This is a genomic window from Nocardia vinacea (assembly GCF_035920345.1).
Taxonomy (GTDB): domain Bacteria; phylum Actinomycetota; class Actinomycetes; order Mycobacteriales; family Mycobacteriaceae; genus Nocardia; species Nocardia vinacea_A.
Window position 1 is genome coordinate 4876886 of sequence record NZ_CP109149.1, and the last position, 57671, is coordinate 4934556.

Annotated in this window: 40 protein-coding genes and 2 pseudogenes (2 of these 42 running past the window's edge); 13 read left to right on the plus strand and 29 right to left on the minus strand. The window is 66.3% G+C overall.

Features of this window, described 5'->3' with window-relative positions; translation table 11 throughout:
• Nucleotides 1-1524: the 3' portion of a multicopper oxidase domain-containing protein gene (locus OIE68_RS22360; protein ID WP_327101291.1), read on the plus strand. Its footprint begins 1617 nt before the window's first position; only the last 1524 of its 3141 coding nucleotides appear in the window; the start codon falls outside the window, past its left edge; its stop codon occupies nucleotides 1522-1524.
• Here OIE68_RS22360 and OIE68_RS22365 read toward each other — a convergent pair.
• The 7 genes and pseudogenes from OIE68_RS22365 to OIE68_RS22395 form a co-directional block, all read right to left on the minus strand.
• Nucleotides 1521-2492: an antibiotic biosynthesis monooxygenase gene (locus OIE68_RS22365; RefSeq protein ID WP_327101292.1), complete on the minus strand. Its 972-nt coding sequence runs from the start codon at nucleotides 2490-2492 to the stop codon at nucleotides 1521-1523. The genes OIE68_RS22360 and OIE68_RS22365 overlap by 4 nt on opposite strands.
• 10 nt (nucleotides 2493-2502) lie before the next feature.
• Entirely contained in the window at nucleotides 2503-5220 is a 2718-nt protein-coding gene (locus OIE68_RS22370) for a molybdopterin-dependent oxidoreductase (protein ID WP_327101293.1), read from the minus strand.
• Nucleotides 5217-6044 carry an FAD binding domain-containing protein gene (locus OIE68_RS22375; protein ID WP_327101294.1) on the minus strand — a complete coding sequence of 276 codons (828 nt, stop codon included), beginning with the start codon at nucleotides 6042-6044 and terminating at the stop codon, nucleotides 5217-5219. The genes OIE68_RS22370 and OIE68_RS22375 overlap by 4 nt, the downstream gene beginning before the upstream one ends.
• Nucleotides 6045-6152: 108 nt before the next feature.
• Nucleotides 6153-7112, minus strand: a pseudogene (locus OIE68_RS22380) (MFS transporter); the annotation flags it as partial.
• 30 nt (nucleotides 7113-7142) lie between these two features.
• Nucleotides 7143-8192 carry a lysophospholipid acyltransferase family protein gene (locus OIE68_RS22385; protein WP_327101295.1) on the minus strand — a complete coding sequence of 350 codons (1050 nt, stop codon included), beginning with the start codon at nucleotides 8190-8192 and terminating at the stop codon, nucleotides 7143-7145.
• 5 nt (nucleotides 8193-8197) lie between these two features.
• Nucleotides 8198-9025, minus strand: coding sequence for a GNAT family N-acetyltransferase (locus OIE68_RS22390; RefSeq protein ID WP_327101296.1), 828 nt, complete (start codon nucleotides 9023-9025; stop codon nucleotides 8198-8200).
• Between the two features lie 198 nt (nucleotides 9026-9223).
• Complete coding sequence (locus OIE68_RS22395; protein WP_327101297.1) at nucleotides 9224-10495, minus strand: NAD(P)/FAD-dependent oxidoreductase; 1272 nt, start codon at nucleotides 10493-10495, stop codon at nucleotides 9224-9226.
• 111 nt (nucleotides 10496-10606) lie between these two features.
• On the opposite strand from OIE68_RS22395, the gene OIE68_RS22400 reads away from it, so the two are divergent.
• Nucleotides 10607-11464, plus strand: a complete 858-nt coding sequence (locus tag OIE68_RS22400; RefSeq protein WP_327101298.1) for a LysR family transcriptional regulator — start codon at nucleotides 10607-10609, stop codon at nucleotides 11462-11464.
• Nucleotides 11465-11501: 37 nt separating this feature from the next.
• Here the strand turns inward: OIE68_RS22400 and OIE68_RS22405 are convergent, their stop codons facing one another.
• From OIE68_RS22405 to OIE68_RS22420, 4 genes are read right to left on the minus strand one after another with little or no spacing between them, the layout of a single operon-like run.
• On the minus strand, nucleotides 11502-11750 hold the full coding sequence (locus OIE68_RS22405) for an ABC transporter permease (RefSeq protein WP_327101299.1): 249 nt from the start codon (nucleotides 11748-11750) through the stop codon (nucleotides 11502-11504).
• The gene (locus OIE68_RS22410) at nucleotides 11740-11901 is read right to left on the minus strand and encodes a hypothetical protein (protein ID WP_327101300.1); all 162 of its coding nucleotides are present in this window, start codon (nucleotides 11899-11901) and stop codon (nucleotides 11740-11742) included. Before OIE68_RS22410 ends, OIE68_RS22405 begins: the two co-directional genes overlap by 11 nt.
• A gap of 15 nt (nucleotides 11902-11916) precedes the next feature.
• Nucleotides 11917-12873, minus strand: a complete 957-nt coding sequence (locus tag OIE68_RS22415) for an electron transfer flavoprotein subunit alpha/FixB family protein (RefSeq protein ID WP_327101301.1) — start codon at nucleotides 12871-12873, stop codon at nucleotides 11917-11919.
• 32 nt (nucleotides 12874-12905) lie between these two features.
• The gene (locus tag OIE68_RS22420) at nucleotides 12906-13691 is read right to left on the minus strand and encodes an electron transfer flavoprotein subunit beta/FixA family protein (RefSeq protein ID WP_327101302.1); all 786 of its coding nucleotides are present in this window, start codon (nucleotides 13689-13691) and stop codon (nucleotides 12906-12908) included.
• Nucleotides 13692-13881: 190 nt separating this feature from the next.
• On the opposite strand from OIE68_RS22420, the gene OIE68_RS22425 reads away from it, so the two are divergent.
• From OIE68_RS22425 to OIE68_RS22435, 3 genes are read left to right on the plus strand one after another with little or no spacing between them, the layout of a single operon-like run.
• Entirely contained in the window at nucleotides 13882-14685 is an 804-nt protein-coding gene (locus OIE68_RS22425) for a class I SAM-dependent methyltransferase (protein ID WP_327101303.1), read from the plus strand.
• The gene (locus tag OIE68_RS22430; protein ID WP_327101304.1) at nucleotides 14682-16214 is read left to right on the plus strand and encodes a glycoside hydrolase family 57 protein; all 1533 of its coding nucleotides are present in this window, start codon (nucleotides 14682-14684) and stop codon (nucleotides 16212-16214) included. Before OIE68_RS22425 ends, OIE68_RS22430 begins: the two co-directional genes overlap by 4 nt.
• Before the next feature lie 11 nt (nucleotides 16215-16225).
• Complete coding sequence (locus OIE68_RS22435) at nucleotides 16226-17479, plus strand: glycosyltransferase family 4 protein (RefSeq protein WP_327101305.1); 1254 nt, start codon at nucleotides 16226-16228, stop codon at nucleotides 17477-17479.
• Nucleotides 17480-17482: 3 nt separating this feature from the next.
• Here OIE68_RS22435 and OIE68_RS22440 read toward each other — a convergent pair whose 3' ends face one another.
• Together OIE68_RS22440 and OIE68_RS22445 are read right to left on the minus strand one after the other, a co-directional pair.
• On the minus strand, nucleotides 17483-18028 hold the full coding sequence (locus tag OIE68_RS22440; RefSeq protein WP_327101306.1) for a DUF1697 domain-containing protein: 546 nt from the start codon (nucleotides 18026-18028) through the stop codon (nucleotides 17483-17485).
• A gap of 140 nt (nucleotides 18029-18168) precedes the next feature.
• A complete protein-coding gene (locus OIE68_RS22445) occupies nucleotides 18169-18918 on the minus strand; it encodes an acyltransferase (RefSeq protein ID WP_040693897.1) in 750 nt (249 codons plus the stop codon).
• Nucleotides 18919-19153: 235 nt separating this feature from the next.
• On the opposite strand from OIE68_RS22445, the gene OIE68_RS22450 reads away from it, so the two are divergent.
• Nucleotides 19154-20485, plus strand: coding sequence for a PQQ-binding-like beta-propeller repeat protein (locus tag OIE68_RS22450; RefSeq protein ID WP_327101307.1), 1332 nt, complete (start codon nucleotides 19154-19156; stop codon nucleotides 20483-20485).
• 219 nt (nucleotides 20486-20704) lie between these two features.
• Here the strand turns inward: OIE68_RS22450 and OIE68_RS22455 are convergent, their stop codons facing one another.
• The 8 genes from OIE68_RS22455 to ctaD form a co-directional block, all read right to left on the minus strand.
• A complete protein-coding gene (locus tag OIE68_RS22455; RefSeq protein WP_327101308.1) occupies nucleotides 20705-21862 on the minus strand; it encodes a THUMP-like domain-containing protein in 1158 nt (385 codons plus the stop codon).
• Nucleotides 21862-22839: a class I SAM-dependent methyltransferase gene (locus tag OIE68_RS22460; RefSeq protein WP_327101309.1), complete on the minus strand. Its 978-nt coding sequence runs from the start codon at nucleotides 22837-22839 to the stop codon at nucleotides 21862-21864. The genes OIE68_RS22455 and OIE68_RS22460 overlap by 1 nt, the downstream gene beginning before the upstream one ends.
• Before the next feature lie 378 nt (nucleotides 22840-23217).
• Nucleotides 23218-23994 (minus strand): enoyl-CoA hydratase-related protein, encoded by a 777-nt coding sequence (locus OIE68_RS22465; RefSeq protein WP_327101310.1) that lies wholly within the window; start codon nucleotides 23992-23994, stop codon nucleotides 23218-23220.
• 18 nt (nucleotides 23995-24012) lie between these two features.
• Nucleotides 24013-24783, minus strand: a complete 771-nt coding sequence (locus tag OIE68_RS22470) for an NUDIX hydrolase (protein ID WP_327101757.1) — start codon at nucleotides 24781-24783, stop codon at nucleotides 24013-24015.
• Between the two features lie 107 nt (nucleotides 24784-24890).
• Nucleotides 24891-25724, minus strand: a complete 834-nt coding sequence (locus OIE68_RS22475) for an ABC transporter ATP-binding protein (protein ID WP_327101311.1) — start codon at nucleotides 25722-25724, stop codon at nucleotides 24891-24893.
• Nucleotides 25725-26108: 384 nt separating this feature from the next.
• Complete coding sequence (locus OIE68_RS22480; RefSeq protein ID WP_327101758.1) at nucleotides 26109-26909, minus strand: peptidyl-tRNA hydrolase; 801 nt, start codon at nucleotides 26907-26909, stop codon at nucleotides 26109-26111.
• 169 nt (nucleotides 26910-27078) lie between these two features.
• On the minus strand, nucleotides 27079-28302 hold the full coding sequence (gene serB / locus OIE68_RS22485; RefSeq protein ID WP_327101312.1) for a phosphoserine phosphatase SerB: 1224 nt from the start codon (nucleotides 28300-28302) through the stop codon (nucleotides 27079-27081).
• Nucleotides 28303-28537: 235 nt separating this feature from the next.
• Entirely contained in the window at nucleotides 28538-30280 is a 1743-nt protein-coding gene (gene ctaD / locus OIE68_RS22490; RefSeq protein ID WP_327101313.1) for a cytochrome c oxidase subunit I, read from the minus strand.
• 316 nt (nucleotides 30281-30596) lie between these two features.
• On the opposite strand from ctaD, the gene OIE68_RS22495 reads away from it, so the two are divergent.
• The 6 genes from OIE68_RS22495 to OIE68_RS22520 all read left to right on the plus strand — a co-directional run bounded on the left by OIE68_RS22495 (nucleotide 30597) and on the right by OIE68_RS22520 (nucleotide 48428).
• Entirely contained in the window at nucleotides 30597-31421 is an 825-nt protein-coding gene (locus OIE68_RS22495) for a VOC family protein (protein WP_327101759.1), read from the plus strand.
• Nucleotides 31422-31556: 135 nt separating this feature from the next.
• Complete coding sequence (locus tag OIE68_RS22500) at nucleotides 31557-32690, plus strand: ABC transporter substrate-binding protein (protein WP_327101314.1); 1134 nt, start codon at nucleotides 31557-31559, stop codon at nucleotides 32688-32690.
• A 341-nt stretch (nucleotides 32691-33031) separates the two neighbouring features.
• Nucleotides 33032-33490, plus strand: coding sequence for a hypothetical protein (locus OIE68_RS22505; protein WP_327101315.1), 459 nt, complete (start codon nucleotides 33032-33034; stop codon nucleotides 33488-33490).
• A gap of 241 nt (nucleotides 33491-33731) precedes the next feature.
• The gene (locus OIE68_RS22510; RefSeq protein ID WP_327101316.1) at nucleotides 33732-47042 is read left to right on the plus strand and encodes a non-ribosomal peptide synthetase; all 13311 of its coding nucleotides are present in this window, start codon (nucleotides 33732-33734) and stop codon (nucleotides 47040-47042) included.
• Nucleotides 47043-47069: 27 nt separating this feature from the next.
• The gene (locus tag OIE68_RS22515) at nucleotides 47070-47261 is read left to right on the plus strand and encodes a hypothetical protein (protein ID WP_327101317.1); all 192 of its coding nucleotides are present in this window, start codon (nucleotides 47070-47072) and stop codon (nucleotides 47259-47261) included.
• Between the two features lie 201 nt (nucleotides 47262-47462).
• Nucleotides 47463-48428, plus strand: coding sequence for a dioxygenase (locus OIE68_RS22520; RefSeq protein ID WP_419150732.1), 966 nt, complete (start codon nucleotides 47463-47465; stop codon nucleotides 48426-48428).
• Nucleotides 48429-48485: 57 nt separating this feature from the next.
• Here the strand turns inward: OIE68_RS22520 and OIE68_RS22525 are convergent, their stop codons facing one another.
• On the minus strand, nucleotides 48486-48668 hold the full coding sequence (locus OIE68_RS22525; protein ID WP_419150784.1) for a DUF7144 family membrane protein: 183 nt from the start codon (nucleotides 48666-48668) through the stop codon (nucleotides 48486-48488).
• Nucleotides 48669-48733: 65 nt separating this feature from the next.
• Nucleotides 48734-50869, minus strand: a complete 2136-nt coding sequence (locus tag OIE68_RS22530; RefSeq protein WP_327101319.1) for an MMPL family transporter — start codon at nucleotides 50867-50869, stop codon at nucleotides 48734-48736.
• Nucleotides 50870-51307: 438 nt separating this feature from the next.
• Here OIE68_RS22530 and nrdF point away from each other — a divergent pair, with 438 nt between their 5' ends.
• On the plus strand, nucleotides 51308-52270 hold the full coding sequence (nrdF, locus tag OIE68_RS22535) for a class 1b ribonucleoside-diphosphate reductase subunit beta (protein WP_327101320.1): 963 nt from the start codon (nucleotides 51308-51310) through the stop codon (nucleotides 52268-52270).
• On the opposite strand, the gene OIE68_RS22540 is transcribed toward nrdF, so the two are convergent.
• The 6 genes and pseudogenes from OIE68_RS22540 to mgtE form a co-directional block, all read right to left on the minus strand.
• On the minus strand, nucleotides 52219-53610 hold the full coding sequence (locus OIE68_RS22540; protein WP_327101321.1) for an acyl-CoA desaturase: 1392 nt from the start codon (nucleotides 53608-53610) through the stop codon (nucleotides 52219-52221). The genes nrdF and OIE68_RS22540 overlap by 52 nt on opposite strands.
• A gap of 28 nt (nucleotides 53611-53638) precedes the next feature.
• Nucleotides 53639-54565: a patatin-like phospholipase family protein gene (locus tag OIE68_RS22545; RefSeq protein WP_327101761.1), complete on the minus strand. Its 927-nt coding sequence runs from the start codon at nucleotides 54563-54565 to the stop codon at nucleotides 53639-53641.
• Nucleotides 54566-54924: 359 nt separating this feature from the next.
• Nucleotides 54925-56238 carry a PucR family transcriptional regulator gene (locus OIE68_RS22550; protein ID WP_327101322.1) on the minus strand — a complete coding sequence of 438 codons (1314 nt, stop codon included), beginning with the start codon at nucleotides 56236-56238 and terminating at the stop codon, nucleotides 54925-54927.
• A complete protein-coding gene (locus OIE68_RS22555) occupies nucleotides 56235-56420 on the minus strand; it encodes a hypothetical protein (RefSeq protein WP_327101323.1) in 186 nt (61 codons plus the stop codon). The genes OIE68_RS22550 and OIE68_RS22555 overlap by 4 nt, the downstream gene beginning before the upstream one ends.
• A pseudogene (locus OIE68_RS47120) lies at nucleotides 56417-56626 on the minus strand (DUF3556 domain-containing protein); the annotation flags it as partial. The pseudogene OIE68_RS47120 and the gene OIE68_RS22555, both read right to left, overlap by 4 nt.
• Nucleotides 56627-57234: 608 nt before the next feature.
• Nucleotides 57235-57671: the end of a magnesium transporter gene (mgtE, locus tag OIE68_RS22560; RefSeq protein WP_327101324.1), read on the minus strand. The gene runs 928 nt beyond the window's last position; 437 of the gene's 1365 nt are visible here — the last part of the coding sequence; its start codon lies beyond the right edge, outside the window — the gene reads right to left on this strand; it ends in the stop codon at nucleotides 57235-57237.

The following is a 57671-nucleotide window of genomic DNA, read 5'->3' on the forward strand; positions in this document are numbered from 1 at the left end:
GCCGTACCACCCGACGTGCGGCGCACACTGACGGTTACGGGCGGTTTCGGCAACGAGAAGGCCAGCAGCAGCGATCCCAAGGCGTTCACCTACGAGTTCGACGACAACACCTTCCCGAATATCCCGCTGCTCCAGCCGCGACTCGGGTCGGTCGAGGAATGGCTGATCACCAACCTGAACAATGACGAGCACCCGATGCACATCCACGTGAACGACATGCAGGTGATGGAAATCGTGGATCCGGTGGCGAATACCAGGACCGGCGTGCAGATGTGGGGTGCGGACAACGTCAATGTGCCCGCCCCGGTCACCGACGAGAACGAGAACCCGCTCGTGCCCGCCTCGATGACGCTGCGCATGAAGTTCACCGAGTACACCGGCACCTTCGTAATCCATTGCCATCGACTCAATCACGAGGACAACGGCCTGATGGCGCTCGTCAATGTAATCCCCGAGGTATCTACCTATGCGGTGGCGATACCGGGTTCGCCGGGTAAACCCGCGACAGTCCAGATATACGACGGCAATGGCGACAGGCTGGTCGCGACGGTCACGCCGTTCCCTTCGTTCGAGGGCACACCGACGGTCGCGATGGCCGATGTGAACGGTGACGGGGTGCTCGATCTGGTGGCCGGTACCGGTGCGGGAGTGAGCTCGGAGGTCGTGGCCTACAACGGCGCGGCCTTCAACATCGAACTGACTCGGTTCGCGCCGTTCGGACCCGACTTCCGCGGCGGCGTGAACGTCGCGGGCGCCGATATCGATGGCAACGCATTGGCCGACAACATCATCGTCGGCTCGGGTCCCGGCATCGAATCGCAGGTCAAGGTGTTCTCCTCGACCTTGCCCGGTGAGCGCGGCAAGGCGCCCGAGCAGTATTCGAGCTTCACGCCGTATCCCGGATCGACGACCGGGGCCACGGTCGCCACCGGGATGGTCGATACCGCGTCGGGCCGGGCCGGCATCGTGACCGCTCCGGGTCCCGGCGACGCGCCGCGCGTGAAGGCCTTCCGCTATGACCTGTACAAGCCGACCGCGGCGGCGAAGGACGACAACCACACCGATCATTCCGGCGAGCCGATGATGACCTCGGAGTTCTTGGCCTTCGACGAGAGCTACCGGGACGGTGTCGCACTTTCGACAGGGTGGGTGGCCGGTGCCGAGGGTGGGGCGAAGAGCATCGTCACCGGCATGCTCGGCGGCGACGGCACCGTGCGGGTGTGGTCGAGCGGGTCACGGCTCGACGGACAGCCCGTCATGTACACCGAGAGCCCGAACCATCATGCGAGCACGGTCGCGTTCCGCGAGATCGCGTCGTTCGTCCCGTTCACCGGCGGGGTGCGGGTGGGGACCACCAGCACGACTTCCGGCGCGGATCTGCTCGTCAGCGGGCAGGCCGGGAACGCGGGCGAGATCCGAAAGTTCGGGTTGGACCGAGCCGACCCGCATGCCACAACCCTGACCCCCACGCTGTTGAGCACGATTCCCGCACCGACTGGGCCTTCACCGCTAGGTGGCCGCTAGGGCAACGACCACAGCTTGGTCGTCACCACGTAGAAGATGACGACCCACGCCAGCATGACGGCGACGACTATGGCGATGCCATGGCGGTTCGTCTTGGCCGCCGGTGTATCGGGGGGCGGGCGCAGCCACGATCGCAGCAACCGGTTCACGTAGTACGGCATCGTGAAGTAACTCATCACGAAACTGGACAACAAGTTGCCGATCAGCAACCCCAGCCACAGCGGCATCTTCAGGGGTGACAGTGCGAGGGTCAGCAGCACGACGGTCGGGTAGAGCCCCACCCACACCGCGATGGCGGTCTTGGTATCCGACGGAGCCGCAGTCTCGTTGCCGTTCTCGCCGAAGGCGAACCAGCTGCCGAACGAGTTATCGATGGTGCGCAGCTCGAAGTCGCTGAACTTCTCGCCCTCGGCGAGCAGCTCGCGGCGCCGCTTCGAGGTGAGCCACGTGGCCAGGTTCGCCGCGGTATCGAAGCGGTAGAGCGCCGTCCACTCGTCCTGCACACCCTCGATCGGGCGGAACAGCTCGGTGCCGCGGAAGCCTTCGAATTTCGCCTCCTCCCGGCTCAGATCTGCTTGCCACGCAAGGAAATCCGCGACGCTGTCGGGTGTCACACGATGGGTGACCACGACCGTCACGAGGGGATCCACCGGTCGCGTGCCGCCGCTGATGACCTGCTGGGTGGCGGGGCCGTCGAAGTAATGCTGCCCGCTGTCGAGGAATTCCTGCCGGGTAGCGCTGTTTATCCAATCCTGGAGACGACCGACGGAGTCGAAGCGGTAGACCACGACCCATTCGGACTGCACCGCGGTGGGAGCGGCGATCTCGGCTCCGAGGAATCCCGGATAACCCGATGCCGCGGCGTTCAGGTCCTCCTGCCACGACTTGAATGCTTTCTCGAAACCCGGGCGCACCTTCTGGCCGATGATGACCGTCGCCGCACTGTCGGTGAGTTTCCCGGCTCCCATCGCAGTCTCCTCACAGCTCGGGTCGCGCCGGAACCGGTGTGAGTCGCCGATAGATGCGCTCGGGGGTGAGCGGCAGCGCGCGGAATCGGACGCCCGTCGCGTCCTCCAGCGCATTGGCCAGCGCGGGCGCGACCGGGTTGACGCAGCACTCCGCGATGCCTTTCGAGTGCATCGCCCCGACGGAATCGGCGGAGTCGACCGTCAGTACTTCGGTGCGGGGAATATCGGCGTAGGCCGGGATGCGGTAGTTGCGCAGGTTCGGATTGACCATTGCGCCGTTCGCGTCGACGTGGAAGTTCTCGGTCAACGCGAAACCGATGCCCTGCGCGACACCGCCCTCGATCTGACCCCGCACCTGCGCCGGGTTGATGAGGACCCCGGCGTCGGTGGCGTGCACGCTGTAGAGGATTCGGATCTCACCGGTGATCCGGTGCACGGCGATCCGGAAGCCGTGGGTGTTGAAAACGACACTGCGCGGCGATCCGAAGGCCTTGCGGGCCTCGGTCAATCGGATGCCGCGGCGGCGCGCCACCTCGATCAGCTCCGACAGCGATATGCGGCTGTCACCGCAGACGACCCCGGTGTCGTCCATCGCGCACGAAGCGATATCGACCCGCGCATATTCGGCCGCCAAGAACAGGATGCGATCGCGCAGGGCCTCGGCTGCCCGCAGCACCGCGTTTCCGGCGACGAAAAGTCCGGCGCTGGCGAATGCGCCGGTATCGAAACCCGTTCGGTCGGTATCGGATTGCACGAGGCGCACCCGGGCCGGTGTGGTGCCGAGCCGGTCCGCCGCGATCTGCACGTGTGCGGTCGGGGTGCCCTCGCCGAATTCGACGGTGCCGACGGCGAGCTCGTAGCTGCCGTCGTCGCCGAGAGTCAGCCAGGCCTCGGAGAGGTGGTCGGTCGGGGGCGCGGTTTCGTGCAGCGTGCTGGCGGTGCCGGTGCCGATCAGCCACTCGGCTCCCGGTGGCGGCTCGGCGGTGTTGCGCCGCAGTGCGTCATCGACGAGATCGATGCACCGGCTGAGGCCGTCCTCGCGGAACATGACATCGTCCGGGCCGTCGTCGAATGCGACGAGACCGTCACCGGGACGCACGATATTGCGCCGCCGCAGCTCGAGCGGATCCATATCGAGCGCGACCGCCAGCTCGTGCATGGCCGACTCCATCGCGAATGCGGGCTGGGTCATGCCGTAGCCGCGCAGTGCGCCGCCGGGCACAGTATTCGTATAGACCGAATATGCGTCGAACTTCTTGTTGGGGCAGCGGTAGGTCGCGATAGCGGCCCCACCGGCGAACAGCGTCTCGCCGCCATGGTTGCCGTAGGCGCCGGTGTTCGACACGTTGCGGACCTGGATCGCGGTGAGCGTGCCGTCTGCCCGCGCGCCGAGTTTGACGGTCAGCGACATGGAATGCCGCGGTGACGCCGTTGTGAACTCCTCCTCGCGCGTGAACTCGAAACAGACCGGCCGCCGGGTATCCAATGCGGCAAGGGCGACCAAATCCTCGGTGATGACCTCCTGCTTACCGCCGAACGCGCCGCCGACCCGCTTGCAGAACACGCGCACCTGATCGGGACGCAGGTCGAAGAGATAGCCGAGCTTTTTCTTGGCGATGGAGGGCGATTGGGAGCTGGTGCGTACATGCAGGCGACCGTCCTCGATCCACCCGATCGATCCGTGCGTCTCGAGATGCGCATGCTGTACGCGCGGCGAGAAATACGTGCCCTCGTGCATCACATCGGCCTCGGCGAAGCCCGCCTCGACATCACCCACGTGCCCGTGGATCTCGAGCAGGATGTTGTGCTCGGGATCGTGCACGAACGGATCATGCGAGCCGTGCAATTGGGGAGCGCCGTCGGCCATCGCCGCTTCCGGATCGAAAACCGCGGGCAGTACCTCGTACTCGACGACCACCTTGCGGCAGCCCTCCTCGGCAGCACCAACGGTATCGGCCAGCACCGCGACCACGCGTTGACCGACGAAGCGCACCACGTTGTCGAGGATGTAGGTGTCACTGGGATCGACGAGGTGATCGGTGTGGATCGCGGTCGTGAAGCGCTTGCGCGGCACGTCTTCCCAGGTATAAACGCGGTGCACACCGGGAACCGCGAGCGCCGCGGTCTTGTCGATCGACACGATGCGGGCATGGGCATGCGGAGAGCGCAGCATCTTCAGGTGCAACAAGCCGTCGATCTCGGTGTCCATGGTGAATTCGGCGCGACCGGTCACCACCTCGGCGCCCTCCGGGGTTCCGACGCTGGTCCCGATTACTCGGCCCGGCCGGGCGACCTCGATCTCGGCGACACCGTGCACCGCGTCTTCGATCGCCCGGTAGCCGGTGCAGCGGCAGAGGTTGCCCTTGAGCGCGCGCGAAAGGTCTTGCCGCTGGGCGTCGGTGAGCGCCACCGTGGTCATGATCATGCCCGCGGTGCAGAAGCCGCATTGGAAGCCGGGACCGTCGCGGAACTGCCGCTGCATCGGGTGCATGTCCTCGGGCGAACCGAGGCCCTCGATAGTGGTGACCGCGCGTCCCTCGGCACGGAAGGCGGGCGTGATGCAGCTGTGCACGGGATCGCCGTCCAGCCATACCGTGCAAGCGCCGCAATCACCCGCGTCGCACCCCTTCTTGACGCCGTGACAGCCGAGCGAGCGCAGGAATGTGCGCAGGCATTGACCCGGATTCGGCTCGGCGTCGAAGGTGTTTCCGTTCACGGTGTATGTCACGGCCGACCGCCTTCGGTGAGCTCGACGCGGATCTGCTCGGCGAAGTACCCGGCCAGGTGGTGCCGATGGTCGGGTGTGCCGTTCGGGTCGCTGAACCACAGGTCTTCGGGGATGGCGTCGATGCGCTCGCGCAGCGCGTCGGCATCGGGCATGGCGTCGAACGCCAAGCGCACCGGGCGGGTCGTGCCCGCGGTGATGGTGAGCAGCAGGTCCGCGGTCCCCGGCGACTGGGTGGCGATCAGGAAAAGCGTCGAGCGGCCCAGGCGTGTCAGGCTGAAGCGCCGATGCGTACACCGCTTGCGAAGCGCGGCGACCGGGATATCGATGCGGCGCAGGATCTCGCCGGGGCCGAGGACGTTCCGGTGATCGCCGAGGACGAAGTCGGCGGCATTGATGGTGCGTTCGGATCCATCGGCAGCCCACAGGGTGTATGTGGCTTCGAGCGCGACGGTCAACGTGATCATCGGGCCCGCGGGCAGGGCCATACAGATATTGCCGCCCACCGTCGCCGCATTCCAGACCTTGAACGAGGACAGGAACGCCTCGCAGCAGGTGGTGAACAGTGTCCCGGCGGCCCAGTCACTCAGCAGCGCAAAGGAATTCAGCTCGCGAACGGTGCACGTCGCGCCGATCTCGAGACCGACCGCGCTCGGCACCAGGCTGTCCCAGCCGAGTGCGGTGAGATCGATGAGACGGCGCAGATCCGGCTGCTCGGTCGAGAACAACCACGTCCCCCCGGCCAGCCACGCGTCGCCGTCGCGCCAAGCCGCGCCCGGTCGGTCGGAAGGTCGCCGAACGAGATCGGTGATCGTATTGAGATCCATAGCGCCGCTCCCTCGGAGAAGGTGCCGTGCCGCCGATCGCCCGCCGAGTTCGATCACGCGACGATTCCGCCCCTTTGGGGGCATCGCCGATCACGTACTCGCCTTGGGTCAACGTACCCGACCCGGGTGTGACCCGGCCAGCAATCCCGCAGCCACCGTATCGGTATTGCCGGACACGCGGCGAACGGCTGGCACAGCGACGGTCGCGACACTGGCGGCGAGCGCGAGCGCGGTGAGTAGCACCATTCCCCCGTGCAGCCCGGTGTACGCCGCCAGCTGGCCGGTGGTGAGGTAGGCGACGGGTATGAGCAGCGTCGAGCCGAAATCATCGATCGATCTGACGCGCGATAGCACCGCCAGCGGTATCCGCTCCTGTAAAAGTGTGCGCCAGTACACCATTGCCATCGAGACGGCGGCTCCGGACAACGCGCTGTAGCCGCCGATGATCGGCAAACCGAGCCCGCTGACCAGCAGCGCGGGCCGCGCCGCCGCGACGGCCAGCAACACCGCGCAGACCGCGGCCGGGCGCGCGACGGATACGCGCAGCGCGACGGCGCTCCCGAGTACGGCACCCGCGGCGAAGGTCGCCATGATCACCACCCAGCCGTCCGGACCGCCGAATTCCAGCTGGGCGACCTGCGGCCCGAGCACGAGTACCGCGGGCACCGCCACCGCGCTGAATACGGTGAAATTCGCGATCGAGGTCCACAGCCAGGTTCGAGACGCCACTTCGCGCCAGCCGGTTCGCAGTGCGGTCGACAGGGGTTCCGGTGTCGTCCGCGTGCTCGCGGCCGGTCGGCGGATCCGGAGCAGCACAACCGCGATGATCAGGAAGGTCGCGGCATCGACGGCAACGGCCGCACCGAGTCCCGCGACCGCGATGAGGACCGCACCCAATGCCGGGCCGACAACGCGGACCAGGCTGCTCGACATGGCGACCAGGGCATTCGCGGCGCGCAGCGAGTCGGCGGGCACGATTTGTGCGACGATGCCGCCCAACGTCGGCGTGAACAGTGCCTGCGCCCCGCCGTAGATCACCTGCAACACCATGATCTGCCACAGCTGAGCCGCCCCGAACGAGGACGTCGTGCCCTTCGATCAGTCTGTCGACACCGCTGGCGTGCTCTCGGCAACCTGGTGGCCGAAGCCCCTGCGGCGGAACGGTCGCAACCGCCGCGATGGCCGCCGCGGCTGCTGTGCCTCGGCCGACTCCGGATCCTGCACCCGGGTGGCCGTCGCCTCGATCCACTCCGATGCCTCGATGACGCCGTGACGCGACAGGTCCGCGCCGCGTACCGCCTGTTCGCAGCGGCGAGCCAGATCACGGCGATCGAGTCCGGGATTCTCCACCGGCTCGAGCACCACCTCGGCGACCATGCCGCGCGAGCGCAGGACCCGCTTCGCCGAGGTGCCGAAGCTGTCGTCACCGACGAATCCGGGAATGGTCGATTGGGTGCCGTGCGCGTCCAGATACCGCAGACGCACCGGCTGCACCGATGTTCCGGTGTCCACCGCCGCCTGGAAGAGCGCGGGTCGCATGGTGCCGTAGGCGCGGCCGCACCATGTGGTGCCCTCGGGGAAGACCGCGATCCGATCCCCCGACGTCAAGCGGTCACCGAGGCTCGCCACCACGCCCGGTAGTTCGCGCAGGCGTTCGCGTTCGATCGGGATGACCCGCATCAGCTTCGCCAGACCGCCGAGCAGCGGCCAATCGAGCATATCGGCGCGGGCCACGAAACCGAGCGGCTGCACTGCGGCCAGCACGACCACATCGGTCCAGCCGATATGACCGGCGACGATCAGCAACCCCGCGCCGGGTTCGGCGAAACGCGCCTGCCTCGACTCGGCAGCAGCGGATCCGTTTGCATCGGCCGGGTGCCCCGCGCGGTTATCGACAATGCGCAGCCGAATCCCCAAACAGCTCAGGACGGTTCGCGCATAACGCCGCTGCAGGTGTTCGCGCATGCCGCGCGGCGTGACGACGTTGACGATCGGAAAGCTGACCAGCAGCCCGGCCACGCCGAGCAGACGGCCGACAACCCGGGCGGTGCCGATCTCGTCGACCGGATCGATGCAGCCGGGCCCACACGGGCTCGACGGCATCCACGCGTGCGCGGTGCTCTCTGCGGGCGGCGCGTCGAACACCATCTACCTCACCGTCCCCCGTCGAGTGCATTGGCGGCGTCTTGTAATCGGTTGAGGTAGCGGGTGTTGATCGTGTCCAGACCCAGCAGCGCGACGAAGTCGGCGACGGCGAAATCCGGATCGTGCGCCGGTTCACCGCAGATCTCCGCGCCCAGGCGCAAGTAACCACGCAGCAGCGGCGGGAGCTTCGGGCGCGCGGGTGGGGTCATCTCGTCCAGCGTCAGTCCGTCGACGACCACCGGGTTGCGCGGATGCACGCGCCGCTCCGGATCGGATCCATGTCGGCCCAGCAGCATGTCCCGCACGCCGCGCACGTTCACCCCGGGCGGGTCGGCGGAAGTGTCCTGCATCGGCACCGATACGCAGCCCATCACCCACTCGTATCCGGTGAGCTGGATGTAGTGCAGGATGCCCGCCCACATCAGCGTCAGCACCGAACCGTTGCGATGGTCGGGGACCACGCAGGCGCGGCCCATCTCCACGATCCGATTGCCCTCCGGATCGAGTTGGGACAGATCGAATTCCGTGGCTGTGTAGTAACCGCCCGCCGCGATCACCTTGTCCGGCGGCAGCATTCGGTAGCACCCGACGAATTCCTCGGTCCGGTCGTCGCGAACCAACAGGTGGTCGCAGTACTCGTCGAACCGGTCCGCGTCGAGCCCGGTTCCGTTATCGGGGATCTGGAAGCCGGGCTCGCTGGCGAAGACGCCGTAGCGCAGCCGCTGTGCGGCCAGGCGGTGCTCCGAATCGGAGGAAACGACCAGCGAGTAGCGCGACCGTTCCTCCCCGGAGTCCGTCGATCGAGCCGGGGCTGTCAACACGGACGAAATAGTCATATCCGTGATGAAGCCAGCCAGAAACTGCGCCGGAGCAACCTCGAAGTGTCGCCTCGATGCCGGTTCGGTGAACGAGATGATGGTCACACCAAGCGTTTACCGAACCGTCGTGCATCGTTCTGATTACCGCATCGCTTTCGCCGCCTTTTGCCTGCTCGAGGACCATTCTGTGTCCTCGGCCACGCGGCATCGCGGTGCTCAGGCCGCGTCGCGCGCCGGCAGACCGACCAGGTCCGGCGTCTGCTCCACCTCGTCGAAACCGGGGCGACCCGTGCCGATGAAGGCGACGAGCCACGAGGCCACGGCGGCGAAACGGTTGCGGAACCCGACCAGGTACAGCAGGTGCACCGCGAGCCACATGGTCCACGCGATGACGCCGCGGAAGGTGATGTGCTCGTTGAGTTTCACCACCGCGCTGAACCGGCTGATCACCGCCATGCTGCCCTTGTCCCAGTACTTGAACGGAGTGCCGGGGAGCTTCTTGTGGCGAATGATGTCGGCGGCGTGCCTGCCCTCCTGCATGGCAACCGGCGACTGGCCCGGATAGCCGTTGAGCGAGGTCATATCGCCGATGGCGTAGATATCGGCATGTCCGCCGACGGTCAGGTCCGGATTGATCAAAAGCCTTCCGGCGCGGTCGGTTTCGCAGCCGGTTGCCTCCGCCAGGATCTGTGCGAACCCGCCCGCCTGCACACCCGCCGACCAGACCACCGTCTCGGCCGCGATCCGGCGCTCGATGCCCTGCTTGTCCTTGACGGTCACCTTGCCGTATTCGATATCGGTCACGAAGGTGCCGAGCAGCACCTCGACACCGCTCTTGGTCAGCGATGCCTTCGCGTATTCCGAGAGTCCGCCACCGAAGGGCGGCAGCACCTCGCCCGCACCCTCGACCAGGGTCACCGAAACTTCTTGGTGGTAGTGCCGTTTCGCGAGTTCCTTCAGCTGACCGGCGACCTCGACACCGGTCGCGCCCGCGCCGACCACCACGAAGCTCAGCAGTCGCTTGCGGGTCTCCGCATCCGCGCCCTTGGCCTCGGTGAAGACGCGTTCGATCTGTGCGCGCAGCAGCTTCGCATCGTCGATGGTCTTGAGCGAGAACGTCTTATCGGCGAAATCGTCGCGCCCGAAATACGACTGCGAGGCGCCGGTGGCGGCGATCAGCGAGCCGTAGCGGATCTGTGTGCGCTCGCCGTCGTGCTCGTAGGTGAGCACCGCGTTGTCGACGTCGATGGCGATGACCTTGCCGAGCCGGACATCGGCCTCTCTATGCCTGCGCAGCACCGAGGCGATCGGCGGGGCGATCTCGTGCGACGCCAGCACACCTGTCGCGACCTGGTAGAGCAACGGCTGGAAGAGATGCTCCGGAGTACTCGAGATAAGAACGTAATTGATGCCCGATTTGGCCAACTGCTTAGCGGCGGCAAGCCCCCCGAATCCCGATCCAACGATGACAACATCTGCGTGTTCCATGACAGCCTCCTTCTCTCATTACCAACCGTCATTCGAACCGCAGATATTTCAGGTGTTCAGGCGCATAATAGATATGACTCTTATCTGGATTGCTCATGAATTGGAGATCAAGTGGAGCTTCGCCAGCTCACCTACTTCGTCGCGGTGTGCGAGGAGCTGAGTTTCAGCCGGGCCGCGGCCCGCTGCTACATCTCCCAATCGGCGATCAGCCATCAGATCGCCCGGTTGGAGCGTGACCTCGGCGTAGTCTTGTTCGAGCGTTCGACCAGGGCCGTTGTGCCGACCGACGCGACCATGCGGCTACTTCCCCTGGCTAAACAGATGCTCAGTCTGGAGTCGGCCATTCGCGCCACCGTGCGCACCTCCGGTCATCGCATCCGGCTGGCCGCGAATATGTCCTTCGCGACCCGATCCCTCTCCGCGATCGCCGGGGCGCGCGCCGCGCATCCGGATGCCGAGATCGAATTCGTCATCAAACCGTTCCGGCAGCGGATCACCGCGGTGGCCGACGGCGACTGCGATCTCGCCCTCATCCGCGGCAGTGTCGACGAGCCCGGTCTCGCGGTGGAGAAGCTGTGGATCGAGGACCTCGTCATCGCCACCTCCGCCGCCCATCCGCTGGCCCCACGCGACCAGGTGACGCTGGCGGACCTGAGCCCGTATCCGCTGCTGCTCCCGCCTGAGCAGGAACAGGTCCTGCTGCACAATGTGATTCGGGCCGCCTTCGCCGATCTGGCCGCGGGCCCCACCCTCGGTCCACCGATTCCACCGGACCACACCGCGACCATGGAGCTGATCAATCGCCCGGACGCCTGGACGGTGCTCTACGCCGACAGCCCGACCGAGGGCCTGGTCGTCCTGCACCTCGCCGAGCACCGACTACGGATCCCGGTCTCCGCTGTCTTGCGCAGCGATGCGCGCCGCTCCCCGATCCTCACCACGCTGCTGTCCGGATTACACCGCCGCTGAGATCTGCTGTCACCGAGCAGATCTCGCGGCATCGGTGTCAGGCGTTCTCGCGGGTGAAGCTACGTGCGCCGATCAACATCGCCACCGCAGCGACCGCCAGCGTGAGCACGGTCCCGAGGTACACCTCGGACGCACCGAAGTCACCGCGGAACAGGGCCCTGGCCGCATCGACGGTGTGCGAGAACGGATTCACCTTGCCGATCGTGCGCAACCAGCCCGGCCCGACGCTCAACGGCAGCAGAATGCCGGACAGCAGCATCAGCGGCACCACAAGACTATTGAGCACCGCCGTCATCGATTTCGAAGCTCACCACGTCACCGGAGATGCGGCGCTCGAGTTCGTCGGGCGACCCCTCGGCGACGATCCGCAGGTTATCCCACCCGCACGCGGCCGCATGAAAACGCAAGTGGCCCCGGCCGTTACCAGCCGGGGCCACTCGAACAGCGCGGGACTAGCCCTTGTGCGCCTTCACAGCTTCGGTCAGCTGCGGGGCGACATTGAACAGGTCGCCGACGATGCCGTAGTCCGCGATCTCGAAGATCGGGGCCTCTTCGTCCTTGTTGACCGCGACGATGGTCTTCGAGGTCTGCATACCGGCGCGGTGCTGGATGGCGCCGGAGATGCCGAGGGCGATGTAGAGCTGCGGGGAGACCGTCTTACCGGTCTGACCGACCTGGAACTGGCCCGGGTAGTAGCCCGAGTCGACAGCGGCACGCGAAGCGCCGACGGCGGCGCCGAGCGAATCGGCCAGCGCCTCGACGACCGCGAAGTTGTCGGCGGAACCGACACCGCGACCACCGGAGACGACGATGCCCGCCTCGGTGAGCTCCGGACGGTCGCCACCGACGATCGGCTCGCGGGAGGTCACCTTCACGACGCCCTCTTCCTGCGCGGGCACCTCGACGGTCACCTTCTCACCCGCACCGGCCGCGGCGGTGGCCTCGACGGCGCCCGGACGCACCGAGATCACCGGCACGTCGCCGGTGGCCTTGGCGTCGACGGTGAACGCGCCACCGAAGATGGAGTGCACGACCGAACCGTCGGACTTGACGTCGATGACATCGACGAGCAGGCCGGAGCCGATGCGCGCGGCGAGGCGGCCCGACACCTCCTTGCCCTCGGCGGTGGCGGCGACGATCACGGCGGCCGGGGAAATCGACTCGACCAGACCGGCGAGCACGTCGACCTTCGGGGTGACCAGGAAGTTCTCGACATCGTCGGATTCGGCGATGTAGATCTTCGCGGCGCCCGCGGCGGCCAGCGCGTCGGCCAGCTTCTCGCCGGTACCGGCCGGGCCGGTCACGACGGCGGCGGGTTCACCCAGCGCGCTCGCGGCGGTGAGCAGTTCGGTGCTGACCTTCTTGATCGCACCGTCGGCGTGCTCGACGAGCACAAGTACTTCTGCCATTTGTGTTCTCTCCTAAGCAGTCTCGGGCGGGATCAGATGATCTTCTGACCGACCAGGTACGCGGCGATCTTGGTGCCGCCGTCGCCCTCGTCCGCGATCTTCTCGCCCGCGGTGCGCGGGGGCTTCGGGGTGGCCGCGGTGACGGCGGTGCCCGAGTTGCCGACACCGACGGTCGACGGGTCGACGCCCAGGTCGGCCAGCGTGAAGGTCTGCACTTCCTTCTTCTTCGCGGCCATGATGCCCTTGAAGGAGGGGAAGCGCGGCTCGTTGATCTTCTCGGTGACGCTGACGATGGCCGGGAGGGTGGCCTCCAGCTTGAACACGCCCTCGTCGGTCTCCCGCTCACCGGTAATCTTGTCGCCGTCGACGGTCAGCTTGCGCAGGTGCGTCAGCTGCGGCAGGCCCAGGTACTCGGCGATGATCGCGGGCACGGCGCCGGCGCGACCGTCGGTGGCCTCGTTGCCCGCGATGACCAGCTCGACACCCTCGACCTGGCCCAGCGCGCTGGCCAGCACCCAGGCGGTCTGCACGGCGTCAGAGCCGTGGATCGCCGGATCGTTGATGTGGATGGCCTTGTCGGCGCCCATGGACAGCGCCTTGCGGATGGCCTCGGTGGCACGGTCCGGACCGGCGGCCAGCACGGTGACCTCGCCGCCCTGGGCCTCCTTGATCAGCAGCGCTTCTTCGACGGCGCGCTCGTTGATCTCGTCGAGGACGGCGTCGGCGGCTTCGCGATCGAGGGTGAAATCACCGTCGGTCAGCTTGCGCTCGGACCAGGTGTCGGGAACCTGCTTGATGAGTACGACGATGTTCGGCATCGGTCTTCGTCGACCTCCTGTTCTGGTTACACGTGTGGTGGTCGCACGAGCAGCGCCGTACGTCCTTGGTTGTAGCTCAGGGCGTGACACTACCCTACGTTAAGTTACTCATGGGTAACTTAGCCGCTTCTCTCTCACAACAGCGATCCTGGCGATAATGTGCGGCCGCCTAACCAGTAACGTCGGAGCGATGAGCGAGGCTGTGATCCCTGCCGCAGTGGGCACCACCCCGGGCATTACTCCCGAGTCGGCCGTGGAGCCGTTGCCGCTGACCGGCGAGCGGACCGTACCCGGCATCGCCGAGGAGAACTACTGGTTCCGTCGGCACGAGATCGTCTACGCACGCCTGCTCGAGCATTGTGCCGGAAAGACGGTGCTGGAGGCCGGATCCGGTGAAGGTTACGGCGCGAACATGATCGCCGATGTGGCCACCAAAGTAATCGGCCTCGACTACGACACCAGCGCGGTCGAGCATGTGCGCGCCCGCTACCCGCGTGTGGAGATGATCCAGGGCAACCTCGCCGCGTTGCCGCTGGAGGACGAGTCGGTCGATGTCGTGGTGAATTTCCAAGTGATCGAACACCTCTGGGACCAGGGCCAGTTCATCCGGGAATGCCTGCGGGTGCTGCGGCCCGGCGGTGAACTGCTGATCAGCACGCCCAATCGGATCACCTTCTCCCCCGGCCGCGATACCCCGCTCAACCCGTTCCACACCCGCGAACTCAACGCCGCCGAACTCACCGAACTGCTCGTCGACGCGGGTTTCCGGGTCACGCTCATGACCGGGGTACACCACGGCCCGACACTGAAGGCATTGGACGCCAAGCACGGTGGCTCGTTCATCGATGCGCAGATCGAGCGCGCGCTGGCCGGGGAGCCGTGGCCCGCCGAGCTGACCGCCGATGTCGCCGCGGTCGCCATCGACGATTTCGCACTGATCACCGAGGACATCGATGCGAGCCTCGACCTGGTCGCCATCGCGGTGAAGCCTTGAGTAGACAAGCAGTTCCCGGCCAGTTCACCCTGGTCCTGCATTCCCATCTGCCATGGCTGGCCCACCACGGCCGCTGGCCGGTCGGCGAGGAATGGCTCTACCAATCCTGGGCCGCCTCTTACCTTCCGGTCGTCGATGCGCTGAGAACCCTTGCCGCGGAAGGCCGTTCACATCTGCTCAGCCTCGGCATCACGCCGGTGCTCGCCGCCCAGTTGGACGATCCGCATTGTCTTGCGGGCATGCATCATTGGCTCGGCAACTGGCAGCTGCGCGCCGACGAGGCCGCGATGGCGGGCAATATCGCACTCGGCAGACATGAGCACCGGCTGGCGGCGGCGGCACTCGCGGAATTCGAACAGCACTGGCGCCACGGCGCGGCGCCGGTCTGGCGGCAGCTCATCGACGCCGAGGCCATCGAACTGCTCGGTGGCCCGCTCGCGCACCCGTTCCAGCCGCTGCTGCACCCGCGACTGCGCGCCTTCCAGCTCAGCGAGGGCCTGGTCGATGCCCGGCAGCGCTGGGGCCACACCCCGACCGGCATCTGGGCGCCCGAATGCGGCTACACCCCCGGCATGGAGACCGGATATGCGGCCGCGGGTGTGACGCATTTCATGGTCGACGGACCCGCACTGCGCGGCGATACCACCCTCGGCCGGCCGGTCCGGGAATCGGACGTGGTGGCCTTCGGGCGTGATCTGCAAGTGAGCTACCGGGTTTGGTCGCCCAAGTCCGGCTATCCGGGGCAGAGCGCCTACCGTGACTTTCATCACTATGACCACGCGACGGGTCTCAAGCCCGCCCGCGTCACCGGCAAGACGGTCGCCGGTCCGGACAAGGCCCCGTACGACCCGGAACTGGCGGCCGGGGCAGTGGTCCGCGATGTCGACGATTTCGTGCGGACCGTGCGCGAACGACTGATCGAGGAATCGACGCGAATCGGACGTCCGGCCCTGGTCGTCGCCGCATTCGATACCGAATTGTTCGGGCACTGGTGGCACGAGGGTCCGCAGTGGCTGGCCCAGGTGCTGAGGGCACTGCCCGAGGCGGGCGTCACCGTCGGCACGCTGGCCGATGCCAGGGCGCGCGGATTCGTCGGCGAGCCGGTGCCGCTGGCCGATTCGTCCTGGGGTTCGGGTAAGGATTGGCGAGTGTGGGCCGGTGACCAGGTGAAAGACCTGGTGGATCTGAACGACGATATTGTCCGGCTCACCCTCGATACGGTCGACAAGATGCGGGCCGCGGACGGCGGTGCCGCACTGCGCGACCCGGTCGCCGATCAACTGCTGCGCGAGGCCATCCTCACCGTCTCCAGCGACTGGGCATTCATGGTCAGCAAGGACTCCGCGGCCGGCTACGCACGCGACCGCGCGCACCGACACGCCCACGCCGTGCGGGAAATCGCGGCCGCCGTAGGGGCGGGCCAAGTCGCCAAAGCACACCAGTTGGCGGCAGGATGGGGAGCGGCCGACGGGTTCTTCCCGAGTTTGGACGCACGGCGGCTGGCGATCGCGGACCGAGACTCCGCCTGATAAGGACATTCATGAAGATCTTGATGGTGTCGTGGGAGTACCCACCGGTTGTGGTCGGTGGGTTGGGCCGCCATGTGCATCACCTGGCGGTCGAACTGGCCGCGGCCGGTCACGAAGTGGTCGTGCTCGCCCGCCGCCCCTCCGGCACCGACTCCGTGACCCACCCCTCCCACTCCTTCATCGCCGAAGGCGTGCTGGTCGTGGCGGTCGCGGAGGATCCGCCGTGCTTCGACTTCGGCGAGGACATGCTCGCCTGGACGCTGGCCATGGGCCACGCGATGGTGCGCGCCGGTGTGGCACTCGGCAAGCCGGGCATCGGCGACGGCTGGGTCCCGGATGTCGTGCACGCGCACGATTGGCTGGTCGCGCATCCGGCGATCACGCTGGCCGAGTACTACGACGTGCCGCTGGTCTCGACCATCCACGCCACCGAGGCCGGGCGGCACAGCGGTTGGGTCTCGGGCCGTGTCAACAAGCAGGTGCATTCGGTCGAGTGGTGGCTGGCCAATGAATCGGATGCGCTGATCACCTGCTCGACCTCCATGCAGGACGAGGTGGAGCGGCTCTACGGGCCCGAGCGGGTGCCGATGACGGTGATCCGCAATGGTATCGATGTGGGCGCGTGGACCTTTCGGCCGCGCGCACCGCGCACCGGTCCGCCGCGTCTGCTCTACGTCGGTCGGCTCGAGTACGAGAAAGGCGTGCAGGATGCGATCGCCGCGCTGCCGCGCATCCGCCGCGCCCACCCCGGCACCACGCTGACCGTCGCCGGTATCGGCACCCAGTTCGAATGGCTGCGCGAACGCGCCCGGGTGCATCGGGTCGCGCGGGCGGTGACCTTCGCCGGTCAGCTCGATCACGCGGAACTGCTCGGCTGGTTGCACGGCGCCGATGCCATCGTGCTGCCGAGCCGCTACGAACCTTTCGGCATCGTCGCACTCGAGGCGGCCGCCGCTGGTACCCCGCTGATCACCTCCACCGCGGGTGGTCTCGGCGAGGCCGTCATCGACGGCGTCACCGGCGCATCCTTCGAACCGGCGGATGTGGACGGCATCGTCGAAGCCGTGCGCGCCACCCTCGACGATCCGGCCGCCACCCAGGACCGCGCCTACGCCGCGCGCGAACGCCTCACCGCCGACTTCGCCTGGGACGTCGTGGCCGCCGAAACCGCACTGGTCTACTCCTCGGCCAAACGCCGCGTCCGCAACCCCCTCGGCCGCCCCACCATCATCGAACGCCCCCTCCCCGAGCGCGATCCGAAGTAGCGCCTAGCTCTCCATCTTCTTGACGATCTTCTGGACGGTGAGCCAGGTGCGGGTGGTGATTTCCTTGCTGTAGGTCTTCTCCATCCGGGCCATGAAGTTCGGGGTGCGGGGTTCGGTGTTGTCGATGACCGCGAGGACGACGCGGGCGGCAGTGTCGTAGCCGACGATCTCGACGCCGGGTTCGGGGTGCTCGCGCAGCTCTTTCGCAACGTTCGGCGGCGCCTGTTTGAGGAAGGTCGCGATGAGGTAGGTGCCGCGGCCGTGGGTCAGGCCCGGGAACGGATCGGTGTCGAGCAGGTCGCGCAGTTCGTCGTAGGTGCGCACGATGGTGCCGCCCGGAATTCCGAGTTCGCTGTTCAGGGCATCCTGGATGCGGGCTTCCAACTTCGCGATATCGGTATCCGCGGTACGGAAGACCACATTGCCACTGGCCAACACCGTGGCGACCTTCTCGAATCCGAGCCCCTCGAACACCCCGCGCAGCTTCTCCCCCTTCATATTGGGGTTCGTCGGCATGATCCCGCGCAACAGCGCCGCGTACCTGTTCATATCGCTGACCGTACCCACTGCCGCCGATCCTCATCGAGGGCAGTCGAATGGTTGCTCGAACCGAGGCCGGGAACCACCATTTGACTACCGTCGACGACCCGGCCGTCCCGCTCAGCGCGCGACGCATCGGGCCGGGTGGGTTAAGCCGACTGGGTGGCGCCGTTCTTTTTGCGCTCGATGTCTTCCAGTGCGGCAACGTATTTGGCGCGCTCCTCGGCGCCGGCCTCCCAGGTCGCCTTGCGGTTCTTGACGACCTTGGCGGGCGCGCCGACGGCAATGCTGTAGTCCGGAATCTCGCCCTTGACCACCGCATGCGCACCGAGCACACAGCCGCGGCCGACGCGGGTTTCGCGCAGCACCGTCACCTTGGCGGCGATCCAGGTATCCGGACCGATGCGGACCGGGCTCTTGACGATGCCCTGATCCTTGATCGGCATATTGATGTCGTCCATGCGGTGGTCGAAGTCGCAGATGTAGCACCAATCGGCGACCAGCGTGGATTCACCGATCTCGATATCGAGGTAGGTGTTGACCACATTGTCCTTACCGAAGACCACCTTGTCGCCGATGCGCAGCGAACCCTCATGGCAGCGAATGGCATTGCCGTCGCCGATATGCACCCAGCGGCCGATCTCCATCCGGCCCAATTCGGGGGTCGCGTGGATCTCGACGCGCTTGCCGAGGAACACCATGCCGCGCAGCACGATATGCGGATTGGCCGCCTTGAATTTGAACAGCCGGTAGTACCGCACCAGATACCAAGGCGTGTACGCCTTGTTCGCGAGCACCCAGCGCAGCGACGCCAGCGTCAGAAATCGCGCTTGCTGCGGATCCCGGCGGCGCGAGCCGCGCCACCGCGAGCGCAACGGTGCGCCCCACATGCTCGTCACGAAGTCATCTCCTGTCATGGTCCTTGACATGGCGACCGTCCTGGTCGCGACGGCTAGAGCTTATCCCGTCGGAGAACACCGCCGGGACCCGTACAACGTCGGCGGACCCTCCCGTACAGTGATCGCTGCGCCGCCGACGGCGGCGAACCTCCACGCGGGCGGTGGTGCGCGTACCCGGGGGTCGACACGCTTTCGGTCACGTCCCCAGCGGGCAACGACGACAGGAGTGCAGCAGGTGCGAAGCGGCGGCGTACTGGCCAACCCGGCGCGCGGGCTCACCCTGTCCCGACTGGGAGCGGCGGCGGCGATCGGCGCACTGGTATTGACGGGCTGCGGCACCGACGTCGACGACATTACCGTCGGATCGGGCAAGGGCTGGACCACCGCACACCACGACGGCCGCAACAGTGGCGTCAGCCCGGTCACCGGCTCGCGCAAACTGTCGCTGAGCTGGTCGCGGCCGGTCGGTGGGCCGGTCGAGGAACCCCTGACGCTCGGCCCGGACGGACAAATGTTCGTCACCACCCTGACCCCGAACAACTGCGCCATTCTCTCGCTGCAGATGCCGACCGGCCGCAAGCGCTTCTGCAACGTGCTGGGACCGAATGCGATCTCCGCGCCCGCGGTGGTCGACAGTGGCACCAATGTCTACGTCGGCGACGACAGCGGGGTCAGTGCGTTCAACTCCATCGGGCAGCCGCGCTGGCGGACTCCCGTTGCGGGCGTACCGGTTTCGGCGCAGTTCACCGGCGACGGGAATATCCTGACGGTCACCCAGTCCGGTCAGATGGATGTGCTGAGCCGCCAGACCGGTGCGCGCGTCGTCAGCACCACCCAACTGCTGGGCGATCCCGATTTCCTGGAGTACCCGGATCTCACCCGACCCGCGTCCGGACAGGGTCTCGACGACTGCGCGATCGGCGGACCGCAGTGCCCGGTCGCCAATATCTCGCCGATCGAGGTGTCCAGCGGCCGCTTCTTCGTCACGCTGTGGAAGCCGGGCAAGCCGATCGCCGCACTGGTCGCATTGCGCTACGCCGACAATAAGATTCAGCAGGAATGGAGCGCGGACCTGCTCACCGACGGCAGCGCGACCAGTCCTACGCTGTCCGCTGACGGCCGCACCGTCTACGTCGGCGACAACTCCAAGCGCCTCATCGCGGTCGACGCCGCCGACGGCCGGACCAAATGGGTACAGCCCCTGGATTGGGCGCCGCGCGGCGGCATTTCGGTCTCCAACGACGGCCTGATCATCCCGGCCGGCGACGACGGCCACTTGCTCGCCCTGCGCGACAAGGGCGACGCTGCCGAAATCGCCTGGGAACGCAAGGATCTCACCCTGCGCGGCATCCCCGTCCAGACCGCGGGCGACACCGGCTACACCGCCGCCGCCATCGGCGACGGCATCAACCTGATCACCTTCGACACCAAGACCGGCACAACCGTCGACTCGGACGTCCTGCCGAACGCCAAGGGCACCACCACCGGCACCTCCATCGGCCCCAAGGGCGAGGTAGTCCTCGCCACCCGCATCGGCGAAGTCTTCACCTTCAAACCCGAGCAGTAGACGCTCGGGTGGCGTCGACAGCAGCTTGCATTCCCGAAGCCAGGAGCGCTGTCCGTGGCAGGCTTGCAGCTCAGTGCTGGATCCTCGATCACCATTTCCCGGGGGCGAGCTCAATCCTGGACGCCTGATCACCACGCGCTGGCGGCGGCGAATATCGAGGCGGCCCGCCATCAGCACATTCTCGATGCCAGCGAGTGCGGGTTAGGGCGCTAGGTGACGTTAGGTGCAGAGGAAGGCGGCGGCGGTGCGAGATAGGCGGGTCAGGATGAGGGTGTAGGGGGTGGTGCCGCGGAGTTTGAGGCGTTTGCGGAGGGCGTCGGGGTCTATGTCCAGGCCGCGGATGCGGATCTCCAGGGCGCCGCAGTTGCGGCGGGCCAATTCTTGGCGGAGGGTTTTTTCGCGGAATTCCAGGCGGTCGAGGATGCGGAAGCCGCGGACGCCGTGGGGGACGGTGTCGCCGGTCAAGTAGGCGATCTGCGGGTCCAGTTGCCACAGGCCGTATTCGGCAGCGTAGTGGCGCACCAGGCCTGCGCGGACGATGGCGCCATCGGGGTCGACGATCCACTCGCCGGGGGGCTGTTCCGGAATATCGTCGGGGGCGGCGTCGGTGTAGGTGACGGATTCGCCGCCGGAGGTGAGAACTGTTGCGCGGCGGGTGATGTCGCTGTCGGAGAGGCCCGGCGACCACAGGCAGGCCTCGCGGACGGCGCCGTCGAGGGAGACGACCTCGATCTCACCCGGCCAGTTCAGGCGGTCGAAATCCAGTCCGGGAGCGCACTTTACGGCTAGATCGCGGCCAGGATAGGCGGCAAGCAGATCCGGGAGCGGGGGTTGTAGTTTGGCCGGATCGTGGGTGCGGCGACCGTCCGCGCGGCGGGCAGGATCGGCGATGACGACGGTGCCGGTGCTGGTCGGGACGAGGGCATCGGCCTTGGCCAGCAGGACATTTCGGGATGCGCCGAGATTGTGTGCGGCCATGGACAGGCGCACATCGTCGAGGTCACTGCCGAGTACGGAAGGGCAGGTGCGGGCCAATTCGGCGAGTTCCGCGCCGATCGAGCAGGTCACATCGTGTACGGCACGCCCGGACAGGCGGGCGGCGCGATGGCGGGCCACCAGCGTCGGCGTCGCCTGTTGCAGTGCGTCATCGGTGAACAACCACTGTCCGGTATCGACGAGTTTGGCCGCGGCACGGCGGCGCAGGCGCACCGTTTCCACGAGAGCGGCCGACCGCTCGCCGAATTCGCGACGCACCCGCTCCATATCGCGCAGGTGCGTCGCGGGAGTCAACTCCAGCCGATCCACCTCGGCCAGCGCGGCGCAACCCGCCGCGCTGGCGAGGAAGACGACATCCTCAAGGCCGAAGCGGTAACCCACTACTTGGCGGCAGCGCCCGGCTTCACGCCGGTGATCATGGCGTTGTAGAAGAACTGGCGCGGCACGACACGGCGCATGACGTTCTCGTCCAACCAGCTCAGCCGCAGCCACGCACGGTACATGGCCATCCGGTAGCCCATGGTGAGCTTCTCCTCCGGGACAGCCGCCTCGAAGGTGCGCACCGGCCAGCCCCACAGCGCCGCCGCGAACTCCTCGGTGTTCGCCTTGACCTCGGTGGCGCCGGCGCGCCGGGCCATCGCCTCGAGGTCGCTCGGATCGAAGGTGTGCAGGTCGACGACCGCCTCCAGCGCCGCGGCGCGCGAGGACTCGTCCAGTTCGGCCTGCGGACGCCGCCACCCCGACAGTGCGGGCAGCTTGGTCACGGTGGTGGTGGCCTTCCAGGTGATGCGGCCGAGCCAGCGGGCGTAGAAGTTGCCCGCGGTGGTCGGTTCACCGGCGAAGACGAAACGCCCACCCGGCTTGAGCACGCGCAGGCATTCCTTGAGTGCCAGTTCCACGTCCGGGATGTGGTGCAGCACCGCGTGGCCGACGACGAGATCGAAGGTGTCGTCCTCGTACGGGATGGTCTCGGCATCGGCGACCCGGCCGTCGACATCGAGCCCGAGGTTCTCGGCATTGCGCAGTGCGACCTTCACCATGCCCGGCGACAGATCGGTGACCGAACCGGACTTCGCGATGCCACCCTGCATGAGGTTCAGCAGGAAGAAGCCGGTGCCACAGCCCAGTTCCAGCGCGCGCTCGTACGGCAGCGGCGCGGGGCCGACCGCGGCGTCGAACCGGCCGCGGGCATAGTCGATACAGCGCTCGTCATAGGAAATCGACCACTTGTCGTCATAGGTCTCGGCTTCCCAGTCGTGATAGAGCACCTGGGCGAGCTTCGTATCCTTCAGCGCTGCTTCGACCTCGGCCTCGGTGGCATGCGGGTTCGGCGCCGGGTCATCGGGGTGGACCGTCATGGTGGGCTAGCCTAGCCAACCCTCCGCCGCGCGTCTGCAGCGGACCAGTGAGTAGGACGTGATTTCGCCCCGTCGCCCCGGCCCCCGAGACTCGTTCTGGTTCTGAACCTGCCCGCTGATCTACCCCCGCACCACCGCGTGCCCCTGATGCGCCCGGCAACCTGGGGCTCGAGTAGGACCCACGATCATCGAGTGCCGCGAAAGCCGCACCACGCACCGTGCAGGAACGTGTTCCTGTTTATGGTTCGAATCGGCACTCGGATCGCCCAAACCCGACCCAACGGACCGCTGCACCGCAAATCCTGACTACCGACCAGTAACGATAAGCAAGCCAAACCGAACCGCCAGCCGGATGCGTCGATGCCCGCCTAGTGCCCGTCAGCGCCCGACGAAAGTCGCCGAGCCTGGGCCGTCGGCCAGGTAGGACTCGGTGCCGATGCGGCGGTCTTCGGTGGTGAAGAGGGCGGCCCATTCGGTGCGGGCGCGGTCCAGGCCGTGGGGGCCTGCTTCGAAGACGGCTTTCGCGGCGGCGAGGGCGCGGGTGGGGCCGTCGGTGAATTGTTGGGCCCAGCGGATGGCGGTGGTGTAGACGTCATCGGGGGCAACGACCTCGTCGACCAGGCCGAGAGTGAGTGCTTCGTCGGGCTCGACGAAGCGGCCGGTGTAGACGAGGTCTTTAGCGGGGCCGGGGCCGATCAGCAGCGATAGGCGGCGGATGCCTGCGAGCGGGATGAGGCCCGCTTTGATTTGCGGCAGGCCGAGTTTGACGTTGTCGCCGATGATGCGGCGGTCGGCGGCGAGGGCCAATTCCAGGCCGCCGCCGAGGCAGTATCCGCTGATCGCGGCGACGGTGGGCTGGGGCACCTTGGCCAGGCAGCCCAGTGCCGCCTGCAGATCGGCGGCCATGGCTTCGGCCTGATCCGGGCCGAGCCCGGAGAGTTCGGCGAGGTCGTCGCCCGCGCAGAAGACCCGCTCGTCGCCGTAGACGACCAATGCCGCGACCCCGGGGTGTGCGGCGACAACCGCCGCCGCGTCGGCCACCTCCCGTACCAGCTGCGCATTCAGCAGATTCAGCGGCGGACGGTCGATCCGGAGGACGGCAACGCCACGGACGGCGGGATCCTCGGGCAACTCCAGGGTCACGAATTCGGCCATGGCAGGAAACCTACTGCCTCATGGGCGCGCGGATCCCCTGAGCCTGCTGGTATCCGGCATTCCGGCGAAGTAGCGCTGGTTTTCCGGGAATTCGAGCACCTGCCGCCCGTTGTCACCGGTGAGCACCGGCATGATCGGTTCGATCACCCGGTCGATGGCCAGAATCTCCGCCGTGGAAGCGAATTCGGCGATGGCATCGAGCTGCGACCAGGTCGGCGGCAACAGCACATCGGTGCCCGCACGCCAGCGGTCGAGCTCGTCCGCCGCGGTGCGCCATTGCACCTCGGCCGCCTCGGTGGTGGCCCCGTCGGCCAACTGCCCCTGCGGCAGCACCGCGACGAAGAACCGGGTGTCATAGCGCCGCGGCTCGATCACCGGGGTTATCCAATTCGCCCACGGCCGCAACAGATCCGCGCGCAGCACCAGTTTCTCTTCGGCGAGGAAGGCCGCCAGCGACACTTCGCGGCGCTCCAGTCGAGTCCGGGCATCGTGGTAGCCAGTGGTATCGGAGACGACGGTGTCGGCCGTCGGTCCGGCCAGTAGAACCCCGCACTCCTCGAAGGTTTCGCGCACTGCGGCGGCAACGAGCGCCTTGGCCCTCGGCTCGGTGGTGCCGAATTTCGCCGCCCACCAAGCGGGTTCGGGTCCGGCCCATTCGATATCGGCAGTTCCGTCCGACGGATCGACACCGCCGCCAGGGAAAACTGTCATACCAGCGGCGAAGGCCATCGCCCCGACCCGGCGCTGCAGGAACACCTCGGGCCCGGTGGCACCGTCACGCACCAACATCACCGTCGACGCGTCCTTGGGCGACGGAATGGGCTCCTGCGCGTTCGTCTCACTCACTCCTGCACCCTAACGCCTGCTTGTTTTACACCGTAATCCACATCACGGGCTCAGCGCGAACGGTGCCGCCCCAAACGACGCGCGCGACGCGCGAAGTACCGGCCATCGACGCGATCCAGCGCGATCGACTGACGGAAAGCCTCGCTCAGGTTCTCGGCGGTGAGCACATCCGGCAGCAAACCCTGTGCGACGACCGCGCCCTCGTTCAGCAGCAGGCCATGGGTGAAGCCCGGCGGAATCTCCTCGACATGGTGGGTCACCAGAACCATGGCCGGGGAATCGGGATCCGAGGCCAGATCACCGAGGCGTTCCACCAACTCCTCACGGCCACCCAGATCCAGACCGGCGGCGGGCTCGTCGAGCAGCAGCAGCTCCGGATCGGTCATCATCGCGCGGGCGATCAGCACCCGCTTGCGCTCCCCCTCGGACAACGTTCCGTAGGTGCGATCGGAAAGATGTTCGGCGCCGAGGCTTTCGAGCATATCGATGGCGCGGTCGGTATCCATATCGTCGTAACGCTCGCGCCAGCGACCGAGGACCGCGTAACCGGCGGAGACCACCAGATCGCTGACCTTCTCGTCACGCGGAATCCGGCTGGCCACCGAGGCCGAGGACCAGCCGATGCGCGGTCGTAGCTCGCTGACATCGGTTTTGCCGATGACTTCACCGAGCAGATGGGCGATGCCCGAGGTCGGATGCACTTCGGCGGCGGCCATACGGAGCAGCGAGGTCTTGCCCGCGCCGTTGGGTCCGAGGACCACCCAGCGTTCGTCGAGCTCGACCTGCCAGGTGACCGGGCCGACGAGGGTGTGCCCCGAGCGTCGGATGGTCACGTCGGTGAAATCAATGAGCAGATCGGGATCCGGTTGCGGCACGGGCTCCATCTTGGCTCAAATCCGCTGTGTTCGTACGACCGACCCATGCCGGTAGCCACGACGTGGCCATTCGTCCGCCACGACGTGCCTTCGCGGACGGTGCGCGCACCGCTCCCGGCGGATTTTCGGCGGCTCGTCGGTGGAGCGGAACATCCGCGCGACGATCAGCGCCAGCGGAATCGAGCAACCTACCCAAACGGCGAGTATCACCAACAGCGTCGTCATCGTGATGGCCTCCGGCAAGTGGTGTGCGGGCGGTCCTGTCGCGTCGAACCTACCCAGATCGGGCCCGGGTGAATCCCCCTGGCGCCGAACAGCGAAACATCTACACTGCTTGATCGCCTGTTGGACCTGCAGTGCAAATCAGTTGCGAGGCAATTCACTCCCAGGCAATCAGTATTGCCCGGGTACCGCGATCACAGTTATCGACCCCGGAGCGACCTCGGTGAAACCGGCGTCGCGCACCGCGACGGCCTGTCCACGAGACACTTGCTCGCACAGCGACGCCCACTGCTCCGGTCCGGATTCGCGCACCGCGCATCGGAACTCACGCCGCGACCACCGCAGCGCCTCGTCCACGGCAAGCGCACCGGCTAGCAACATGCTGGCGTGACCGACCTGAGCGGCAGCCTTGCCGAGCGTCATGCCGAGTTTCGCATTCACCCACAGCACCGGCAGATCGGGATCGGCGGGTCCGGGATCGTCGTGTTCGAGATCGGTGCCGTTGATCTGCAGCCGCCTGATCCGCGGATCGACCTCGCCCACCGGCCCCGGCACGAATGCCCGCGCCTGCGCACCGTCCACCTCGACGGTCACCCCGTCGACCTCGTTGGCCGCCAGCCACTGCGCACCGCGCGCCCGCCGCGCCACCTTGCGGATCCGCGACCGCTTCCAGGCCAGGAACCGCTGCTCCCACACCCCGTCGGGCCCGACTCGCTCATCCAGGCACAGCGCCACCGTGGCCGCCGCCGCGGCCTCCAGCAGCGCACTGCGCCGCGGCGGATCGATCTTCGGAATGTGCAGCACCATCTGCATGGCCTGCACGAGAGCGGGATCCTCCGGATCGCCGAGACCGCCGTACCCGCGCGCCAGCTCCGCATGCCGAACGCGGAAACCCTCGACACCCGTTGACGATTCGGGCTCCGCTGTACCACCGTCCCGGACTCCGGCGGTGCTCTCCGGGATACTCGACATCACTCCACCTCGATCGTCAACATGCTGCGCGGCCGCGACCTCCCACGGCAGGTCGCACTCGAGTGCAAGCTTCATGATGCCCGCCGCATTCCCGCTGAAGCCCTGTAGCGCCGAACCGTCTGGAGGGACTTCCGCACCACAGCCTCCGGGGATATTCGCGGGACGTGACTCAGCTGCCGACGAGCGGGACGCGACGGATTCCGCCGTCGCGGGCATCGGCGGCCTCCACCTCGTCGCGGGTCACGCCGAGGATGAACAGGACCGCGTCCAGGTAAGGATGCGACAGCGCCGCATCGGCGACCTCGCGCAATGCGGGCTTGGCATTGAAGGCGACGCCGAGCCCAGCCGCATTGAGCATGTCGATGTCGTTGGCGCCGTCGCCGACGGCCACGGTCTGCTCCATCGGCACCCCCGCCTCCGCCGCGAATTTGCGCAGCGCGGTGGCCTTGAAGGCACGGTCGACGATCTCGCCGACCACCCGGCCGGTCAGCTTGCCGTCCACGACCTCGAGCGTATTCGCCTGCACGAAGTCCAATTCCAGTTCGTGTGCGAGCGGTTCGATCACCTGACGGAAGCCACCCGACACCACACCGCAGCGGAATCCGATGCGGCGCAGAGTCCGAATGGTGGTGCGCGCGCCCGGGGTCAGCTCGATCCGGTCGGCCACCTCCTCGATCACCGATTCGTCCAGACCCTCGAGGGTCGCCACCCGCTGACGCAGCGATTCGGCGAAGTCGATTTCACCGCGCATGGCCGCCTCGGTGACCTCGCGGACCTGATCCTCCACCCCGGCGTGCGCGGCGAGCATCTCGATGACCTCGCCCTGGATCAGGGTCGAATCGACGTCGAAGACGATGAGCCGCTTGGCCCGGCGGGCCAGTCCGGCCCGCTCCACCGCGACGTCCACCTGTTCGGCGACCGCGACCTCGGCCAGCGCCGTGCGCAGCCGTGCATCGGAATCGGGTCCGGTATCGGTCGCGGTGACCAGGAGTTCCATCCCGGTAACCGGGTAGTCGGCAATGCCGCGGATGGTGTCGATATTGGCGCCGAGCGCGGCGAGCTGACGGGAGACCGAACTGAATGCGCGCGCGGTCACCGGCGCGCCGAGGATGACCACCGCATGGGTGGACATCGGCTGCCTGCCGATCTGCGCGTCAACCTCGACATCGACATGCATGCCGACGGTATTCATCGCCTCTTCGAGCTCGTCCTGCAGCGCCTCCGGATCGCTCGGGCAGGTGACCAGCACGCCGAGGGTCAGTCGGCCACGGATGACGACCTGCTCCACATCCAGCAGGCTCACGTGGTGCCGCGACATCGCCGCGAGCAGCACGGAGGTCACACCGGGCCGGTCGGGTCCGGTGACGGTGACGAGGACGGTGGTGTCGGCCAACTGAGGTGCTCCAAGTTAGTTGTTTGCCGTAGCTGTGCTGGACCCCGGTGTCGCAACGCTGCGGTCGGTGCTTGTCCCACAAATGAGTGTGCACCCACTGATGATCAGCAGGTGCACACTCATCGTGGCGACGCTACTGCATTGCCGGGTACCTCTATGGCAGACAATGTAGTTGCTCACTCGCCTGGACGGCTGACGCTATGCGCGCTTGGACGGACGAATGTCCGGCCACCGCCTAATGCTTTGCCAAGGCGCCTTCGTGCACCTCGGTGGCATGTTTGCCCGAACCCCAGCCCACATGGGCCTCGGCCCGCATCCGCTCGACCATGTGCGGGTAGTGCAGCTCGAAGGCGGGACGCTCGGACCGGATGCGCGGCAGCTCGTAGAAGTTGTGCCGCGGCGGCGGGCAGGTGGTGGCCCACTCCAGCGAGTTGCCGTAACCCCACGGATCATCGACGGTGACCACTTCGCCGTAGCGGTAGCTCTTGAACACGTTCCAGATGAACGGCAGCATCGACGCGCCCAGGATGAAGGCGCCGATCGTGGAAATGGTGTTCAGCGTGGTGAATCCGTCGCCGGGCAGGTAGTCGGCGTAGCGGCGCGGCATGCCTTCGGCGCCCAGCCAGTGCTGCACCAGGAAGGTGGTGTGGAAGCCGATGAAGGTGGTCCAGAAGTGCCACTTGCCGAGGCGCTCGTCCAGCATGCGTCCGGTGATCTTCGGGAACCAGAAGTAGATACCGGCGTAGGTGGCGAACACGATGGTGCCGAAGAGCACGTAGTGGAAGTGCGCGACGACGAAGTACGAGTCGGTGACGTGGAAGTCGAGCGGCGGGCTGGCAAGGATGACACCGGACAGACCACCGAAGAGGAAGGTGACCAGGAAGCCGAGGGAGAACAGCATCGGCGTCTCGAAGGTCAGCTGGCCGCGCCACATGGTGCCGATCCAGTTGAAGAACTTCACGCCGGTCGGGACGGCGATCAGGAAGGTCATGAACGAGAAGTACGGCAGCAGCACGGCGCCGGTGGCGTACATGTGGTGCGCCCACACCGCGATCGACAGCGCAGCGATGCCCAGTGTCGCGTAGACCAGCGTGGTGTAACCGAAGATCGGCTTACGCGAGAAGACCGGGAAGATCTCCGAGACGATGCCGAAGAACGGCAGCGCGATGATGTACACCTCGGGGTGGCCGAAGAACCAGAACAGGTGCTGGTAGAGCAGGATGCCGCCGGTGGCCGGGTCGTAGATGTGCCCGCCGAGGTGACGGTCGTAGGCCAGGCCGAACAGCGCGGCGGTCAGCAGCGGGAAGGCGAGCAGCACGAGGACGCTGGTGACGGCGATGTTCCAGGTGAAGATCGGCATCCGGAACATAGTCATACCGGGGGCACGCAGGCAGACCACGGTGGTCAGCATGTTGACGCCACCGAGGATGGTGCCCAGACCGGAGACCGCGAGGCCGAGGATCCACAGGTCGGTGCCGACGCCGGGCGAGTGCAGGATGTCGGTCAGCGGCACGTACGCCGTCCAACCGAAGTCCGCGGCGCCGCCGGGGGTGATGAAGCCCGCGGTCGCCATGGTCGCGCCGAAGGCGTACAGCCAGTAGCTGAAGGCATTCAGTCGCGGGAAGGCGACGTCGGGGGCGCCGATCTGCAGCGGCAGGACGATATTGGCGAAGCCGAACACGATCGCGGTCGCATAGAACAGCAGCATGATCGTGCCGTGCATGGTGAACAGCTGGTTGAACTGCTCGGGAGACAGGAACTGCAGACCCGGCCGGGCCAGCTCACCACGCATCAGCAGGGCCATCAGACCACCGATGATGAAGAACGCCATCGAGGTGGTCAGGTACATGACACCGAGGACCTTGGGGTCGGTGGTCGTGACCATCTTGACGATGAACGAGCCCTTCGGCCCGGTCCGAGCCGGATACGGCCGAGTCGCTTCCAACTGAGGGACTGGCTTTGGCTCTACGGCAGTCACTGATCCTCCTGAAAGGTGCCTTTAGGTCGCTCCGCAGGCTCCGCTGCTCGCATCCGCCCCACTACCGGGGACAGACGAGGAGTTCGCTTGCGCTCTTGAGATCGTAAACCGTGCTGCGACAGCCATCCGCACGGGTCCTACTCTGTGTCGTATTTCGCGGTAAGGGCGACTACGCCGACGATCGAAATCCGGCACCGAGCGACCTGCAAGCAGTCGCTAGCGATGACTTTTCCGACCAGCCGACGTCTCTACCGGTGACAGTGATCCACTTCTCGGCAAGGAGACTTTGATGAGTACAGCATCGCGTAGCGATTCGATGGGGGGCGGCGGTCGGGCGACGGGTGGGCCCGCACCTGAGACCGGCGATCCCTGCTGGGTCGACGTTTACACCTCTGATCCAGACCGGGCCATTGCCTTCTACGGCCAGTTGTTCGGCTGGACCGCAGACCGCGCGGACGAGGAGTTCGGCGGTTACATCACCTTCCGCAAAGACGGTAAGGCCGTCGCGGGCGGCATGGGCAAGACCGAGGACGGGGTCGAGGGCCCCGATCAATGGACGGTCTACCTCGCTTCGCCCGATGCCAAGGCCACCGCCGACGCGGCCGCCGAGCACGGCGGCACGGTCGTCGTGCCGCCCATGGATGTGAGCGATCTCGGCGCGATGGCCGTACTCGGCGATGTCGGCGGCGCGGGCATCGGCATCTGGCAGACCGGCACCTTCGGCGGTTTCGAGACCATCGGCATCGCCTCGGGCGGCACCTGGAGCAACCACGTCGGCATCCCGTCCTGGTTCGAACTGCACACCCGCGACTACGCCCGCTCGCTCGACTTCTACCGCGACGTCTTCGGCTGGAGCGATACCTTCGCCATCTCCGACACCCCGGAGTTCCGCTACACCACCATCCACGCCACCACTCCGATGCTCGGCGGTGTCATGGATGCCTCGGCCTTCCTGCCCGAGGGTGTACCGGCGGGCTGGACCGTCTACTTCGGCGCCGATGACGTCGACGCGGCCGCCGCGAAGGTCGTCGAACTGGGCGGCACCGTGCTGGCGCAGCCCGAGAACACCCCCTACGGCCGGATCGCACAGGTCGCCGATCCGACCGGCGCGCGCTTCAGCATCGGCGGCAATGCCGGGTAGCCGATCCGACGGCCGCGCGGGATCCGCTGTACAACAACGGGATTCCGCGCGGTCGCGGACATGGTCCGGATGCGACGTGCACGCGGTGGTGGCCTTCGCGTCCCGGCACCCACGCCACGCGGTACCCTCACCCGCATGCCGGTGAGCGCCCCTGTTCGGACCCGAAACCGCACCGTTAGCGACTGCTTGCAGGTCGCTCGAAACCGCACAGACTCCCCCCGATACAGCACCGCCAGGAATCGCGCGGTCCGGCACGGGGGCACCGCGGTCGCCCTGCTCTGCGCCGCATTGCTCGTCGTGGGCTGCAGTCAGCAGGACGACGCCAGCTCGATCATTCGCACCACGACGAATATCGCGGGCGCGGGTGTGGTCGGCCTGGAACGTGACACCTCGCGGGCCTGCCCGCTGCCGATCGCACCCGACCCGTCGAACGGCAAGACCCGCACCGTCACCCACGCCGCGGGCACCTCGGAGGTGCCCGCCGATCCGCAGCGCATCGTGGTGCTGTCCACCTCCGCATTGGACGCCGCCTGCGCGGTCGGTCTGTGGGAGCGGGTCGTCGGCGCGGTCCCGATCGACGGACCCCGCTCGCAGCCCATGTATCTCGGTTACGGCGTGCTGAAGATTCCCGCGGTGGGTTCGGCGGTACAGCCCGATCTCGGGCAGATCGCCGCCCTGCATCCCGATCTGATCATCGGCGATATTTCGAGCGGCCCAGGCGGTTTCGCCGCATTGCAGGCTATCGCGCCGACCGTGCTCGCCGATCCCGGCAGCGGCTGGCAGACCGAATTCAGTACGCTCGCAGCGGGTCTCGGCCGTCGCAATGCGGCGACAACGGCATTGGAGAACTACCGCACCGAGGCGCGCGAGACCGGTAATGCCCTGGCCGCCAGCCAGTCCCAGGCCTCAGTGGTCCGCTTCACCGCCGATCGGGACCAGGTCCAGGGCAGCAATAGTTTCGCGGGACAGGTCCTCGCCGATGTGGGCGTACAGCGGCCGACCGCGCAGCGCGGCACCTCCTTCGACGTGACCGGGAAGGACCTGACGAAGGTCGAGGGCGACATCATCTACGTCGTCTTCGCGGGCGAGACCGGTGAAGCGCACGGTAAGACGGTGCTGCGCAGCGATGCCTGGAAGGATCTCGGCGCCGCCACCGATAAGCGCGTCTTCGCGGTCGAAGACACCGTGTGGCACGGTGACGGGCTCACCGCAGCCCGCGCCCTGCTCGCCGACCTGCGCGGCAGCTTGAACGGTTTCGTCACCGACTGAGTGTCTGTGTTGGATTGCAGCGCCTTCGGCGCTGCGTGTTCGCGGCCCCTTCTGTCTCGCGTCCGAGCCGTCGAGACTCGCGACTTCGTCGCATGCGCTTCGACGACTCGGACGCGAGACGGGCCGCGAACGGTCGCTCGTAAGACTCGCTCCGTGGTCGTTGCGAGTGACTTGATCGGTCCGCTAAGCGCGCGCACCTTGTAAGCGCGCACACCTTGGGTATGGATTCGCTCACCCTTGGAGTGCTCCCACCAGCGCTTGGGTAGCTGTCGCCAACCCCTCCCGTCAGCGAGATTAGAAGGACACCGAGAACAAGACGGATCCTTTGAGGGGACAGCACAATGAGCACTCTGGTCGAATCGCCCGCCACCAACGTCATCCAGCTGCAGCCGCGCCTGCGCAACGCGGCCGTCGTCGAGCTGCGTGCGGTCCCCACCAACTCCGGGACGCTCGCCAACGTCGAGCTCGATCGTTGGGCGAACCGGCTGGCCCGAGTGCTGATCGCCCGTGGCGCCGCCGCGAACGCGCGGATCGCGCTGGCGATCGACCCGCAGATCGAAGACACGGTTGCCACATCCGCCGTCGTCAAGCTCGGCGCGACTCCGGCATCGGTGGCAGTGGACGCGACCGCCGTCCCCGGTGCCTCCCTCGGCATCACCACCAAGGCCCGCCGCCCTGAGCTCAGCGATGACATCGACTGGCTGCTCCTGGACGACCGCTCGACGCTGCAGCGCTACCTGGTCAGCTCCGACGCCCCGATCACCGATGCCGATCGGCTGACCGAGCGGAAGTCCGCCTGACCTGCTATTCAGCCTGGCGCGCCCGAACCCGCAGAGTTCGGGCGCGCTGCGGCGCGTATGCCGGGCCCGGACGCGGCAGCGCCGCGCGACCACTTAAGCCCCTGGGACGCCGCCGATCGAACACAGTGTTGTCAATACGCCTTCGGTCGGCTCGGCGCCGGTCCAAAATGAACTTGCTACTACGCGACGGTCGGGACCGGCGGTACGCCACCGCTCCAGACGTCAGAACGCAGGTGTGCTGATGCAACAACCATCGTCCTCGAACGGAAGAATAGGCACCGCACCGCCCGACAGCGCGTTTCCGCTGTCGGCAGCCCAGCGCGGCATCTGGTTCGCCCAGCACATCGCGGGCGATACGCCTATCTCGATCGCACAGTACGTCGAACTGATCGGCGAACTCGATCTCGACGCGCTCGCCGCGGCCGCCAAGCAGACCGGACGCGAATTCGGGACCGGATATCTCCGGCTGCTCGATGTCGAGGGTCAGCCGTACCAGCTCGTCGACACCACCATTGTCGACGAACTCACCGTCATCGACCTGCGCGACAAGCCCGATCCCGAGGCAGCGGCACATGCCTGGATGCGCGCGGAGTACTCCGCGCCGCTGGATCTGCTGCAAGACCGATTGGTCGCGGTGGCCATGCTGCGGCTGGCCGATGACCACTGGTTCTGGTACTCGCGCATGCACCACATCGTGCTGGACGGTATGGGTGCGCTCGCACTGGTACAGCGCACCGGCGAGATCTACAACGCCGCCATCGAGGGCAGCGAGGCGCCGCCCGCCAAGGCCGAACCACTGCACAAGATCGTCGACGCCGATCTGGCCTACCGCGGCTCGGACCGATTCGACGCCGACCGTGAGTACTGGCGCGAGCATCTGGCGGGGATGGCCGACCCGGTCAACCTCGCGGGTCGCGAGGCCGATGTCGACGCACCGCCGAGCCGGGTCTCGGGCGCACTGCCCGCCGCGACGGCCGAATTGCTCGATACCGTGGCGAAGGCGGCCGGCTCGAACGCCGCGCCGACCATCGTCGCCGCCTTCGGCGCCTATCTCGCCGCGATGACCAGTGCGCCCGAAGTGGTGCTGAGCCTGCCGGTTTCGGGACGCACCACGGCGGCACTGCGCCGCTCCGGCGGTATGGTCGCCAATGTCGTTCCGATGCGCCTGATGTTGTCACCGACCACCACGGTCGGTGACGTGATCCGGGCGGCGCAGAGTGAGCTGACCGGGGCGCTGCGCAGACAGCGTTACCGGCAGGAGGACATCGTCCGTGATCTCGGCTGGTCGATGGACGAGGCGTCGTCGTTCGGTCCGGCAGTCAATTTGATGATGGTGGACACCAGGATTCAGCTCGGCTCGGTGACCGGACGACTGCATGTGCTGACATCCGGGTTGATCGATGACGTGTTTTTCAACCTGTATCCGGGCGTCGGCGGCGAGAGCACCCACATCGATCTACAGGGCAACGGGAACCTGTACAGCACCGATGAATTGGCAGCACATCATGCCCGCTTCTTGATGTTCCTGCGCGCGTTCCTGGCCGCCGGACCGGATGCGCCGCTGGGTACCGTCCAGGTCATCTCCCCGGAGGAACAGGATCAGCTGGTGCCCGCGCGTGGACCCGAGGCGGTCGCCCCGCGCACCCTCCCCGAAATCATCGCGACCGGTGCCGCACTCGACCCGGAGGCGGTGGCGCTGCGGAGCGGCGATACCAGCATGACCTACCGTCAGGTCGACGAGCACACCAACCGCCTGGCCCGCGTGCTGATCGCGGCGGGCGCCGGACCCGAACGCACCGTCGCGATTTCGATTCCGCGTTCGGCCGAGTCCGTCCTCGCCACGCTCGCGGTGGCGAAGTCCGGTGCGGCATTCGTCCCCATCGACCCGACCTATCCCGCCGACCGGATCGAGCATATGGTCGGCGACAGCGGGGTCGTCGCGGGCTTGACCGTGCACCCGGCGCGAAAGTCCTTGCCGGACCGCGTGAATTGGCTGCTGCTCGACGACGACGCGACGGCTGAAGCGGTGGGCGCGCAAGATTCGGCGGCGATCACCGATGCCGAACGCCGCGGGCCGATACACCTGGATCAGATCGCCTACATCATCTACACCTCCGGATCGACGGGACTGCCCAAGGGTGTGCTGGTGTCGCATCGCGGCCTGGCGAATTTGGTCACCGGTTCCGGCGCCGGATTCGGTGTCAACGCCGATTCGGTAGTGGCACACGCGGTTTCGCCGAGTTTCGATATTTCCGTCGAGGAGATCCTGGTCACCCTCGCGGCGGGTGCGACGCTCGCCGTCGTGCCGCCGACGGCGTATGCAGGCGAGGAGATGGCCGAAGTTCTGCGCGCGCACCGGGTCACCCATCTCAATGTCACCCCGACCGTGGTGGGCTCGCTGGACCCGGCGACGCTGCCGGATCTGCAGACGATCGTCGTCGGTGGTGACGCGTGTCCGCCGGAGTTGGTGACCACCTGGTCCGGGCGGACGCTGTTGAACGGGTACGGGCCCACCGAAACCACCGTCACCGTGACCTTGAGCGGGCCATTGCGCCCCGGCGGGCCGGTAACCATCGGCAGCATCGTCCTCGGCGTCACGGCTGTCGTGCTCGACCCGTGGTTGCGGCCGGTGGCCCGCGGCGCGGTCGGTGAGCTGTATCTGGCCGGCGCGGGCGTTGCGCGCGGCTATCACCAGCGCAACGGGCTGACCGCCAGCCGTTTCGTCGCCAACCCGTACGCGCCGGGTGAGCGGATGTACCGCACCGGGGATCTCGTGCGGTGGACCGCAGACGACGAACTGGAGTACCAGGGCCGCAGCGACTTCCAGGTCAAGGTGCGCGGTTTCCGCATCGAACTCGGCGAGATCGATGCCGCGCTGCAACGGCAGCCCGATGTCGACTTCGCACTCACCATCGGCGCGAAGACTCCCACCGGAGTGACCGCACTGGTGACGTACGTTCTCGGCAAGCCCGGCACCGAGATTCACCCGGAGGCACTGAAAGCCGCTGCCGGTGAGACGCTTCCGGCCTATATGGTCCCCTCGGTAATCATGGTGCTCGACAGCATTCCGCTGACACCGCTCGGCAAGGTGGACCGCAGGGCCCTGCCCGCACCGGATTTCAGTGTCCGAGCCGCTGCGGGCCGGGCGCCGTCGACACCGCGCGAAGCGGCACTGGCCGACTTGTTCGCCGATGTGCTCGGACTCGAAACGGTCGGTGTCGACGACAGCTTCTTCGCACTCGGCGGTGACAGTATCGTCTCCATCCAGCTGGTATCGCGCGCGAAGGCCGCCGGGATCGGCTTCAGTGCACGAGATGTGTTCGAGCGCAAGACCGTTGCCGCGCTGGCCGCTATCGCGACCGACGTGCGCGCGCAGACCGTCACCGAACTGCCCGGCGGCGGGGTCGGCACCGTGGAGCTCACGCCGATCGTGCACGCCATGGTGGAGCAGGGACCGACCTGGAACCGCTTCGGTCAGGCTGTCTTGATCGGTCTCCCGGAGGCTTTCGGCCGCGACCAGCTCAGCGCCGCGGTCCAAGCGCTCATCGACCATCACGATGTGCTTCGCTCCACCCTGCGGCACACCGAGCAAGGCTGGGAATGGGTTGTCGCCGAGCGTGATTCGATAACCGCCGATGATTTGATCGAGGTAGTCGCGACCGACGCGGACTCCGACGACAGTTACGAGCGGGAACTACAACAGGCGGCGGATCTGCTGGATCCCGAGGCGGGCGTCGTCACGCGCTTCGTGCTGATCGAGCGGGCGGGGGCCGATCCTCTTTGCTGGCTGGTGCTGCACCATCTGGTGACCGACGGTGTCTCCTGGCGAATCCTGCTGCCGGACCTGGCGATCGCGGCGACGGGCGGCGCACTCGGGCCCGTCGGCACCTCCTTCCGGCGGTGGGCACACGGTCAAGCCGAACAGGCGCCCGAGCGGGTAGCCGAACTGCCGCTGTGGCAACAGATGCTGGCCACCCCGGATCCGGTCATCGGCTCGGCGGCACTGGATCCCGCAGTCGACGTCGTCGCCACCATGGGCCAATGCCGGACCACCGTCGACCCGGATATCGCCAACACCGTAGTGGCCACTCTGCCCGACCAATTCCATTGCGGCGCAGACGATGTGCTGCTCACCGGGCTCGCCCTCGCGGTGAGCCGCTGGCGCGATCGCAATACCACGCTGCTCACTCTGGAAGGCCACGGCCGCTCCGAGACGCTCCTGCCAGGCGCCGATATCGCCCGCACGGCAGGCTGGTTCACCAGCATCTACCCGGTGGCCATCGATGTGACCGGTATCGATCTCGACGACGCGTTCGCCGGTGGCGGCGCGGCGGGCACCGCGATCAAGAAGGTCAAGGAACAGCTGCGCGCGGTGCCGGATAAGGGCATCGGCTACGGCATGCTGCGCTATCAGCATCCGGAGTCCGCCGCCGCCCTCGCGGATACGCCGATCCCGCAGCTCAGCTTCAACTACCTCGGCCGTGCGCTCACCGGCGGGCACGCGGGAGCTTGGTTGCCACAGCGTTTCGCGGCGACGCACAACGAGTCGGCGCCACTGGCCGCGGTCGTCGATATCAATGCCGTGCTCACCGATGTCGGCTTGGAGGTCACCTGGGCCTACGCCTCGCGGCTGCTCGACGAGGCGGATGTCGGTCAGCTCGCCGAGCTGTGGTCGCAGGCGCTGGGCGCGCTCGCGGCGCACGCCGGCTCGCCGGACGCGGGCGGACGCACCCCGTCGGACTTCGAACTCGTCGCGGTGCCACAACAGCAGATCGAGAGCTGGGAACGCACCTACCCGAATCTCGTCGACGTCTGGCCGCTTTCGCCGCTGCAGTTCGGTCTGCTCTTCCATGCGCTCTACGACACCGATACCGCCGACGACTACACCGTCCAATCACTGCTCACCCTGGCGGGCACCGTCGACGCCGCCCGCTTGCGCAGTGCGGCACAGGCCTTGCTGGAACGGCACGAGAACCTGCGCGTCGCCTTCGCCGAAACCGACGACGGGCCGCGCCAGCTCGTTCTCGCCGGCGGCGAAATCCGCTGGCACGATATCGATCTCACCGATATCACAGACGCCGACGAACGCGACCGCGAAGTCGACCGCCTCATCGCACTCGATGCCCGCACCCGATTCGAACTCCACCGCCCACCGCTGATCCGCTTCACCCTCATCCGCACCGGGGCCGATATCTATCGGCTGGTCATGACCAATCACCATCTGGTGCTGGACGGCTGGTCTACGCCACTGCTGGTGCGCGAGCTGCTGACGCTCTACGTCACCAGGGGTGACACCTCCGCATTGCCGCCCGCGCACTCGTACCGGGAGTTCCTGACCTGGCTCGATGAGCAGGACAACGAGGCCTCGCTCGCGGCCTGGACGCAATCGCTGGCCGGCGTGGATACGCCGACGCGCGCGGTCCCGTCGCTGGCCGGGATCGAAACGACCGAGGCCGGAATGATCACTCACGACCTGACTCGCGCCACGCTCGAGCGGCTGGAGACCACCGCACGCGAATCCGGCGCAACGGTGAATACGGTGGTGCAGGCCGCATGGGCAATGCTGCTCGCCATGTCGACCGGGCGCACGGATGTGGTGTTCGGCGGCACCGTATCCGGTAGGCCACCGGAACTGCCCGGTGTCGAAGAGATGGTCGGGCTGTTCATCAATACACTCCCGGTACGGGTCCAGCTCGATCCCGCGGAGAAGGTCGCCGACCTGCTGACCCGCATCCAGGCCGAGCAGGCGCGCCTGCTGGACCACCAGCATGTGGGGCTGGCCGCCATCCACCGGGCCGTCGGCCTCGCCGAACTCTTCGACACGCTCACCGTATTCGAGTCATATCCGATCGACCGGGAGGCGCTGTCGCAGGCGCTCGATATCGCGGGTATGCGGGTGCTCGATGTCGAGGGCACCGACGCGACGCCCTACCCGTTGGGCCTCATGGTCATTCCGGTGCACGGCGAAGACGGGCACGACACACTGCGCATCAACCTGAAATTCATGGCCGACCAGCTCGATCTCACGGCGGCACAACCACTGCTGGATCGTTTCGTCCGGCTACTGACCCAACTCGCCGACAACCCGAATGCCCTCGTCTCCCAACTGCAATACTGCGACGACGCCGAACTGGCCACCCTGCTGCCGGTGCGCGGCGCGGAATCGGTTCCACCGCAGACACTTCCGGACATCCTGTCGGCGGGCGCGCGCATCGATCCCGATGCCATCGCGATCACCGCGGGCGATCTCAGCATGAGCTATGGCGAACTCGACGCCTGGTCCAACCGCTTCGCCCGGGTACTGCTCGGCCGCGGTGTCGGTCGGGAGATCTTCGTCATACTCGCACTAACCCGATCACTGGAATCCGTGGTGGCCGTCTGGGCGCTCGCCAAGTCCGGTGCGGCCTTCCTACCGCTGGATCCGAGCTATCCGGTGGAGCGGATCGAGCACATGCTCACCGATTCGAAGGCGCCGATCGGAGTGACCGTCACGGCGACCGGTGAGACACTGCCCGGCACCATCGATTGGCTGCTGCTCGACGACCTGAACACGATTCGACGGGTCATGCTCGTCTCCGACGCGCCCATCACCGACGAAGAGCGCGGCGGCCCCATCAATATCGACCAGACCGCCTACCTGATCTACACCTCGGGCTCCACCGGTAAGCCCAAGGCGGTCCTGGTCAGCCATCGTGGCCTGGCGAATATGGCCACCGCACAACAAGAGGCCCTCGAACTCGGTCCCTCTACCAGTTCGCTACAGGTCGCTTCGCCGAGTTTCGACGCATCGGTCATGGAGCTGCTGATGGCGCATTCGACGGGTGGCCGCTTGGTGGTAGCGCCACCGGATGTCTACGGCGGCAGCGATCTCGAACATCTGCTGCGTACCGAACGGATCACCCACGCCGCGGTCACGCCATCGGCGCTGGCCACCATGGAACCGGCCGATCTACCCGACCTGCGGGTGCTCGGGATCGGGGGCGAGGCCGGCGCACCCGAACTGATCGACCGGTGGGCGGTCGGGCGGCGGATGGTGAATCTATACGGCCCCACCGAATTCAGCGTCTGTGCGACCAACCCCGCCGAACTGCTGCCGGGGAAACTGGTCACCATCGGCGGCCCGATCCGCGGCGCGTCGAGTCTGGTGCTCGATACCTGGCTGCGACCGGTTCCGGTGGGTATCGCGGGTGAGCTGTACCTGGCCGGTCCGGCGCTGGCACGTGGTTACTTCAATCGGTTCGCGATGACCGCGGCGCGCTTCATCGCGAATCCGTATGGCGCGGCCGGGGAAAGAATGTATCGAACCGGCGATATGGTCCGATGGGTCCTCGGAGCCGACGACGCGCTCGAACTGGAGTACTTGGGCCGCAGCGACTTCCAGGTCAAGATCCGTGGTCTGCGCATCGAACTCGGCGAAATCGATGCCGTGCTCTCACGCGACGAACAGGTCGAATACGCGGTGACCATCGGCCTCACCGGACCGGCGGGCGCGACCGTGCTGGTCTCGTATGTCCTGCCGACCCCGGGCACCGAACTCGATCCCGAGCGCCTGCGGGAGCGGGTGGCGGCCGAACTGCCCAGCTATATGGTGCCCGGATACCTGGTCGTGCTCGAGGACATTCCGCTGACCCCGGTCGGCAAACTGGATCGCAAAGCTCTTCCGGTGCCGGACTTCTCGGCCACCGACCGGCCGTATCTCGCGCCGCGGACACCGGTCGAACAGGCGGTCGCCGCGGTATTCGGCGAGGTGCTCGGCAGCGAGCAGGTCAGCGCCGATCAGTCGTTCTTCGAACTCGGCGGCAATTCACTCAGTGCGACCAAGGTTGTCGCCCGGATCAATTCGTCCCTCGGCTCGACCATCGCGCTGCGCGATCTGTTCGACGCGCCGACCGTCGCCCAACTGTCCGCGCGGGTCATCCCGGCCACCGACGGCAAGCCGGGCCGGTTCGCGCTCGCACCGCGCATCCGTCCGGACCGAATTCCGTTGTCCCCGGCCCAGCAGCGCATGTGGGTACTCAATCGGATGGATCCGGCCTCGCCCGCGTACAACATCGCGGTCGCCTTGCGGCTCACCGGAAACCTCGATGTGGCGGCGATGCAACATGCGCTCGCCGATGTGGTCGAGCGGCACGAGAGTCTGCGCACCATCTACCCCGCCGATGCGGAGGGACCCCGTCAGGTGGTGATCGGTACGGCGGCCGCCGCGCCGGAGTTGACCGTGATCGACGCCGGAGATACTGCGGCCCTGCGTCATCGGATCAATGCCTTGGCGGGCACCGGATTCGATATCACTACGGAGCCGCCGCTGCGGGTCGGCATCTTCCGGATCGGCGACGGCACCGGTGCGAACGGCAAGGGCTCGGTGCCGGTGTCCTCCGGCGCCGGCGCGGGCATTCCGCCGGTGTCGTCGCACGCTTCGATGGATGTTCCGCCGGTGTCGTCGAGTCCCCTCGTAGCCGTGGCGCCGGTTGTGATCGAACCGCCCTCGGTGCATGTCGTCGTGCTCGTGGTCCATCACATCAGCGCCGACGGCGCCTCGATGGCGCCAATGGCGGCCGATCTGGTCGCTGCATATTCGGAGCGGACCAGCGGTGCCGACACGACCCGCGTACCGCTCGGCGTGCAGTACGCCGATTTCGCGCTGTGGCATCGGGAGTTGCTCGGTAGCGAGTCGGATCCGGAATCGCTTGCGGCACGGCAGATCCGGTATTGGTCCGATATCCTCGCCGGTGCCCCGGATGTGTTGGAGCTGCCCGCCGATCGCCCGCGCCCGGCAGTGCAGTCGATGCGCAGCGCCGACGTCGATTTCACGCTGGACTCGCAATTGCACGGCGCCATAATCGAATTCGCGGCCACGAACAATGTCAGCGTATTCATGGTCGTGCACGCCGCTCTCGCGGCGCTGCTGGCACGGCTCGGCGGGACCGACGATGTCGTGATCGGCACGCCGGTCGCGGGCCGTGGCGAAGCGGCGCTCGACGAACTCGTCGGCATGTTCGTCAATACGCTCGCCCTGCGCACGCCGGTCGATCCGGGAACCGGATTCCGGCAGTTCCTCGCGAGCGTGCGGGCCGCGGATCTGGATGCCTTCAGCAATACCGATGTGCCGTTCGAACGGCTCGTCCAGGTACTCAACCCGACCAGATCGACCGCACACCATCCGTTATTCCAGGTGTCGCTGTCACTGCAGAACTTCGTGGAACCGGTCCTGGAACTGCCCGGATTGCGGTTCGAGGTAGAGGATTTCGATCGCGGCGCCTCGCAATTCGATCTCACACTCGACCTGCGCGAACGTTTCACCGCCGACGGTCCGGACGGCATCGAGGGTGTACTGACCTACGCGACGGATCTTTTCGACGAAGCCACGGTGGCGACCTTCGCCGATCGATGGCGCCGCGTGCTCGCCGCGATCGTTGCGGATATCGATATCCGCCTGGCCGATATCGATATCCTCGCCGAATCCGAACGCACCGAGCTGGTTCCGGTACGCGGTGCCGAGACCGCCGGGACCACGACGCTCACCGCGGCGCTCACCGCATCCGCCGCGTCCCATCCGGACCGCCCGGCTTTGGTCGCTGACGGCCGCACGACGACCTACCGTGAACTCGACGCGATGTCGAACCAGTTGGCCCGGCTCCTGCTCGAGGCGGGCATCGGCACGGAAACCGTCGTAGCGCTGGGTCTCCCCCGGTCCGCCGAACTGTTGATCGGCATGTGGGCGGCCGCGAAGGCCGGTGCCGCCTTCCTGCCGGTCGATCCGAAACATCCGGTGGACCGGATCGATCACATGCTCACCGATTCCGGTGCTCGGGTCGGCCTCACCCTCGCCGCCTATCGGCAACTGCTGCCCGACAGCACCGAATGGCTGGTGCTCGACGATGCCGAGTTCATCGGTCGCCAACGGGCGGCAAGTGACGCAGCGTTGCCGTCGGAGTCGATCCGTCTGGACAACCCCGCCTGGATGATCTACACCTCGGGTTCGACCGGAACACCCAAGGGCGTCTCCGTCTCCCATCGCGGTATCGCTGATCTCATTGTGGCACAACGGGAATCGCTCGGCGTCGACGAGAGTTCCCGGGTATTGCAGGTCGCCTCACCGAGTTTCGATGCATCGATCTTCGAGGCGCTGATGGCCTTCGGCTCCGGCGGCGCATCGGTGGTGGCGCCGCCAGAGGTCTTCGGCGGTAGCGCACTCGCCGAATTGATTGCCGCCGAACAGGTCACGCATATGGTGATCACACCATCGGCACTGGCCACCATCGATCCCGCCGAGGTGTCGGGTGTACGGATGCTCGCGGTGGCGGGCGAGGCGGTCGGCGCCGAATTGGCCGAACGCTGGTGTTCCGGCCGGAGCATGCTGAATCTGTACGGTCCGACCGAATTCACCATCTGGACAACGGGTTCCACGTCGCTCGTCGCGGGCACACCGGTCACCATCGGTGCGCCCATTCGCGGTGCTGCCGTACTGGTCCTGGATGATCGGCTGCGTCCGGTGCCAGTCGGTGTCGCGGGCGAGCTGTATCTCGCGGGCTCCGCACTGGCCCGCTGCTATCACGCCCGGCCGAGTCTGACCGCCGCGCGCTTCATCGCGAACCCCTTCGGCGGTCCCGGTGAACTCATGTACCGCACCGGTGACCTGGTGCGCTGGACTCGCGCGGCCGGGTTGGAGCTGGAGTACATCGGCCGCACCGACTTCCAGGTCAAGGTGCGCGGTCAGCGCATCGAGCTGGGTGAAATCGACGCGGTTCTCGGTCGCGCGGACGGGGTCGACTTCGCGGTCACCCTCGGCGTACCCGGCCCGACCGGATCCACGGCGCTTGCGGCTTATCTCGTGCGCAAGCCCGGTGTCGAACTCGATATCGCCCGCGTGCGCGCCTTCGCCGCCGATACCTTGCCCGCGTATATGGTGCCCGCCGCATTCGTGGTCATGGACGCCATCCCGCTCAATGCCGTGGGCAAACTCGACCGAAAAGCATTGCCGGAACCGGAATTCGTCGTCGAACAGACCGAGTACCGCGCTCCGACGACTCCCACCGAGCAAATCCTGGCGCAGATCTACGCTGAGCTGCTCGACCGCGACAAGGTCGGCGTCGACGATTCGTTCTTCGCGCTCGGCGGCGACAGCATCATGGCGATCAAACTTGTCTCCCGCGCGAAAATGCACGGCATCCAGTGCACGCCGCTGCAGGTCTTCGAACATCGCACGGTTGCCGCATTGGCCGCGGTGGTAGCGGGGCCGGTGGTGACGCTCGACGAACTGCCCGGCGGCGGGATCGGCGAGTTGCCGCTCACCCCGAGCGTGCACGAGCTGGTCGAGCGTGGCGGCGATATCGACCGCTGCGTGCAGTCCGTGGTGTTGGAACTTCCGGTCGGCGTCGAGCGTGCGCAACTCGTCGCGACACTCGCCGCGGTGGTCGATCGGCACGACATACTGCGCTCGCGGCTCTGGCGGACCGAGGACGGTTGGCAGTGGCGGGTCGACGAGCCCGGCTCGGTCGATGTCGACGCGCTGGTGCACCGCATCGAATACGATGCCGCCGCCGACGCGCTCGATCTGCGCGAATACGCGGCCACCGAGCTGGATTCCGCGGCGAGCCGGCTCTCCCTGGCGAATGGCGTTGTGCTGCAAGCTGTCTGGCTGGACCCGATCGGCGATGCCGGAGCCAGGACGCGATCCGGCCGCCTGATCGTGGTGGCACACCGACTCGCCGTCGACAGTGCGTCGTGGCGAATTCTGGTGGCGGACTCGATCGCCGCGTGGGCGCAGGTTTCGGTCGGGAACACACCTGTTCTCGCCGACGTCGGTACGTCGATGCGTCGGTGGTCGCATGCCCTCGTCGAGGAAGCGCGGACCGAACGGCGGAGTGCCGAACTCGAGTACTGGCAGGACATGATCGCCGGTCCCGATCCGCTGATCGGCTCCCGAGAGCTCGATCCGGCGATCGATCAGGCGCACACACTGCGCACGGTCGAATTCGAGGTATCCGAGGAGGTCACCACCGCGCTGCTCACCACACTGCCGGAACTGTTCCAGGGCGCGGTCACCGATGCCCTGCTCACCACGCTGACATTGGCGCTGGTGCGGTGGCGGAATGTGGACGAGTCGACGGCACTGCTGCGCTTGGCGGGCGATGGCAGGCGGGATGTGATCCCGGGTGCGAATCTGAATCGGACACTCGGCTGGTTCACGAGTATCTACCCTGCGCGGCTGGATCTGTCCGCGATCGATATCGATGACGCCTGCGCGGGCGGTGCGGCGATGGGTGCGGCGATCCGTGCGATCAAACACCAACTGCTCGCGGTGCCGGACCATGGCATCGGATATGGGATGCTGCGCTACCTCAATCCCGCTGCGGCAGAACAACCTCCGTCTCGACTTCCGGGCCGGATCAGCTTCGAATACCGCGGTCGGCACTCGGATCTCGACATTCCCGCCGGACTCGAAGGGCTCGGCTGGTCCCCCACCGATGAATTCGGCGATCTGCACGCCGATGAGCATCCCGAACTCCCGGTCGCGTCCGCGATAGAGGTCAGCACAGTCGTCATGGACGATCGGTTGCACGCGAATCTTCGCTTCCCGGAAGCACTCGTGGACCGCTCCAAGATTGCCGAGTTGTCCCGCCTTTGGTCCGAGATTCTCAGTGCGACAGCTCATTTCGTGCATACGCCCGCAGCCCAACGCGCTGCCGACGATGAGGCCGCGACGATCGCCGCACAGGTTGCGGCACGCAAAACCGCCGCCGCACCAGGCGGACTCGGTCTCGATGTGCTGCTGCCCATCCGGCTCGGCGGGACCGAACCCGCACTGTTCTGCATTCACTCGTCGTCCGGAATGTCCTGGAGCTACTTGGGATTCGCGGAACGACTGCGGCCCGGCCGCCCGATCTACGGTCTACAGGCCCCGGAACTCAGCGGTCGCGAACCGGCGGCGCGCTCCGTCGAGGAGTCCGCCGACCGGTACATCCGCGAAATCCGCGCCGTTCAGCCGACCGGGCCGTACCACCTGCTCGGCTGGTCCTTCGGTGGCCTCATCGCACACGCCATGGCGGCGAAACTGCAGGCCGCGGGCGAAACCGTCGGCGTCGTAGCACTTCTGGACACCGACCATGCCGACATCGACAGCGACACCATCGAACAGCTTTCCGCGGGCGCATTCGTCAATACCTTCGGCGCGATCTTCGGCATCGACGATGTCCCCGCCGAGGCTACCGCCCAGGAGGCCGCCGAACTCATCGAGGCCCGGCTCGGTATGGAACTCATCGACCCCGAGATCATCGAGCGAATGGCGGCTTCCTACAACGCGGCCGCGCGCACCCGCACCGGCTACCACCGCCCGGTCTACCAGGGCGACCTGCTCTATTTCAGCGCCACCGTGGACAGCTCCGATATGGTCGGACCGGACGGTTGGCGGCCCTACGCCTCCGGCCGGGTCGTCAACCACGATATCGACCTCGCCCACAACGACCTGACCTCGCCACACGCACTCTCGATCATCGCGCCGGTACTCGATGAACACCTCGCGGCAGCGCCGCCCCCGGAACTCGGCACATGACCCGAATCACCTATTCCCACCAGCACGGTGTGCTCGCAGACCCACCAGGACTGGCGTTGGCTGATCCAGGTCGACGACGAATCACCGGCGTCGGTACTCGCCGCCCTCGGCGAGTGCGGCGCCGCAGACGATCCGCGAATCAGCCTCGCGGTCAACGGTTCCCACGAAGGTACGGCCATCACCCGCAATGTGGCCCTCGGCCGGGCCATTGCCCACTGATCCACAGTCTCGACGATGAATTGGCGCCCACCGCACACGCCGCGCTGGTTGCGCATCCGACCGCGGGATTCGCCGTCGGCGCGACCCAGGATCTGCGGGCGCTCGCTCACAGCTGGTTCCCAGCCTGGGCCCACATACCGCCTAGCCTGCGTCCATAGCGTCACGGTCGACAGCTGACCGCGACGACGGAAGGACAACGCAGTGAGCGCACAGCCCGCGCACCGCCACGACGGCGACGTACACGAGCACGATCTCGGACTCGCCCACGATATGAAGGTGATGTCACGCCGCCGGGCCCTGGCCTTCTTCGGCGCAGCCGGGGCGGCGACGGTGGCGGCCGGCTGCGCATCGGCGACGACCACCAGCGCCACTTCCTCCACCACCGCCGCCGGCACCACGACCACCAGCACCGGGACGGTCACCGCCGCACCGCAGGAGACCGCGGGCCCGTACCCGGGCGACGGCTCCAACGGACCCAATGTGCTCATCGAATCCGGTGTCGTCCGATCCGATATCACCACCAGCTTCGGCGCGTATTCCGGTGTCGCACAGGGTGTTCCAGTGACACTACGATTGAAGCTGCAGGACTTGGCCAAGAGCGGCGCCGCGGGCACCGGCATGGCCGTCTACGTCTGGCATTGCGACCGTTCCGGTGAATACTCGCTCTACGGCAAGAGCATTACCGACCAGAACTATCTGCGCGGCGTCCAGGTCGCGGATGCCAATGGCGAGGTGAGCTTCACCTCGATCTTCCCCGCCTGCTACTCCGGTCGCTGGCCGCATATCCATTTCGAGGTCTACGACTCGCTCAGCACCGCCGTCGCGGGCGAGAACGCCCGCCTCACCTCACAGATCGCACTGCCGCAGGACGTCTGCAGCACCGTGTTCGCCGCGGACTCCGGATACGCGCAGAGCATCAGCAACCTTTCTCGGATCTCACTCGCCTCGGACAATGTCTTCGGCGATGGCTGGGATGCCGAAATGGCCACGGTCACCGGCACTCCGAGTTCGGGTATGACCGTCTCGATCACCGTCGGCGTCGCCGAGAAATCGCAGAACACCCAGTCCGGCAATGGCGGCACGCCACCGGGACAGGGGAGTCCCGGCGGACAAGGTGGCCCGGGCGGTCCCGGCGGGCAGGGCGGACCGCCGCCGCGCACCAGGTAGGCAGACAACTCGGCCCCCGACCCGTACTCGACGGGCCGGGGGCCGATAACGCGAAACCTATCGCGCGACTCCGCTTTCAGCGCCGATCTGCCGCGCCAGCGCCCAGATCACCAGCACGTCGAGTGCGACCATCACCAACGACCAGAACGGGTACATCGGCGCGAACAGGCAGTTGTCCAGCAGGCTGATCGAGGCCGTCACGATGCCCGCGAGATAATCCCAGGTCCGTCCGGTGATAATGCCGCGCGACGGCGGGTCACCGGAGACGTGGCGCGGATGCCCCGCCCTTCAGGCGGGGCATGGATTCAATTACTGAGACTGATCTCTTCTGCCCGGCCCGGGGGTTCGCGATCCACCACCGGGCGTGGCCGGGCCAGCGCACTGGGCCACCAGATCCGGTCACCGATATCCAGCGTCAGGGCGGTGACCAGGATCGAACGCACGATCACGGTGTCGAGCAGCACGCCGATGGCGATGACAATGCCCATTTCCGCGAAGGTCACCACCGGCATCGTCGCGAAGACCGCGAATGTGCCTGCCAGAACCAGTCCGGCCGAAGTGATCACGCCGCCCGTTGCGGCCAAGCCGATGAGTGCGCCCGCCTTGGTGCGATGCTTGATCGCCTCCTCGCGCACCCGCGACATCAGGAAGATGTTGTAGTCGATACCGAGCGCCACCAGGAAGACGAAGGTCAGCAGCGGCAGTCCGGCGTCGGCGCCCTTGAAACCGGCCAGATCGAAGATCCAGCGGCTCAGCCCGAGCGCGGCGAAATAGGACAGCACCACGGTCGCCGTGAGCAGAATCGGCGCGGCCACCGCGCGCAGCAGCATCATCAGGATCGCCATCACAATGGCGAGCACCACCGGCACGATGACCCGATTGTCATGTGCCACAGCGCGTTTGATGTCTAGCACGACGGCGGTCTGGCCGCCGACCCTGGCCTGCGGATCCACCGCGTGCACGGCCGCACGCACCCGGTCGATGGTGGCCTCGGCGGCCCGACTGTCCGGCGGATCCGTGAGCGTGCCCTCGAGATAGGCCAGATCATCCTTGACGATCGGTCGTGACGGCGCGGTAATTCCGGGTGTCGAGCCGAAGGCGGTCGCGACCGCATCGACGCGCGCGGACGAGGCGACGACCATAACCGGCTGACCGGTGCCCGCCTCGAAATGCCGTTCCAGCACCTCGGTTCCGGTGACGGCGGCGGATGAGCCGACGAAGGCGTCCTTATTCGCGATGCCCTCGGCCTCCAGCCCACTGACACCGAGTGCGAGTGCACCGAGTGCCAGCGTGGTGCCGATCCAGACGGTGCGCGGCCGCCGGGCAATCGCGAATCCGACGCGCGCCCAGATGCCGGATTCGGTCTCGTTGACGGTGCCGAAATTCGGATGCCGCGGCCAGAAGATCCACCGGCCGACGATCACCAGCAGCGCGGGCAGCAGCGTCAACATGGCCAGCAGTGCCACCGTGATTCCGATGGCGCAGACCGGCCCGATGCCCTTGGTCGAGTTCATTTCCGCAACCAGCAGCGCCAACATCGATACGATCACGGTGCATCCGCTGGCCAGCACCGCAGGCCCGGCGCGATGCAGTGCGACCGCCATCGCCTCATGTTTATCGGGATGGCGGCGCAGTTCCTCGCGATAGCGCGCAACCAGCAGCAGCGCATAGTCGGTGCCCGCGCCGAAGACCAGGACGGTGAGGATGGCCTGGCTCTGTGCGTTGACGGTCAGCCCCACCTTGGTCGCGCCGAATACCGCGGCCTGCGATATAACCAGCGCGAAACCGACGGTGATCAGCGGGAACGCCCACAGCATCGGACCGTACGTGAGCAGCAGAATGACGATGACGACCGCGGCAGCCGAGTACAGCAGCAGACCGTCGATCCCCTTGAACACCTCGCCGAATTCGGCCGCGTACCCGGCCGGTCCGGTGGCATAGAAGGACAATCCGTCGGGTCGCTCCCCCGCCGCGTCATTGATCGCACCGACCACATCCGTCAGGCGGTTCCAGCCCTCGGATCCCATCGAGATCGGCACCAGGATTTCCAACGCCTGACCATCGCCGGACTGGATCGGGCCGAGCATCTTATCGGGCACCACATGCTCGACCTGCCGGAACCGGTTGGCATCGGCGCCGACCGTCAGCCGATCGGCCGCGGTGATCCCGTCGCGGCGCTCGTACACCAGTACAACCGGAACATCGTCGCTATTGCCGAATTTCTCGGCCCGCTTGAATGCCTGGGTGGATTCGGCACTGTCCGGCAGCCAGGTGACATTGTCGTTCTTCTGTGCGCCGGTGAGGTTTCCGGCGAAGCCACCGAGTGCCAGCAGGGCGATGATCCATACGCCGACTACCACCCATTTGCTCCGGCGGCCACTCGGCACGCGCGAGAGTCGGCCGAGCAGATCGGACATATCCGGATCGGTCGGTGCGGACATCGAACCCCCTCGGTAGCCGCCACACAGTCGGACCGATGCTACTGCCGGGCTTCGCCATCCGCGAGTGAAAATGTGATGCTGCGCCCACTTCGGCGCGGCCGACCAGGCTCGGAGCCCCATCGGTTGCCACCGAGCGATCGCAGCAATCTCGGTGCCGACATCAGAACCACGTGTCCCCAGTGCGTCGGGCCCGCGACCCGCCGGTCCGCAAACCGCAGGCGACCGCGGTGACGACGTCGGTATCGATGCACGGATTTCGCGGCGCGTGCCGCACAATGGGTGCCGCACGCGGTGGTCACCGGCGCATCTGCGCCATTGCGAAAGACGCCGCTGCGACACAAGGTCTTGTGCTGCACGGACTTGTCACCCCCAAGGAGTAGTGTTCAGGGCGTAGCAATTCCGTGACGGCAGCGTGCTCGGGAAGGGTGTGGAGGCAGGATGAAACTGATCGATCGGGTGTCGGCCATCAACTGGAATCGGGTGCCCGACGAGAAGGATGCCGAGGTCTGGGATCGCCTGACCGGCAACTTCTGGCTGCCCGAAAAGGTGCCGGTGTCCAACGACATTCCGTCCTGGAACACCCTCACCGCCGACGAGAAGCAACTGACCATGCGGGTCTTCACCGGCCTGACGCTGCTGGACACGATCCAGGGCACAGTCGGCGCGGTGAGTCTGATCCCGGACGCCGTGACGCCGCACGAGGAGGCGGTGCTCACCAATATCGCGTTCATGGAGTCGGTGCACGCGAAGAGCTACAGCTCGATCTTCTCCACGCTGTGCTCCACCCGCGAGATCGATGACGCGTTCCGCTGGTCGGAGGAAAACCGGAACTTGCAGCGCAAGGCCGAGATCGTGCTGGAGTACTACCGCGGCGACGATCCGCTCAAGCGCAAGGTGGCCTCCACCCTGCTGGAGAGCTTCCTGTTCTACTCCGGCTTCTACCTGCCGATGTACTGGTCCTCGCGGGCCAAGCTCACCAACACCGCCGACCTGATCCGCTTGATCATCCGCGACGAGGCGGTGCACGGCTACTACATCGGTTACAAGTACCAGAAGGGTCTGGAACTGCTCGGCCAGGCCGAACGCGACGACCTCAAGAACTACACCTTCGAGCTGCTCTTCGAGCTCTACGACAACGAGGTCGAATACACCCAGGATCTCTACGACGAGGTAGGCCTCACCGAGGACGTCAAGAAGTTCCTGCGCTACAACGCCAACAAAGCACTGATGAACCTCGGCTACGAAGGCCTGTTCCCCAAGGACGAAACCGAAGTCAACCCGGCCATCCTCTCGGCCCTGTCCCCGAATGCCGACGAGAACCACGATTTCTTCTCCGGCTCCGGCTCCAGTTACGTCATCGGTAAGGCCGTCAATACCGAAGACGAAGACTGGGAGTTCTGACACGAGCTGCTACCACGAAGCCCGGCCCGGCCAGCCGCTCGAGCCGGGTTTCGTGGATCCTGAACTACTTGTCGCCCTTGCTCCCGCAGAATCTGTAGGACCTGAGCAACATCGGACTTCAGCGTCCCACGTCGCCCGCGAAGGCCGCGGCGCTTGCCGGTGACCGGGTCGGCCGGAAGCCGATCAGATGTCGCATACTGGCTCGATACGCCCATGAATTCGAGTTCGGATCTGGTCTCGGGCGCGTCGTCAACGGTGCGACGCAACAACCCATCGGGCAGCGCAAGTTTGTGGACCGTCCGCAATGCCTGCAAAAATTGTTTGGTCAGCGAACCACTGGTGTAGGGCAGGTCGTATTCGTCACACAGCGCACGTACCCGCACCGCGATCTCGGCATAGCGGTTACTCGGCAGGTCGGGAAACAGATGATGCTCGATCTGATGGCTGAGATTTCCTGACATGAACGCCAGCACCGGCCCCGCCTCAAAGTTGGCAGTGCCGAGTAGTTGCCGGAGATACCACTCACCACGGGTTTCGTTGTCGAACGCCTCGATAGTGAACTTCTCCGCACCGTCGGGGAAGTGCCCGCACATGATGACGATGAACGACCATACGTTCCGCAGCAGCAGCGCGCTGGCATTGGCACCGAGCGTTTGTTTGAACGCTGGACCTGTCAGTGCCGGATAGAAGATGAAGTCTTTGCCGAGTTGACGGGCGATCTTTCGTGCGAACTCCCGGTTCGGCTTCGATAACAACCGTCGGCGCGATGTGTGCGTGAACCGGCGTTCCAGCGCCCAGTCGTGCACCGAGATCGCCCACTCGAAAAGCGCCGCGACAACAAGACTCGACACCGGTTGAAACAGGTGAACCGGACGCCACGGTTCGTCACGAGTCATTCGCATGACGACGAAGCTCAGATCCTCGTCCATGCCGACGACATTGGTGTATGTGTGATGGAAGTGGTTGTGCGACCGCTTCCAATGCGCCGACGGACCGACGAAATCCCACTCCCACGACTTGGAATGAATCTCCGGATCGTTCATCCAATCCCACTGACCGTGGCTGATATTGTGTCCGAGTTCCATCATTTCGATGATCTTCGCGAGAGCCAACATCGCCGTGCCCACCAGCCATGCCGGTCGCCGTCGACTCGCGAACAACGTCAATCGCCCGCCCAACTCCAGCATCCGCTGTGCTCTGATCGCACGCAGAATATAATTGGCATCGCGTTCACCTCGTGACAATTCGATGTCTCGACGAATCGCGTCCAGTTTCGTGCAGAGGGAATCGATATCTTCTTCGTTCAGATGGGAAAATGTCTTTATGTCCGTGATCGCCACGGGCATCCTTTCTAATGGAGCGTTCGCGTTATTGCCGTGCCCCGAGCGCCACGGCATCGTCGGCCGGTGACACCGGCATCGGCTCACCGAGTACATCTGGATCGACGACGGCAAGGAGTTGGTCGGTGGTGCGGGTGTCGATCCACGTTGCCGCGATGTCGTAACCGTGGTCGAAGAGCTCCTCCGGTGAACGCGTCGGGGACCGCAGCGCCGACCCATATGGCAGTTCGGCGAAAATGGTTCGTGCGCAAAGGTTTTTGTCACGGAAAGGTCGTGTGCGGCGAGGGATCATCGGCAGTGACGAATGGGCCAATGGAAGAAGTAGCCCGCCGCGGCTGTAGTGCGGCTCAGGGCCGTAGAGGTCGAGAACGAGCGCGGGATGAGACTCGAACACCTCATACGGGACACGATGGTGTGTTCCGCCATCGAAGATGTGATCGAGCGCGGTGGCGGCAGGAAAGGCCCCCGGTATCCGTGTCGCCGCGACCAGCGCATCGGCGACGGGCATATCGGTCAAGCCCAGCTTCGGCAAATCCTGGGGAAGGAATAACGTGCCGTGCTCACCCGAGTAGACCGGAATGATCAACGAGGAAGCGATCCCCGACGGCTGCCGCCGAGCCAGGTTCGGTTCGAGCACGAAATCAGCGAAGGTCCGATCGCCGACAACCGCATGTGCGAGTTCGCGTAGGCGAGCATCGGGGTAGAGCGTGCGTTTGGTCAACATCGCGTGAAAGCTTCGGTTGCCGACTACTTCGCTTGCCGGATGATCGACGGCGATCTGACGCAGCCGCGTGCGACTCATTCCCAAAGCCGCGGCGGCGGCACCGACAGCCCCTCCGCTGACACCCAGTACGACTGGCTGAATAGGTGTCGCCCCTGTGACACCACGATCCGCCAGTATTTTCGCCCGCCTGGAATTCAAACTATCCACGGTGCCACTGACCATCCCCGCCATAAGAGCGAGGCTGCGTCCGGCGACACCGGCCAGAATGCGAACCGGCACCAGTTCCTCAATCAACAGACTATCCTTCTCGAAATCGAATCAGTTTGGATCACAAAGAATTTCGTAACGCAGGCGGTCATGCCTATCGACCCCGGCGATCGATCTCGCCGACGGCCACGAAATTCGATTTAAGGAGATCGCCCCCGCTGGTCGTTCTATTGTCGGCCGCCCGGCCGAAATACTCGCTGCGCCCTCCGCAGTCGCCCACATCGGAAATCTATGATTCCAGCGTCATTGATTTTGATATATTCGCAACACTTTTCTACCGGTGGTTCAGCACCGCGTGCCGTGCGTGCAGAATAGGCGGATAATCAGGACGGTCGGCGCAGGACGGTGGCACCGAGGAAGCGGCAGACCTGCAAAGCCAGCGCGATATCGAGTTTGTCATGTGGGGCGGTGCCGGCGCGGGTGGCCTCGATCGCCTTGGTGATGCGGTATTTGACGGTATTGCGGTGCAGAGTGAGGATTTGGGCAGTGCGCACATGGCTTTCGCTGACGGTGTAGTAGGTGCTGAGGGTGCGGCGCAGAGTGGCTGCCTGATCGGTGTCGACCGCCAGTTCACCCAGGACTTCACGGACCCATGCGCGGGTGGAGTCCAGGTCCTTGGCGAGCAAGGAGACGACGGCGACACCGGGATCGCCGAAGCCGATGACCATGTGCGAGGAATGGATCCCCGAAACACTGGCGACGAAGTATGCGGCAATGGCCTGTTGATGAGATCGGCGGAATCCGCCGAGTGCGTGTCCGGGCAGTCCGACCGTCAGTCGCACGCCGTCGGCGGGATCCACCATGGCGTGCAGTTCGGTGGTATCGATCACCGGGTGGCGGTGGCCGAACGGTAACCACGCCCACACTGTGTGGCGGTCGATGGCAGTGACCAGCGCCGGACCCTCGGCGTGCAGGCCACGGGCGAGCGTCCGCACCTGGGTGTCCAGGAGGTTCAGGGTGCTCGGTTGATCATGGCCGGAGCGCCACAGGATGAGAGCCAGATGGGTTTGGCCGAGCAGGTAGCCGGTCTCGGTCTCGAAGACACTTGTATCGACTGCGTCCGCGGACAGTACGGCATGCACAGTGGAGGAGTGCACGCTGCCGCGGGCGTTCATCCACCGGCTGCGCTCGGCCTCGTAGGCGTCCAAGACGTGCAGGGTGATCCAGTCGACGTAGGTGGAGACCAGCTCGGTGAGCCTCTTTACGACGGCGAGTGCGAGTGGCGCGGGCAGGTGGCGGCGATCGATCTCGTCGTGGCACAGACGCAGCAGGTCGTTCTGACCCATGTGATACGCACGTACCAGCGAATGGGGCGGAACTTCGCGCTGGGCGAGTCGTAATGCGTTTTCGACGGCCGCGGTGGCGGGCTGCAAATGGTCGACGGGAATATCGTTGACCAAGATATGGATGACGGTGGTGAAGTTGCCGTGCACACTGGTCTCGAGCATTTCCTCCAATTGAGGGTCGTTGTCGAGGTGGTCGATTTCTCGCGCGATCATGGCGCTCATCGCCTGGGTGATCTCCCGTTCCCGCGACTTCAGTGTGCTTGCGATGTCCGCTATCACCGCGGCCGCATCGTCCATGGTCGAGACCCGGGACAACTGGCGCTGATGGGGCGAGTTGGCAAAGGCGCTCATAGGCGCGCCCGCTGCGCGACTGGCGAACGATGGGTTGTCCGCCGATACCGCAATGCCGAACTTCGCTGGCTGGGGTGGATGACGGTCGGCAGCGTCAGCCAGTTGACCTTCAACATCGTGTCGGGGTATGCGGACAGCAGCGGCGAGCCATCGGGTCCGCCGCCGACGACGGCTGCGGTCACGTCCGCCGAACCTCGGTGGTCGAGGATGCGGGGTCGTGCATCGGGGGCTCCTGCGGATCGGTCTGGTTGCGGACCGGGTCGGTATGCGAGTCCAACACCCACTCCATGTCGAATGGGATGGGGCCGTTGGGCAATCAGGATTGCTCGGCGACCGCGTCGGCGACCCGGTAAGTCTCGATCGTTCCGAGTGCGGCGTCGATGAGCTTAATAGTGCCGGGACAGAAGTTCCCAGCCCTGGGAGTGCATGGCCAGGAAGCGGGGCGACCGACGGAAGATCTCCTGTGGTTGATCCCATATTCCTCCTCAGGAGACCGTGCCCACGAAAGTAATTCATGGAAAAGAAATTCGGACGGCGTCCGTGCCACCGAGACGGCCACCTCGAGTGGAGCCACGCAGGCCCCGAACCGCTCGGTGAACTCTCGCACGTCCCTGTCCGGGCATATACGGATCACCCGATTCGGAAGCGCGCCGCCGCGTGAAATGTTCAAAGGCCGCAGCCATGACCTCGACCATTTTCGACTTGCTATGGAGTACGAGGGTAATAAGCCTCTCCGAGGCCGGAAAGGTCCTGAGGGCACACACTTTCAGGCGGGCTTTGTGCTTTCTGCACATCCGCCGCCGGAATGGTGCGGTGTCGTCATGCCGAGTGCGCGGTCGAACGTGCGTGTCGATTGCGCTCGGGTCGGCGATGGCGCGGGGTCGGGGTGCAGAAAGTGCCCCAAGCTGTGGGGCCGGGTGTCACCAGAGCTGACTGAACACGCAGTCCCCGCCATCCGAGGACGACGGGAACCCGGTCGCCGCAACGTAATTCGGGTCAGATGCCGAGAACGAGCTTCGCGGTGGTGAAGTAGATGATGAGGCCGGTGGCGTCGACCAGGGTGGTGACCATCGGGGCCGAGACGACCGCCGGATCGATCCGGAATCGCTTGGCGAGCAATGGCATGGTGCCGCCGATGGTCGCGGCCCAGCCGCAGATGACGACCAGGGTGATGCCGACGACCAGGGCGGTGCCCGGATCGACGAACAGCGCGCCGATGGCGACGCCCGCGGTGGCCAGCATGGTGCCGAGCACCAGGCCGACGCGGCATTCGCGCCAGATCACCTTGAACAGGTCGGAGCCGCGCACCTCGCCGACGGCTAGTGCACGCACACATGCGGTCGCCGCCTGGGCGCCCGCATTCCCGCCCGCGCCGATGAGCAGCGGGATGAACAGCGCCAAGTGCGCCGCCTGCTGCAGGGTGCCCTCGAAGA

What these genes read in the sequence shown, in the direction of transcription:
- OIE68_RS22365 (WP_327101292.1), bottom strand. Translation starts at nt 2,492, where the DNA reads ATGGGAGCCGGGAAACTCACCGACAGTGCGGCGACGGTCATCATCGGC.
- OIE68_RS22375 (WP_327101294.1), bottom strand. Translation starts at nt 6,044, where the DNA reads ATGGATCTCAATACGATCACCGATCTCGTTCGGCGACCTTCCGACCGA.
- OIE68_RS22385 (WP_327101295.1), bottom strand. Translation starts at nt 8,192, where the DNA reads ATGGTGTTCGACGCGCCGCCCGCAGAGAGCACCGCGCACGCGTGGATG.
- OIE68_RS22390 (WP_327101296.1), bottom strand. Translation starts at nt 9,025, where the DNA reads ATGACTATTTCGTCCGTGTTGACAGCCCCGGCTCGATCGACGGACTCC.
- OIE68_RS22395 (WP_327101297.1), bottom strand. Translation starts at nt 10,495, where the DNA reads ATGGAACACGCAGATGTTGTCATCGTTGGATCGGGATTCGGGGGGCTT.
- OIE68_RS22415 (WP_327101301.1), bottom strand. Translation starts at nt 12,873, where the DNA reads ATGGCAGAAGTACTTGTGCTCGTCGAGCACGCCGACGGTGCGATCAAG.
- OIE68_RS22420 (WP_327101302.1), bottom strand. Translation starts at nt 13,691, where the DNA reads ATGCCGAACATCGTCGTACTCATCAAGCAGGTTCCCGACACCTGGTCC.
- OIE68_RS22425 (WP_327101303.1), top strand. Translation starts at nt 13,882, where the DNA reads ATGAGCGAGGCTGTGATCCCTGCCGCAGTGGGCACCACCCCGGGCATT.
- OIE68_RS22435 (WP_327101305.1), top strand. Translation starts at nt 16,226, where the DNA reads ATGAAGATCTTGATGGTGTCGTGGGAGTACCCACCGGTTGTGGTCGGT.
- OIE68_RS22440 (WP_327101306.1), bottom strand. Translation starts at nt 18,028, where the DNA reads ATGAACAGGTACGCGGCGCTGTTGCGCGGGATCATGCCGACGAACCCC.
- OIE68_RS22460 (WP_327101309.1), bottom strand. Translation starts at nt 22,839, where the DNA reads ATGACGGTCCACCCCGATGACCCGGCGCCGAACCCGCATGCCACCGAG.
- OIE68_RS22465 (WP_327101310.1), bottom strand. Translation starts at nt 23,994, where the DNA reads ATGGCCGAATTCGTGACCCTGGAGTTGCCCGAGGATCCCGCCGTCCGT.
- OIE68_RS22470 (WP_327101757.1), bottom strand. Translation starts at nt 24,783, where the DNA reads ATGTTGGTGCGTGACGGTGCCACCGGGCCCGAGGTGTTCCTGCAGCGC.
- OIE68_RS22475 (WP_327101311.1), bottom strand. Translation starts at nt 25,724, where the DNA reads ATGGAGCCCGTGCCGCAACCGGATCCCGATCTGCTCATTGATTTCACC.
- OIE68_RS22480 (WP_327101758.1), bottom strand. Translation starts at nt 26,909, where the DNA reads ATGTCGAGTATCCCGGAGAGCACCGCCGGAGTCCGGGACGGTGGTACA.
- OIE68_RS22495 (WP_327101759.1), top strand. Translation starts at nt 30,597, where the DNA reads ATGGGGGGCGGCGGTCGGGCGACGGGTGGGCCCGCACCTGAGACCGGC.
- OIE68_RS22500 (WP_327101314.1), top strand. Translation starts at nt 31,557, where the DNA reads ATGCCGGTGAGCGCCCCTGTTCGGACCCGAAACCGCACCGTTAGCGAC.
- OIE68_RS22505 (WP_327101315.1), top strand. Translation starts at nt 33,032, where the DNA reads ATGAGCACTCTGGTCGAATCGCCCGCCACCAACGTCATCCAGCTGCAG.
- OIE68_RS22510 (WP_327101316.1), top strand. Translation starts at nt 33,732, where the DNA reads ATGCAACAACCATCGTCCTCGAACGGAAGAATAGGCACCGCACCGCCC.
- OIE68_RS22530 (WP_327101319.1), bottom strand. Translation starts at nt 50,869, where the DNA reads ATGTCCGCACCGACCGATCCGGATATGTCCGATCTGCTCGGCCGACTC.
- nrdF (WP_327101320.1), top strand. Translation starts at nt 51,308, where the DNA reads ATGAAACTGATCGATCGGGTGTCGGCCATCAACTGGAATCGGGTGCCC.
- OIE68_RS22545 (WP_327101761.1), bottom strand. Translation starts at nt 54,565, where the DNA reads ATGGCGGGGATGGTCAGTGGCACCGTGGATAGTTTGAATTCCAGGCGG.
- OIE68_RS22550 (WP_327101322.1), bottom strand. Translation starts at nt 56,238, where the DNA reads ATGAGCGCCTTTGCCAACTCGCCCCATCAGCGCCAGTTGTCCCGGGTC.